This window comes from Tigheibacillus halophilus (assembly GCF_042683165.1).
GTDB classification, from domain to species: Bacteria; Bacillota; Bacilli; order Bacillales; family Amphibacillaceae; genus Tigheibacillus; species Tigheibacillus halophilus.
This window is the reverse complement of record NZ_JBHUIZ010000009.1, coordinates 1-56107: the sequence shown is the minus strand read 5'-3', so window position 1 is coordinate 56107 and position 56107 is coordinate 1. Positions and strand designations below refer to the sequence as shown.

General features: G+C 43.4%; 68 protein-coding genes, 1 riboswitch and 2 other annotated features. Of the genes, 1 reads left to right on the top strand and 67 read right to left on the bottom strand.

The window, feature by feature from the left end; translation table 11 throughout:
* Window positions 1-392 precede the first annotated feature (392 nt).
* A complete protein-coding gene (locus ACFSMW_RS10955; RefSeq protein WP_390355618.1) occupies window positions 393-1433 on the top strand; it encodes a tyrosine-type recombinase/integrase in 1041 nt (346 codons plus the stop codon).
* A 68-nt stretch (window positions 1434-1501) separates the two neighbouring features.
* On the opposite strand, the gene rpsI is transcribed toward ACFSMW_RS10955, so the two are convergent.
* The 67 genes from rpsI to ACFSMW_RS10620 all read right to left on the bottom strand — a co-directional run bounded on the left by rpsI (window position 1502) and on the right by ACFSMW_RS10620 (window position 55738).
* A complete protein-coding gene (rpsI, locus tag ACFSMW_RS10950) occupies window positions 1502-1894 on the bottom strand; it encodes a 30S ribosomal protein S9 (protein ID WP_390355617.1) in 393 nt (130 codons plus the stop codon).
* A 20-nt stretch (window positions 1895-1914) separates the two neighbouring features.
* Window positions 1915-2352 (bottom strand): 50S ribosomal protein L13, encoded by a 438-nt coding sequence (rplM, locus tag ACFSMW_RS10945; protein WP_390355615.1) that lies wholly within the window; start codon window positions 2350-2352, stop codon window positions 1915-1917.
* A gap of 253 nt (window positions 2353-2605) precedes the next feature.
* Entirely contained in the window at window positions 2606-3295 is a 690-nt protein-coding gene (tenA, locus tag ACFSMW_RS10940; RefSeq protein ID WP_390355614.1) for a thiaminase II, read from the bottom strand.
* 92 nt (window positions 3296-3387) lie between these two features.
* On the bottom strand, window positions 3388-3750 hold the full coding sequence (locus ACFSMW_RS10935; protein ID WP_390355612.1) for a Lin0512 family protein: 363 nt from the start codon (window positions 3748-3750) through the stop codon (window positions 3388-3390).
* Between the two features lie 48 nt (window positions 3751-3798).
* Window positions 3799-4599, bottom strand: coding sequence for a hydroxyethylthiazole kinase (gene thiM, locus ACFSMW_RS10930; RefSeq protein WP_390355610.1), 801 nt, complete (start codon window positions 4597-4599; stop codon window positions 3799-3801).
* 158 nt (window positions 4600-4757) lie between these two features.
* Window positions 4758-4859, bottom strand: a riboswitch (TPP riboswitch).
* An 87-nt stretch (window positions 4860-4946) separates the two neighbouring features.
* Window positions 4947-5699: a tRNA pseudouridine(38-40) synthase TruA gene (gene truA / locus ACFSMW_RS10925; RefSeq protein WP_390355608.1), complete on the bottom strand. Its 753-nt coding sequence runs from the start codon at window positions 5697-5699 to the stop codon at window positions 4947-4949.
* A gap of 27 nt (window positions 5700-5726) precedes the next feature.
* Window positions 5727-6524, bottom strand: a complete 798-nt coding sequence (locus ACFSMW_RS10920; RefSeq protein ID WP_390355606.1) for an energy-coupling factor transporter transmembrane component T family protein — start codon at window positions 6522-6524, stop codon at window positions 5727-5729.
* Entirely contained in the window at window positions 6521-7390 is an 870-nt protein-coding gene (locus ACFSMW_RS10915; protein WP_390355604.1) for an energy-coupling factor ABC transporter ATP-binding protein, read from the bottom strand. Before ACFSMW_RS10915 ends, ACFSMW_RS10920 begins: the two co-directional genes overlap by 4 nt.
* Window positions 7366-8205 carry an energy-coupling factor ABC transporter ATP-binding protein gene (locus tag ACFSMW_RS10910; protein WP_390355602.1) on the bottom strand — a complete coding sequence of 280 codons (840 nt, stop codon included), beginning with the start codon at window positions 8203-8205 and terminating at the stop codon, window positions 7366-7368. Before ACFSMW_RS10910 ends, ACFSMW_RS10915 begins: the two co-directional genes overlap by 25 nt.
* Before the next feature lie 392 nt (window positions 8206-8597).
* Window positions 8598-8951, bottom strand: a complete 354-nt coding sequence (rplQ, locus tag ACFSMW_RS10905) for a 50S ribosomal protein L17 (RefSeq protein WP_390355600.1) — start codon at window positions 8949-8951, stop codon at window positions 8598-8600.
* Window positions 8952-8989: 38 nt separating this feature from the next.
* On the bottom strand, window positions 8990-9934 hold the full coding sequence (locus ACFSMW_RS10900; RefSeq protein WP_390355639.1) for a DNA-directed RNA polymerase subunit alpha: 945 nt from the start codon (window positions 9932-9934) through the stop codon (window positions 8990-8992).
* A 222-nt stretch (window positions 9935-10156) separates the two neighbouring features.
* Window positions 10157-10549, bottom strand: coding sequence for a 30S ribosomal protein S11 (gene rpsK / locus ACFSMW_RS10895; protein WP_390355598.1), 393 nt, complete (start codon window positions 10547-10549; stop codon window positions 10157-10159).
* Window positions 10550-10570: 21 nt separating this feature from the next.
* A complete protein-coding gene (gene rpsM / locus ACFSMW_RS10890) occupies window positions 10571-10936 on the bottom strand; it encodes a 30S ribosomal protein S13 (protein ID WP_390355597.1) in 366 nt (121 codons plus the stop codon).
* Window positions 10937-10960: 24 nt separating this feature from the next.
* The gene (gene rpmJ, locus ACFSMW_RS10885; protein ID WP_010095733.1) at window positions 10961-11074 is read right to left on the bottom strand and encodes a 50S ribosomal protein L36; all 114 of its coding nucleotides are present in this window, start codon (window positions 11072-11074) and stop codon (window positions 10961-10963) included.
* A 35-nt stretch (window positions 11075-11109) separates the two neighbouring features.
* Window positions 11110-11328, bottom strand: coding sequence for a translation initiation factor IF-1 (gene infA, locus ACFSMW_RS10880; protein WP_010529010.1), 219 nt, complete (start codon window positions 11326-11328; stop codon window positions 11110-11112).
* On the bottom strand, window positions 11306-11641 hold the full coding sequence (locus ACFSMW_RS10875; RefSeq protein ID WP_390355594.1) for a KOW motif-containing protein: 336 nt from the start codon (window positions 11639-11641) through the stop codon (window positions 11306-11308). Before ACFSMW_RS10875 ends, infA begins: the two co-directional genes overlap by 23 nt.
* 332 nt (window positions 11642-11973) lie before the next feature.
* Window positions 11974-12618, bottom strand: a complete 645-nt coding sequence (locus tag ACFSMW_RS10870) for an adenylate kinase (protein ID WP_390355592.1) — start codon at window positions 12616-12618, stop codon at window positions 11974-11976.
* A 79-nt stretch (window positions 12619-12697) separates the two neighbouring features.
* Window positions 12698-13990 (bottom strand): preprotein translocase subunit SecY, encoded by a 1293-nt coding sequence (gene secY / locus ACFSMW_RS10865; protein WP_390355590.1) that lies wholly within the window; start codon window positions 13988-13990, stop codon window positions 12698-12700.
* Window positions 13990-14430, bottom strand: coding sequence for a 50S ribosomal protein L15 (gene rplO / locus ACFSMW_RS10860; RefSeq protein ID WP_390355588.1), 441 nt, complete (start codon window positions 14428-14430; stop codon window positions 13990-13992). Before rplO ends, secY begins: the two co-directional genes overlap by 1 nt.
* 31 nt (window positions 14431-14461) lie before the next feature.
* Complete coding sequence (gene rpmD, locus ACFSMW_RS10855) at window positions 14462-14644, bottom strand: 50S ribosomal protein L30 (RefSeq protein ID WP_390355586.1); 183 nt, start codon at window positions 14642-14644, stop codon at window positions 14462-14464.
* A 13-nt stretch (window positions 14645-14657) separates the two neighbouring features.
* Entirely contained in the window at window positions 14658-15161 is a 504-nt protein-coding gene (rpsE, locus tag ACFSMW_RS10850) for a 30S ribosomal protein S5 (RefSeq protein WP_390355584.1), read from the bottom strand.
* A 23-nt stretch (window positions 15162-15184) separates the two neighbouring features.
* Window positions 15185-15547 (bottom strand): 50S ribosomal protein L18, encoded by a 363-nt coding sequence (gene rplR, locus ACFSMW_RS10845; protein ID WP_390355582.1) that lies wholly within the window; start codon window positions 15545-15547, stop codon window positions 15185-15187.
* Between the two features lie 31 nt (window positions 15548-15578).
* On the bottom strand, window positions 15579-16115 hold the full coding sequence (gene rplF / locus ACFSMW_RS10840; RefSeq protein WP_390355580.1) for a 50S ribosomal protein L6: 537 nt from the start codon (window positions 16113-16115) through the stop codon (window positions 15579-15581).
* A gap of 29 nt (window positions 16116-16144) precedes the next feature.
* On the bottom strand, window positions 16145-16540 hold the full coding sequence (gene rpsH / locus ACFSMW_RS10835) for a 30S ribosomal protein S8 (RefSeq protein WP_390355578.1): 396 nt from the start codon (window positions 16538-16540) through the stop codon (window positions 16145-16147).
* A gap of 29 nt (window positions 16541-16569) precedes the next feature.
* Window positions 16570-16755, bottom strand: a complete 186-nt coding sequence (locus tag ACFSMW_RS10830) for a type Z 30S ribosomal protein S14 (RefSeq protein ID WP_019375521.1) — start codon at window positions 16753-16755, stop codon at window positions 16570-16572.
* Window positions 16756-16770: 15 nt separating this feature from the next.
* The gene (gene rplE / locus ACFSMW_RS10825) at window positions 16771-17310 is read right to left on the bottom strand and encodes a 50S ribosomal protein L5 (RefSeq protein WP_390355637.1); all 540 of its coding nucleotides are present in this window, start codon (window positions 17308-17310) and stop codon (window positions 16771-16773) included.
* A gap of 26 nt (window positions 17311-17336) precedes the next feature.
* Window positions 17337-17648, bottom strand: coding sequence for a 50S ribosomal protein L24 (gene rplX, locus ACFSMW_RS10820; RefSeq protein ID WP_390355576.1), 312 nt, complete (start codon window positions 17646-17648; stop codon window positions 17337-17339).
* A gap of 35 nt (window positions 17649-17683) precedes the next feature.
* Window positions 17684-18052, bottom strand: coding sequence for a 50S ribosomal protein L14 (rplN, locus tag ACFSMW_RS10815; RefSeq protein ID WP_390355574.1), 369 nt, complete (start codon window positions 18050-18052; stop codon window positions 17684-17686).
* 42 nt (window positions 18053-18094) lie between these two features.
* Window positions 18095-18358, bottom strand: coding sequence for a 30S ribosomal protein S17 (rpsQ, locus tag ACFSMW_RS10810; protein WP_390355572.1), 264 nt, complete (start codon window positions 18356-18358; stop codon window positions 18095-18097).
* Window positions 18359-18384: 26 nt separating this feature from the next.
* Window positions 18385-18582, bottom strand: coding sequence for a 50S ribosomal protein L29 (gene rpmC, locus ACFSMW_RS10805; protein ID WP_390355570.1), 198 nt, complete (start codon window positions 18580-18582; stop codon window positions 18385-18387).
* On the bottom strand, window positions 18572-19006 hold the full coding sequence (gene rplP / locus ACFSMW_RS10800; protein ID WP_390355568.1) for a 50S ribosomal protein L16: 435 nt from the start codon (window positions 19004-19006) through the stop codon (window positions 18572-18574). Before rplP ends, rpmC begins: the two co-directional genes overlap by 11 nt.
* Before the next feature lie 18 nt (window positions 19007-19024).
* Window positions 19025-19666 (bottom strand): 30S ribosomal protein S3, encoded by a 642-nt coding sequence (rpsC, locus tag ACFSMW_RS10795; RefSeq protein WP_390355566.1) that lies wholly within the window; start codon window positions 19664-19666, stop codon window positions 19025-19027.
* A gap of 3 nt (window positions 19667-19669) precedes the next feature.
* On the bottom strand, window positions 19670-20011 hold the full coding sequence (gene rplV, locus ACFSMW_RS10790) for a 50S ribosomal protein L22 (protein ID WP_390355564.1): 342 nt from the start codon (window positions 20009-20011) through the stop codon (window positions 19670-19672).
* Window positions 20012-20028: 17 nt separating this feature from the next.
* A complete protein-coding gene (gene rpsS, locus ACFSMW_RS10785) occupies window positions 20029-20307 on the bottom strand; it encodes a 30S ribosomal protein S19 (protein ID WP_390355562.1) in 279 nt (92 codons plus the stop codon).
* A gap of 66 nt (window positions 20308-20373) precedes the next feature.
* On the bottom strand, window positions 20374-21204 hold the full coding sequence (gene rplB / locus ACFSMW_RS10780; protein WP_390355560.1) for a 50S ribosomal protein L2: 831 nt from the start codon (window positions 21202-21204) through the stop codon (window positions 20374-20376).
* Between the two features lie 31 nt (window positions 21205-21235).
* Window positions 21236-21523, bottom strand: a complete 288-nt coding sequence (rplW, locus tag ACFSMW_RS10775) for a 50S ribosomal protein L23 (protein ID WP_390355558.1) — start codon at window positions 21521-21523, stop codon at window positions 21236-21238.
* On the bottom strand, window positions 21523-22146 hold the full coding sequence (rplD, locus tag ACFSMW_RS10770; protein WP_390355556.1) for a 50S ribosomal protein L4: 624 nt from the start codon (window positions 22144-22146) through the stop codon (window positions 21523-21525). The genes rplW and rplD overlap by 1 nt, the downstream gene beginning before the upstream one ends.
* A 26-nt stretch (window positions 22147-22172) precedes the next feature.
* Window positions 22173-22802 carry a 50S ribosomal protein L3 gene (rplC, locus tag ACFSMW_RS10765; RefSeq protein WP_390355554.1) on the bottom strand — a complete coding sequence of 210 codons (630 nt, stop codon included), beginning with the start codon at window positions 22800-22802 and terminating at the stop codon, window positions 22173-22175.
* A 27-nt stretch (window positions 22803-22829) separates the two neighbouring features.
* A complete protein-coding gene (rpsJ, locus tag ACFSMW_RS10760) occupies window positions 22830-23138 on the bottom strand; it encodes a 30S ribosomal protein S10 (RefSeq protein ID WP_390355552.1) in 309 nt (102 codons plus the stop codon).
* A 431-nt stretch (window positions 23139-23569) separates the two neighbouring features.
* Window positions 23570-24760, bottom strand: a complete 1191-nt coding sequence (tuf, locus tag ACFSMW_RS10755; RefSeq protein ID WP_390355550.1) for an elongation factor Tu — start codon at window positions 24758-24760, stop codon at window positions 23570-23572.
* 113 nt (window positions 24761-24873) lie between these two features.
* On the bottom strand, window positions 24874-26952 hold the full coding sequence (fusA, locus tag ACFSMW_RS10750) for an elongation factor G (protein ID WP_390355548.1): 2079 nt from the start codon (window positions 26950-26952) through the stop codon (window positions 24874-24876).
* A 45-nt stretch (window positions 26953-26997) separates the two neighbouring features.
* Complete coding sequence (gene rpsG, locus ACFSMW_RS10745; protein WP_390355547.1) at window positions 26998-27468, bottom strand: 30S ribosomal protein S7; 471 nt, start codon at window positions 27466-27468, stop codon at window positions 26998-27000.
* Between the two features lie 34 nt (window positions 27469-27502).
* On the bottom strand, window positions 27503-27919 hold the full coding sequence (rpsL, locus tag ACFSMW_RS10740; RefSeq protein ID WP_390355545.1) for a 30S ribosomal protein S12: 417 nt from the start codon (window positions 27917-27919) through the stop codon (window positions 27503-27505).
* A gap of 112 nt (window positions 27920-28031) precedes the next feature.
* On the bottom strand, window positions 28032-28310 hold the full coding sequence (locus ACFSMW_RS10735) for a ribosomal L7Ae/L30e/S12e/Gadd45 family protein (RefSeq protein WP_390355543.1): 279 nt from the start codon (window positions 28308-28310) through the stop codon (window positions 28032-28034).
* Window positions 28311-28546: 236 nt separating this feature from the next.
* The gene (gene rpoC, locus ACFSMW_RS10730; protein ID WP_390355542.1) at window positions 28547-32158 is read right to left on the bottom strand and encodes a DNA-directed RNA polymerase subunit beta'; all 3612 of its coding nucleotides are present in this window, start codon (window positions 32156-32158) and stop codon (window positions 28547-28549) included.
* Window positions 32159-32272: 114 nt separating this feature from the next.
* A complete protein-coding gene (gene rpoB / locus ACFSMW_RS10725) occupies window positions 32273-35809 on the bottom strand; it encodes a DNA-directed RNA polymerase subunit beta (protein WP_390355541.1) in 3537 nt (1178 codons plus the stop codon).
* Between the two features lie 601 nt (window positions 35810-36410).
* Window positions 36411-37013, bottom strand: a complete 603-nt coding sequence (locus ACFSMW_RS10720) for a class I SAM-dependent methyltransferase (RefSeq protein ID WP_390355539.1) — start codon at window positions 37011-37013, stop codon at window positions 36411-36413.
* Window positions 37014-37321: 308 nt separating this feature from the next.
* A complete protein-coding gene (gene rplL / locus ACFSMW_RS10715; RefSeq protein ID WP_390355537.1) occupies window positions 37322-37687 on the bottom strand; it encodes a 50S ribosomal protein L7/L12 in 366 nt (121 codons plus the stop codon).
* A gap of 125 nt (window positions 37688-37812) precedes the next feature.
* Window positions 37813-38319 carry a 50S ribosomal protein L10 gene (gene rplJ / locus ACFSMW_RS10710; RefSeq protein WP_390355535.1) on the bottom strand — a complete coding sequence of 169 codons (507 nt, stop codon included), beginning with the start codon at window positions 38317-38319 and terminating at the stop codon, window positions 37813-37815.
* A 28-nt stretch (window positions 38320-38347) separates the two neighbouring features.
* Window positions 38348-38492 (bottom strand) — a sequence feature (ribosomal protein L10 leader region).
* Between the two features lie 96 nt (window positions 38493-38588).
* Complete coding sequence (gene rplA, locus ACFSMW_RS10705; protein WP_390355533.1) at window positions 38589-39281, bottom strand: 50S ribosomal protein L1; 693 nt, start codon at window positions 39279-39281, stop codon at window positions 38589-38591.
* Between the two features lie 216 nt (window positions 39282-39497).
* Window positions 39498-39923, bottom strand: coding sequence for a 50S ribosomal protein L11 (rplK, locus tag ACFSMW_RS10700; RefSeq protein ID WP_390355531.1), 426 nt, complete (start codon window positions 39921-39923; stop codon window positions 39498-39500).
* 166 nt (window positions 39924-40089) lie between these two features.
* Window positions 40090-40623, bottom strand: a complete 534-nt coding sequence (nusG, locus tag ACFSMW_RS10695; RefSeq protein WP_390355529.1) for a transcription termination/antitermination protein NusG — start codon at window positions 40621-40623, stop codon at window positions 40090-40092.
* Window positions 40624-40784: 161 nt separating this feature from the next.
* On the bottom strand, window positions 40785-40958 hold the full coding sequence (gene secE, locus ACFSMW_RS10690; RefSeq protein WP_390355527.1) for a preprotein translocase subunit SecE: 174 nt from the start codon (window positions 40956-40958) through the stop codon (window positions 40785-40787).
* A 28-nt stretch (window positions 40959-40986) separates the two neighbouring features.
* Complete coding sequence (gene rpmG / locus ACFSMW_RS10685; RefSeq protein ID WP_390355525.1) at window positions 40987-41136, bottom strand: 50S ribosomal protein L33; 150 nt, start codon at window positions 41134-41136, stop codon at window positions 40987-40989.
* A 94-nt stretch (window positions 41137-41230) separates the two neighbouring features.
* Entirely contained in the window at window positions 41231-41881 is a 651-nt protein-coding gene (sigH, locus tag ACFSMW_RS10680) for an RNA polymerase sporulation sigma factor SigH (protein WP_390355523.1), read from the bottom strand.
* A 307-nt stretch (window positions 41882-42188) separates the two neighbouring features.
* A complete protein-coding gene (locus ACFSMW_RS10675) occupies window positions 42189-42698 on the bottom strand; it encodes an NYN domain-containing protein (protein ID WP_390355521.1) in 510 nt (169 codons plus the stop codon).
* Window positions 42699-42700: 2 nt separating this feature from the next.
* Window positions 42701-43444 carry a 23S rRNA (guanosine(2251)-2'-O)-methyltransferase RlmB gene (gene rlmB, locus ACFSMW_RS10670; RefSeq protein ID WP_390355519.1) on the bottom strand — a complete coding sequence of 248 codons (744 nt, stop codon included), beginning with the start codon at window positions 43442-43444 and terminating at the stop codon, window positions 42701-42703.
* Window positions 43445-43465: 21 nt separating this feature from the next.
* Complete coding sequence (locus ACFSMW_RS10665; RefSeq protein WP_390355517.1) at window positions 43466-43861, bottom strand: Mini-ribonuclease 3; 396 nt, start codon at window positions 43859-43861, stop codon at window positions 43466-43468.
* A 6-nt stretch (window positions 43862-43867) separates the two neighbouring features.
* Window positions 43868-45271 carry a cysteine--tRNA ligase gene (cysS, locus tag ACFSMW_RS10660; RefSeq protein ID WP_390355515.1) on the bottom strand — a complete coding sequence of 468 codons (1404 nt, stop codon included), beginning with the start codon at window positions 45269-45271 and terminating at the stop codon, window positions 43868-43870.
* Complete coding sequence (cysE, locus tag ACFSMW_RS10655) at window positions 45252-45938, bottom strand: serine O-acetyltransferase (protein WP_390355636.1); 687 nt, start codon at window positions 45936-45938, stop codon at window positions 45252-45254. Before cysE ends, cysS begins: the two co-directional genes overlap by 20 nt.
* Window positions 45939-46054: 116 nt before the next feature.
* Window positions 46055-46272: a binding site (T-box leader), on the bottom strand.
* A gap of 55 nt (window positions 46273-46327) precedes the next feature.
* Window positions 46328-47797 (bottom strand): glutamate--tRNA ligase, encoded by a 1470-nt coding sequence (gltX, locus tag ACFSMW_RS10650; protein WP_390355513.1) that lies wholly within the window; start codon window positions 47795-47797, stop codon window positions 46328-46330.
* Between the two features lie 164 nt (window positions 47798-47961).
* Window positions 47962-49053: a PIN/TRAM domain-containing protein gene (locus ACFSMW_RS10645; RefSeq protein WP_390355511.1), complete on the bottom strand. Its 1092-nt coding sequence runs from the start codon at window positions 49051-49053 to the stop codon at window positions 47962-47964.
* Window positions 49054-49232: 179 nt separating this feature from the next.
* Window positions 49233-50606, bottom strand: a complete 1374-nt coding sequence (radA, locus tag ACFSMW_RS10640) for a DNA repair protein RadA (RefSeq protein ID WP_390355509.1) — start codon at window positions 50604-50606, stop codon at window positions 49233-49235.
* A gap of 452 nt (window positions 50607-51058) precedes the next feature.
* The gene (clpC, locus tag ACFSMW_RS10635) at window positions 51059-53512 is read right to left on the bottom strand and encodes an ATP-dependent protease ATP-binding subunit ClpC (RefSeq protein ID WP_390355507.1); all 2454 of its coding nucleotides are present in this window, start codon (window positions 53510-53512) and stop codon (window positions 51059-51061) included.
* A 112-nt stretch (window positions 53513-53624) separates the two neighbouring features.
* Complete coding sequence (locus ACFSMW_RS10630) at window positions 53625-54686, bottom strand: protein arginine kinase (protein ID WP_390355505.1); 1062 nt, start codon at window positions 54684-54686, stop codon at window positions 53625-53627.
* Window positions 54683-55237 (bottom strand): UvrB/UvrC motif-containing protein, encoded by a 555-nt coding sequence (locus tag ACFSMW_RS10625; RefSeq protein ID WP_390355503.1) that lies wholly within the window; start codon window positions 55235-55237, stop codon window positions 54683-54685. Before ACFSMW_RS10625 ends, ACFSMW_RS10630 begins: the two co-directional genes overlap by 4 nt.
* Window positions 55238-55264: 27 nt before the next feature.
* Complete coding sequence (locus ACFSMW_RS10620) at window positions 55265-55738, bottom strand: CtsR family transcriptional regulator (RefSeq protein ID WP_390355501.1); 474 nt, start codon at window positions 55736-55738, stop codon at window positions 55265-55267.
* Between the last annotated feature and the right edge of the window lie 369 nt (window positions 55739-56107).

Below are 56107 nucleotides of genomic sequence, written 5' to 3'. Positions count from 1 at the left end.
CGATTAGGATAAGTTTTGGGGCAGAATCTTGGTTCTTATAAGTTACAGTAATGATAGTTTCAATTTAGTTTTAAAATAGAAAATGGAGGCAGTCACATTTATGGAAAGCATTGGGAAAGCACAGGATTTACCGTATCTGTTAACACGAGAGCAAGCATCACGATTTCTAGGTATAGACCCAAAATCATTTGATAAATATATACGACCACATAGAGAACTTGATCGTTTCATGGTTGGTCGACAAGAACGATACACAAGGAATTCTTTAATTAATTTTATTGAAAAACAATCTGTTTAACTTATTGTTAATTGATAATATGCTAGTTTGAGAATACAATACAGTTGTATTCAACTAGCATCTATCAACTATTTTTATGAAGGGAATTGACAGCATGGCTAGTATAGTAAAAAGAGGGAAGTCATACCGATCACAGGTTTCTTTATACAAAAATGGTCAACATAAAAAGATTTCTCAAACCTTTCCAACAAAGCGAGAGGCAAATCTTTGGGCTCTAGAAATGGAATTAGCGAAAGGAGAAGGAAAAGAACTTGCTCACAGAACAACAACATTTGCTGACTTCTTTGAGAATTGGATTTACCTTGTGAAGGTCAATGATGTTAAAGAAACGACATTCCAGAATTATGTTCGTACTTCAGGCACCATTAGAAATTTATTTCAGGATATCCAATTAAAACATTTGAATGATATTGTTGTTCAGAAGAAAGTTGATGAGTATGCGAAAACACATTCACGTAAAACAACACATGAAGTGCTTCTTAAAATTAAAACATCTTTACGTGATGCATACGCCCGTGGTTATATTACAAACGATTTTGCTCGTTTAGTAAAAACACGTGGAGAAAACCCACCGAAGCGAAATAAAGCTTTATCTATTACAGATTTTAAGAAGCTGCGCAATTACGTTTTACAGCACCCTGAAGATGAATTCAACGTACTTGTATTACTTGCATTAGAAACTGGTATGCGACGTGGAGAACTACTAGCAATACGTTCAGAGAGTCTTTATGAATACGGAATAGAAGTTAGACATTCAATCAGTCCTACTTCTGGCGATACTTCCTTAAAGACACAAAATGCAAAACGTGATGTTTCTATCAACAAAGAAGTGTATGAGCTTATTCGTAAAATTCCTGTTAAAGAGAATGGCTTTATATTTAGTTTTGGAGGTTTTAAGCAATCCGAACAATTAGCCGAATTATTAACGGAGTTGGACATTAAAAAAACGACGTTTCACGGATTAAGAGATACGCATGCATCATTCTTGTTTGCACAAGATATTGATATTGCATATGTATCGAAACGGTTAGGACATATTAACATCCAAACAACCCAAAATTATTATCTGGAATTAATGCCAGAAAAAAAGCACCAGCAAGATGCCGATGCTTTAAATCTGTTAAATGCTTTATAAGATTAACGTTAATTTGCACCAACTTGCACCAAAAAACCTTTGCAAACGTTGGTATATCAACAATCCTATTAACGTTTTGAGAACTGTGGAGCACGACGTGCGCCTTTAAGACCGTATTTCTTACGTTCTTTCATGCGGGAATCACGAGTAAGGAATCCAGCAGTTTTCAAAGTAGAACGGTATTCAGGGTTTGCTTGCAGCAAAGCGCGGGAAATACCGTGGCGGATTGCGCCAGCCTGTCCTGTGAAACCTCCACCATGAACGTTTACCATCACATCGTATGTGCCTTGTGTTTCAGTTGCAGCCAATGGCTGGTTCATGATAAGCAATTGTGTTTCATATGGAAAATAATCCTGTGCATCACGATTGTTTATAGTGATACGGCCGCTTCCAGGAACCAAACGTACACGAGCTGTTGATTTTTTGCGGCGTCCTGTGCCGTAGTATTGTACTTGTGCCAATTGATTTACCTCCCTATTAATTATCCGCGAAGTTCGTAGATTTCAGGTTTTTGTGCTTGATGATTATGTTCAGCGCCTCTGTAGACGTGCAATTTTTTACCCATTTTGCGTCCGAGTGATCCTTTAGGCAGCATGCCTTTAACAGCGATCTCCAGCATTTGCTCAGGATATTTTGTACGCATTTCGTCAGCATTGCGGGATTTCAAACCGCCTGGATGACCAGAGTGACGATAGTACATTTTGTCGCTTAGTTTATGACCTGTCAATTCCACTTTTTCAGCATTGATAATGATCACATTGTCACCAGTATCAGCATGTGGTGTATACGTAGGCTTATGCTTGCCGCGAAGAATTGCAGCTACTTCGCTTGCCAAACGTCCAAGACGTTGACCTTCAGCGTCGACAACAAGCCATTTGCGTTCTATATTAGATTCATTAGCCATGAAAGTTGTACGCATGGTAAGTTACCCTCCAAATTAAATTCGTTTCAGTTGATTATTTCTATTTTCAACATAATTAGTTTCCGGGGCTAATCATGGATTTAGAAATAAAATGCCATAAGCTATCATATAACAAGCAAGGCGCGATGTCAAGTTTTATAAAGATTTTCTTTCTTTTGCAAAGGGTTGAGGTTGCTTCCTGTATATCCTGACCTTTTACATGTTTGAAAACCCTTCATATGTCCATTCAAAGACGATAAACAGTCGATATTTAAACAGTAGTTTTTGTATGCTCTCTTTCCGATAGCCACGTTTCAAAGCTGTAAGCCATCTCCCAGAAAGCGAGTTCGTATTCCTTGGATAAGATAAACTGTTGCTTTATCTTTTCTTTTTCAGCATTACTTGCTTCACTTGCTAGTGTATCTAACAAGTCGATCATTTCCTGCGTTGATTCCTGAAACCAATCACTTGCATACGTTTGTATCCAGTTTTCATAGATTTTTTCCTTCGGCTTAGCCTCTTTGTTTTTTAACCCTATATCTGCATATAGCCAGTAGCATGGAAGCATGGAAGCAACGATCTGTGCAAGACTGCCGGACAAAGCTGCACGATACATGTGTGATGTATAAGCATACGCTGTTGGAGCCGGTTTAAAGTTTTTGATGTCTTCGTCTGTAATATGCAAAAGCTTTGCATGTTCCTGGTGAACGGTAAGTTCTGCTTGTGCAGTCCTCCTTGCTTTATCAGCTAATTTCGCGGCGACACTAAAATCATCTGCATGCGCTGCTGCAAATGCATGTACCTTCCCATAATGCTTAAGGTAATAGATATCTTGCATAATATAGTTTTTAAATGTACTTAGCGGCAAATCGCCGCGGACAATTCCTTGGACAAATGGATGATGCAAGCTTAATTCCCAGCTATGTTTGGTTGCTTCCCTTAAGATTTCTGAAAAACGCATAAAAAATGCCCCCTTATTCGTTTATTTGATAAAAACCTTTGCCATGTTCGCCGGCTTGTCATGCCGCCAGCATAAACGTAACCAAAAATGAATCAGTAACCCACTTCAACAACAGCGTTCACAATATACATCAAATCATTTGTATCTTGTTGCTCTTCGAGAAAAATGCCGCTCGTTGTGGCCAAACCGCCTTCCAGTACTTCAACTGACACCGTGCCATATGGAATCATCTGCTTGATCTTTTCTTTATCCAGTTTGTTACGGTCTCTGGGAATACCAAGTTTTACATTCACTTTCATTGCTTGCAGATTTCCATTCGGAAGTATCTTCTTCATGCCTGGCATGGAATTATAATGAATGGCATCGATCACAGCCCTTTCTGCTGCTACATTAACATCCTGCCCGTGCACATCAATACCAGTACCGGTTTCAATAAATAAAAGCGTTTCCATCATTGCTTCTTCCTCCTTTTCAATGCGTAGTCAGCCAGCTCTTTACCGGAATCAAAACACTTTCCTTTCTTCTTCCATTTCCTGTATGCGTTGATACCCCTTCACCTTCTCTTGGTCCAAGGCGTACAACTGATCAAGCAATGCTGGAATAAAAGTCCCTGGGCCTTCAGCTGTTTTCATTGCCAGCTCTGCTGCGATACCATAGCTGGCTGTGGCCCAAACAGCCGCTTCATACATGTCTTGAGTGACACTTGCAAACGCTCCGACGATCGATGTTAGCAGGCATCCGCTTGCAGTGATGTTTTGGAGCATTGGATGGCCATTATCACAAAGGGTCCTTCTCGAACCATCCGAAATTACATCTGTTTTTCCAGTTGCAATGACAATCGTTTTATATTTTTCAGCAACCGCAGCTGCCACATTAGGATCATTTTTTTCAATTGGTGAATCAGGTCCTTTCGTCTCTTTCAAAACATTTCCTAACACAGCAATCTCACCGGCATTTGCCTTGATAACTGCCAATTTCACAGTGCTTAATATTTCTGCAATGACTTCGGTTCTAAAAGTAGTTGCACCAGCAGCGATAGGGTCCAATATGACAGGCACCCCTGCATCATTAGCTGTTTTACCTGCTTTTAACATTGCTTCAGCCCGATCCTCAGTCAGTGTGCCCAAATTCAGTACGACCGCATCGGCATGACGTGCCATTTCCTCCGCTTCTCTTGGAGTATGCGACATAGCAGGCGAAGCACCAATCGCTATCAATCCGTTTGCTGCAAAGTTTGTTGCAACCTCATTTGTAATGTTAAAAATGAACGGGCTGTTTTCTCTTATTTTGGCAATATAATCCATGTTCAACCACTCCTCAAATGAATGTTTAATCAAGAATTCATGACGACAGGACAGTTTCAATAAGTCATCTGTTACAAAGCCTCACCAACCTTCCTGCGCTTGAGTAGAAAATAAAAAAACACCCCAGAAATGGAGTGGTTTATGATACAAGAATAGTATACATGCCATCTCCACTTTCCTACGCTAGTTCGAACTAGATCAGGTTCAAAGGGATCAAGACGCTGTCTTATCTCAGCCAAATGGCACCCCTAGTGGACTGTTTTATTTATTTGTCTTTACTTTACCTTATTTTCTGAATGATGCAAAGTAAAATGATTGCTAGTTTTAATTTACAGCAGATTTACAGATCATTTTACCCGATCATACACGACATGCCACAAATATAACCCCTCCGGTGGTACAGTCTTGCCTGCCAGGCGACGATCCTTTTTTGCAAAAAGATCTGGTATATCTCCCGCTTCCATATTACCCTGCCCGATATCCAGCAATGTGCCAACCAAAATGCGTACCATATTATAAAGATAACCGCTCCCCCGGAAGATGAAAATAAGTTCATTGCCATGCTCTTCGCAGGAGACTTCAAACAGCGTTCTTTCTTTACTTCCTTTTGCTGTTGATTTGGCAGAGGAGAAGGTCGTGAAGTCGTGGGTACCTTCAAAACAGCTGCAGGCACGCTGGACTCGCCCTACATCTAATGTATAAGGAAAATGGTAGGCATAATGACGCTTGAATACATCTGGTTCCTTGGAGCGTGAAACCACGTAATGGTATTCCTTCTCCACCACATCAAAACGGGCATGAAAGGTATCTGGTACACGCATCGCATCTTTAATAAAGATATCATGAGGTACCATGGCATTCAACGCTTGTTTCCAGCTTGCTGCAGACATGATGTTATCCGTCTCAAAATGGATGACTTGGCCTAGCGCATGTACACCACTATCAGTTCTGCCGGAAGCGTAAATGCGAACGGGTTTCCCCTTGTGTATCTTTGTCAGCACCTTTTCAATTTCTCCTTGTACTGTTCGCTTTCCCGGCTGGATTTGATAGCCAGCAAAACCGCTGCCATCATAACTGATCACACATTTGATTTTAGACATGCCTTTCTTTCCTCCTGCAGCAATCTTTTATGATCTTACAAAAAATAATACAATGATAACGGCGATAAATAATATATATATAGCAATATCTATACCGCTTATCTTCAATTCCCGCAGTTTAGAGCGTCCTTCTCCCCCTTGGTACCCTCTTGCCTCCATCGCCATGGCAAGCTCCTCAGCACGCTTAAATGCACTGACAAACAAGGGAACTAGCAACGGGACAACCGCTTTGATCCGCTCTTTGATCGGACCCGTGCGGAAATCGACACCTCTGGAGGCTTGCGCCTTGGATATTTTTTCTGTTTCCTGCATTAAGGTGGGAATGAACCGCAAAGAAATGGACATCATCAGGGCGAGCTCATGCACCGGGAATTTCACTTTTTTCAGAGGACCTAGCATGACTTCGATGGCATCGGTAATTTCGATCGGCGTTGTCGTCAGGGTCAACAGCGAAGTGACGACAATCAACAAAAAGAAACGCATGGAAATAGCAAAGCCCTGTATGATGCCCCCTGTATACACTTTGAATGAAAATATTTCAAACGCTACAGCCCCCTCCTTCGTAACAATCAGATGCAGTAAAAAGGTAAACACGATCAGAAACCAAATTGGCGTCAGCCCTTTTAAAATGTAACGGATCGGCACACGTGACATCAGTACACTCAACACAGCGAATATTGTAAGCAACGCATAGCTTGCAAGGTTATTAGCAAAAAACACAAAGATGACGAAAAAGAAAATGATCGTTATCTTTGTTCGGGGGTCGAGCCGGTGGACAACTGATCTTCCAGGAACATATTGGCCGATAATCATCATATTATTCATTGCCTGTCCCCCTTTTTCACAATCGCACAAATTTGCTCTGCCAGCCGACCTGGCGTCTGGTGTTCGAAAGGAAGGTCAATTGCAAATTTTTTCTCGAACTGATGGATGAAAGAAATGATTTCAGGGACATCCAAATGGACGGCATTCAAAGCACCTTCCTGGGTCAATATCTCAGCAGGAGCACCTTCCATATACTTTCTGCCTTTGTTTAAAATCAATACGTGGTCTGCGTATTTCACCGCGTCTTCCATGCTATGGGTGACCATGACGGTCGTCAACTGCTGCTTTTGATGCAGTGCATAAAACATATCCATGATTTCCTTTTGCCCGCGTGGATCCAAACCGGCTGTCGGCTCGTCCAGTACTAGTATCTCAGGTTTGACTGCCAGCACCCCTGCAATCGCCACACGCCGCATCTGCCCGCCGCTTAGATCAAATGGAGAGCGCTCCAGCAATTCATCCGACAGTCCCACCATCGGCATAAGTTCTTTGATCCTTCGTTGGATTTCTTTATTTGAAACACCAAAGTTTTCCGGCCCGAATGCCATATCCTTTGCAACTGTTTCCTCGAACAACTGGTGCTCCGGATATTGAAAAACGATCCCGACCTTGCTGCGTAATTCTTTCATGTTTTTCGGTTTGTTTTCTCTTGATAATAAAAAATCCCCAATCTTCACGTTGCCATGTGTGGGCCTGACAAGACCGTTCAGATGTTGAATCAAAGTCGACTTCCCCGATCCCGTATGCCCGATGACAGCAACAAAAGAACCAGAAGGAATATGAAAAGACAAGTCATCCAATGCTTTGTGGGCAAAGGGGGATTTTTCTTGATAAATATAGCTCACATTTTCGAATGTAATGTCCATAATTCCTCCAGCAATTCTTCGTGATTTAGCTCCCTGCCAGAAACCGGAAGACCTGTTTGTTTCAGGGCATCTGCCAGAATGGCAACAAATGGCACATCCAGGCCAATTTCGCGCAGGGCCTCTTTCTCGGCAAAAATTTCTCTAGGTGTTGCTTCTTTCCATTTTTCTCCTTTATTCATGACAATAACCCGCTCCGCCTCTACCACTTCCGTCAGATCATGCGTGATCGTAATCAAGGATAGATCTTGTTCCGCTTGTAAGGTAGTAACGGTTTGCATAATCTCCTGGCGTCCCTTTGGATCAAGCATCGCAGTCGCTTCGTCTAAAATCAGTACCTTGGGGGAAACTGCCAATACGCCAGCAATCGCCACCCGCTGCTTCTGTCCACCCGACAAACGATGCGGCTCTGTCAGCAGATGATCCTTCATGCCGACAGCCTGTAATGTATCATTAATTCGTCTGATCATTTCTTCTCTTGGAATACCGCGATTTTCCATCCCGAACGCAACATCATCCTGAACCGTTGTTCCCACAAATTGGTTATCGGGATTTTGAAAAACCATCCCAACATCTTTGCGGATATCCCATATCGTTTCCTCATTCACCGGCTTGCCATGGATGATAATCTCTCCTTCTTGCGCAAACAGCAGACCATTCATCAATTTGGCGATAGTCGATTTTCCGGATCCATTGTGGCCAATAATCGCTACAGATTCGTTTGCATTAATCGTAAAAGAACAATTTCTTAACACCCAAGGCTGCTCCTCAGCATATCGAAACGACACATTCCGAAATTCTATCAACTTTTCCTCCATGTAAATCCTCCTCAAAACTCGGCTCTTCTCGCCTTGGCATGCAATTTTCGTATACTTTGCTATGGGTATTATATCATCTGTTTGCATAGGATTTCAGCTATTTGATGTAAAAGCACTATCTTATTATCAGTAGAGAGGCATGGTGGGGAAGACAGGCCTTAGAATCTACCACATGAGGTACGAAAGTGGCCGTGACTCGTGAGTTGATGATTGAGCAGCTTATGATTTATTTCAATCTACTTCACCTACTTTACAAGCAACTCCAGAACCTCGCCCTGAATATATGACAATAATCTAACCGTATATTGTCGCTTAAAACGCAAAAAAAGGGCTTGGATTCACCTCTGAGAAGAGATTCAGTCCTGCCCTTGTCTGCAAGTGCGTGTAGGTCATTAAACCAGTTCGATAATGGCCATTTTTGCCCCGTCGCCTTGACGAGTATCCAATTTAAGAACGCGAGTGTATCCGCCTTGGCGCTCTTCATAGCGTTTTGCAATATCATCAAAAAGTTTCTGGACAACGTTTTTGTCATCATCAGCTTTTTGATTGTAAAGATATGCAGCAGCTTGACGACGAGCGTGAAGGTCACCGCGTTTTCCAAGTGTAATCATTTTATCGACGACTTTTTTCAATTCTTTCGCTTTTGCTTCTGTTGTTTCCAAACGTTCATGAATAATCAGGTCAGAAGCAAGATTGCGTAGAAGCGCCATGCGTGCGTCTGTTGTACGTCCTAGTTTTCTAGCCATGGACTTATCCCTCCCTTTCTTGATGCCAAGGTGTTCAATCAGTCATCCTTGCGTAACCCAAGGCCGAGTTCATCAAGTTTGACTTTCACTTCTTCCAATGACTTGCGTCCAAGGTTACGGACTTTCATCATGTCATCTTCAGATTTATTTGCAAGCTCTTGAACAGTGTTGATGCCGGCACGTTTCAAGCAATTATAAGATCTGACAGACAAATCCAGCTCCTCAATTGTCATCTCCATCACTTTTTCTTTCTGGTCTTCTTCTTTTTCGACCATGATTTCGACGTTTTGAGCTTCATCAGTCAGTCCTACGAATATATTCAAATGCTCTGTGAAAACTTTTGCACCCAAAGAAACAGCTTCCTCAGGGCGGATGCTTCCATCAGTCCATACATCAAAAGTTAGTTTGTCGTAGTTTGCATGCTGTCCTACACGTGTATTCTCCACTTGATAGCTGATGCGGGATACCGGTGTAAAGATAGAATCGATCGGGAGCACGCCAATCGGCTGTTCCTCGCGTTTGTTTTCTTCAGCAGGACGATAGCCACGTCCGCGTTCAGCAGTAAGCTTCATATGCAGGCTGCCTTTTTGGTTCAATGTGGCAATATGCAGATCAGGGTTCATTATTTCCACATCACTGTCAAAAGTCAAGTCTGCAGCAGTAACTACGCCTTCTCCTTGCACATCGATTTCCAAAGTTTTTTCTTCATCAGAATAAATCTTTAGAGCCAATTTCTTCAGATTCAATATGATCGTTGTCACATCTTCAACGACACCGTCAATTGTTGAAAATTCATGGAGCGCTCCATCAATTTGTACGGATGTAACAGCAGCGCCTGGAAGTGAGGAGAGCAGGATACGACGCAAGGAGTTTCCTAGAGTTGTACCATACCCACGTTCAAGCGGTTCGACAACGAATTTCCCAAATTTGGCATCATCGCTGATCTCTACCGTTTCAATTTTCGGCTTCTCAATTTCGATCATTGACATAAAACCCTCCTTTAAAACGTCGAAACCCCGGTTAGACCGCGCGTCTAACCGAAATTCCCCAAGTAGGCAGTGACCTGCGCTATTGGCAATTATTCGTACATGTTTTTGTCATAGATGTTGTTCATGAAAGCTAATATAATAGCTTATTACCAAGCGTAAAGGCTTTAGCCATCATAACCCATTATAGACAGAGTGACAAATTATATACGCTATAAATCAAACGCGACGACGTTTTGGTGGACGGCAGCCATTATGAGGAACTGGTGTCACATCAACAATTGCGGTAACTTCCAGACCAGCAGCCTGAAGTGAGCGGATTGCAGCTTCACGTCCGGCACCAGGTCCTTTCACTGTTACTTCCAATGTTTTCATACCATTATCAACTGCAGTTTTTGCAGCTGTTTCAGCAGCCATTTGTGCAGCAAAAGGAGTGGATTTACGGGAGCCTTTGAATCCAAGTGCACCTGCAGAGCTCCAGCCAATTACATTACCATGGGCATCAGTGATTGTTACGATGGTGTTGTTGAATGTAGAACGAATATGTGCTACACCAGTTTCAATATTCTTTTTTACACGGCGTTTACGAGTGTTCGTTTTGTTACGTGCCATAATCTAGTCTACCTCCTTTACTTATTTCTTCTTGCCAGCTACCTGACGACGAGGACCTTTACGAGTACGTGAGTTGTTTTTCGTTTTCTGTCCGCGTACCGGAAGTCCGCGACGATGACGAATGCCACGATAAGATCCGATTTCGATCAGACGTTTGATGTTAAGAGAAACCTCACGGCGCAAGTCACCTTCGATGGTGTATGCTTCTACCGCTTTACGGATTCTTCCTAACTCGTCTTCTGTAAGGTCGCGTACACGAGTATCTTCAGCGACACCAGCTTCCTTCAAGACTTTTTGTGCTGTGTTTTTGCCAATACCATAAATGTAGGTCAATGAAATAACTACACGCTTGTCACGTGGAATATCTATACCTGCAATACGAGCCATTTGTTCGCACCTCCTCTAAAATTGTTAACCTTGCTTTTGTTTATGTTTTGGATTTTCGCAAATCACCATTACTTTGCCTTTACGTTTGATGACTTTGCATTTTTCACAAATCGGTTTTACCGATGCTCTTACTTTCATCGTCTTTACCTCCTTTAAGATCGGAGCCCTTTCGCTTACTTATAGCGATACGTAATTCGTCCTTTAGTCAAATCATACGGGGAAAGTTCTACCGTTACTTTGTCTCCCGGTAAAATGCGAATGAAGTGCATACGGATTTTTCCGGAAACATGTGCCAGTACAGTATGGCCATTTTCCAGCTCCACGTTGAACATTGCATTCGGCAATGTTTCTGTGACGGTACCTTCCACTTCAATTACATCGTCTTTTGCCATCGTGTTGATCTCCCTTCTCTAAATCAGTCACAACCTCACTTGCAAATTTAGCTATCGCAAATCGCAGCTTGCCATTTGTGACACGACCCGTTTCCAGAAGGCTGTTTTGGACTTCCGGGGAAATAAAATCCAAGCATGCAATATGACTGATGTTCTTCTTTTTCGGACGGTCATATTTTCTCTTTTCCCCATCTGCAAGCAAAACATACTGACTGTCGATTATTTTAATAACAATCGCATACTGGCCTGCTTCTCGTCCTCGCAGAATACGGACAACTTGACCTATTCGCGGAATATGATCCCCTTCACTCAACAACGATCACCTTCACTTAGGCTTTTATTTAAAAATCCTTTTAAAGAGTTGTTCAAAGAGTCCGGTAAAAATGACACATCGAATTTCTTCGTCGGCTTGCTGCTCCGTCGCTCACGTATTAACTACATACGCTCCGCTACTCACAACTTCGCCGTCTCGAACTTCTCGGTCTTTTTATCCTCCTTTTTGAACACCGCACTTTAAGCGTTTTGGATTCATTTGCTGCTATCATTGTGTCACTTTCGTGTTGAAACATACATTTCTACGACATTCATTATAACTTTTTTTGAAATTATTTTCACATGTTCCGTACATCATGGAAGTTCAAAGCATTATTTTTCAATTTGAGAACGGATTTCCTGGAATACAGCATCAATTGCTTGATCGCCATCAACGGTAACCAGGTATCCTTTAGCTTGGTAAAAATCGAGCAATGGCTTCATTTGCTCCATGTTTACCTTCAGACGATTTTTGACCGTTTCTGCTTTGTCATCATCGCGCTGAATTAATTTTGAACCATCACGATCACAAATGCCTTCCTGCTTAGGCGGATTGTACAGGACATGGTAGGTTGTGCCACAAGCAGGGCAAATCCTGCGTCCAGTCAATCGCTCTACCAAATTCTCAGAAGGTACATCGACATGTACGACATAATCGATAGATGTGTCAAGTTCAGCTAACAGGTCTTGCAAGCTTTGTGCTTGAGGAATCGTTCTTGGAAATCCGTCAAGCATGAAACCTTTTTTGCAATCATCTTTGGCAAGTCTTTCTTTGACAATACCGATAGTTACTTCATCAGGTACAAGCTCGCCTTGATCCATGAACGATTTTGCCTTTTTGCCAAGTTCTGTTCCTTCCTTGATTGCAGAACGGAACATATCTCCCGTTGAAATATGCGGGATGTGGTATGCTTCTTTTATCTTTTCCGCCTGTGTACCTTTGCCAGCACCAGGCAGCCCCATCAAAATCAGATTCACTTTGTTCCCCCGCTTTCATTACTTAGAGGATGTTCAAAAAGCACCGTATATCTTTCTCTTTGAACCAGCATTACAAGGTTTATCTGATGAATCCCTTATAATGTCGCTTCACTAACTGGCTTTCCAGCTGCTTCATTGTTTGCAATGCGACGCCGACAATGATCAGTAAACTTGTGCCGCCAATCTGGATTCCTGAAGGCAGATTTGCAAGACTGCCTAAAGCGATTGGAAGAACAGAAACAGCTGCCAAGAAAATAGATCCTACGAATGTCAAACGGTTGATGACACGGGTAAGATATTTTTCTGTGTTTTTCCCCGGGCGGATGCCAGGAATATAGCCGCCTTGCTTCTGCAAGTTTTCAGCCATTTGTTCCGGGTTTACCTGCACAAAAGTGTAGAAATATGTGAATGCGATAATCAACGCCACATAGAGCACCATACCGATAGGTTGTGTGTAATCGAATATATGCTCAATTGTTCCGGCAATCTTATTATCCTGGAAAAATCCTGCCACAGTCCGCGGCGCAACCAAGAATGCAATTGCGAAAATGACCGGGATGACGCCCGCAGCATTCACTTTCAAAGGTAAGTGCGTCGAATGGCCGCCTACCGGAGAACGGTTGACAAGCTTTTTCGCGTATTGAATCGGTATTTTACGCAGTGCCTGCTGGATGAAAATGACACCCACGATAACTGCGATGACTACCAATACAATCAACCCAACGATGATAACATTGAGGAACAAATCTTCTCCAGGTTTCTGGAAATACTGGGTATACAATTGACCGATCCCATTTGGTACAGCTGCGACAATCCCCGCAAAAATCAGTATGGAAATACCGTTTCCTACGCCATTTGCAGTGATCTGTTCTCCCAGCCACATCAAGAATGTTGTACCGGCAGTTAAAACAAGTGCAATAACGATAAATTTCATGATGCCAGGGTCAGAAATCAACATACCATTAGCCATCGTGTTAAAACCAATAGACATGGCGATCGCTTGCACGAATGCAAGCACCACAGTACCATATCTGGTAATCTGAGCTATTTTTTTACGGCCCATTTCACCTTGTTTTTTCCACTCGGCAAATTTAGGGACAACATCCATCTGCAATAGCTGCATGATGATAGAAGCTGTAATATAAGGCATGATCCCCATCGCGAAGATGGAGAAGTTTTTCAATGCTCCACCGCCAAATGTATTCAGAAATCCGAATACATTTTGCTGATTCATGAAATTAATTGCGTCTTTGTTCGTAAATGGCACAGGAATATATGCGCCCAGACGGAATACAATCAACATAAGCAATGTGAAGATAATTTTCCGTCTAATGTCACCAATGCGCATAAAATTGGAGATTGTACGGAACATTAGATCACCTCTGTTTTACCGCCCGCTGCTTCAATTGCTTCTTTTGCAGAAGCAGAGAATTTGTGAGCTTTTACTGTGTACTTGTTTTCGACAGAACCATTGCCAAGTATTTTAATACCAGCTTTTGAATTCTTTACGACACCTTCTTCAAGTAATAGCTCAGGTGTGATTTCCGTGCCGTCTTCAAAACGATTTAAAGCATCGAGATTCACGATGGCAAATTCTTTGCGATGAATGTTAGTGAATCCGCGTTTCGGCAAACGTTGGAACAAAGGCATTTGACCACCTTCGAATCCTGGACGTACACCGCCGCCTGAACGTGCCTTTTGTCCTTTATGTCCTCTGCCGGAAGTTTTTCCGTTACCAGATGACGTTCCGCGACCTACACGGTTTCGTTCTTTGCGAGTTCCTTCTGCTGCCTTCAGTTCATGAAGTTTCATGCCAGCACCTCCTCTTTACGCTTTGTATAAATTAAGCTTCTTTTACAGTTACCAGGTGAGATACTCTGTTTACCATACCGCGAACAGCAGGTGTATCTTCACGTGTCACAGATTGATGGATTTTTTTCAATCCCAAAGCTTCGACAGTCTTTTTTTGTACTTCTTTTGCACCAATAATACTGCGCGTGAGGGTGATTTCAATTTGTTTTGCCATTGTCTTTCCCTCCTTATCCTAACAGTTCTTCTACAGACTTGCCACGTAGTCTTGCAACGTCTTCGGCGCGTTTCAAGTTTTGCAATCCGCTGATTGTTGCACGAACCATATTGATTGGTGTGTTCGAACCAAGAGATTTTGTCAAAATATCGCCGACACCCGCCAACTCAAGTACCGCACGGACTGGTCCGCCAGAGATAACTCCAGTACCTTCTGTTGCCGGCTTCATCAACACGTTACCAGAACCAAAACGGCCATGGATTTCGTGAGGGATGGTTGTTCCAACGATCGGCACTTCGATCAGGTTTTTCTTAGCATCGTCTACTGCCTTTTTGATAGCATCAGGTACTTCTTGCGCTTTACCAGCACCAAAGCCTACATGCCCGTTCTTATCGCCAACTACGACCAATGCAGCGAAACGGAAGCGACGCCCGCCTTTAACTACTTTTGCAACACGGTTGACTGTAACAACGCGTTCTTCGAGATCTAATTTACTCGCATCGATGATTTTCTTCATGTAATGGTTCCCTCCTTCTTTGATTAAAATTCAAGACCAGTTTCACGGGCAGATTCTGCCAATGCTTTCACACGTCCGTGATAGAGATAGCCTCCACGGTCAAATACTACTGATTTGTAACCTTTATCCAAGGCGCGTTTGGCAATTGTTTCGCCCACTTTTTGAGCTGCTTCGACAGAACCGGTTGATTCAGTAGAAACTTCTTTGTCAACAGTAGAAGCGCTTGCCAGCGTAATACCTTTATTATCATCAATCAATTGTGCATAGATGTGTTTGTTCGAGCGATACACGTTTAGACGAGGACGCACTTCTGTTCCGCTGAGATTGCGGCGTACACGTGCGTGCCTTCTTTTACGCGAGACATTTTTGTCAGTTTTGGTGATCATCCAGGTCACTCCTTTCTGGCCTTAGTTAACCTTATTTAGCAGTTTTACCTTCTTTACGGCGTACATATTCGCCTTCGTAGCGGATACCTTTGCCTTTGTAAGGCTCTGGCGGACGGATTGCTCGGATGTTAGCCGCAACCTTGCCGACCATTTCCTTATTGATGCCTTTGACGATCAGCTCTGTATTTTTCGGTACATCGATTTCAATGCCGTCTTGCGGATCGATTTCGACCGGATGAGAATAACCAGCATTGATCACTATTTTGTTTCCTTGTTTCGCTGCACGGTAACCGACACCGATGATTTCAAGTTTCTTTTCAAAACCTTTTGAGACACCTTCAATCATGTTGAAGATCAGGCTGCGTGTTGTACCATGCAGGCTGCGATGCTCTTTCAAATCACTTGGGCGTTCGATGCGTACTTCTTTATCTTCAATAATGATGTTGATATCTTTATGAAATGTTCTGTTCAGCTCGCCTTTTGGGCCTTTTACTGTCAGATCTTTTCCGTCCAGTTTCAATTCCACACCTTCAGGAATGACGATTGGTTTCAAACCTATACGGGACATTCATTGCACCTCCTATCTAAATGTTGTGATTACCAAACATATGCAAGAACTTCGCCGCCAACAGCTTGTGCGCGTGCTTCTTTGTCAGAAAGGACGCCTTTAGATGTTGAAACGATAGCAATACCAAGACCGTTCAATACACGTGGTACTTCTGTAGCTTTTGCATATACGCGCAAACCTGGTTTACTGATGCGTTTGATGCCGGTAATGACTTGTTCTTCGTTCATACCGTATTTCAAGAAAATACGCAGTACACCTTGCTTGCTGTCTTCAATAAATTCATAATCACGGACAAAACCTTCACGCTTTAGAATATCAGCGATTTCTTTTTTTATCTTAGAAGCAGGAAGCTCCAACTTTTCATGTTTAACCATGTTGGCATTGCGAATGCGAGTAAGCATATCTGCAATTGGATCTGTCATCATTACTCATTACCTCCTTCCCGAATCGGGTTTTACCAGCTGGCTTTTTTAACGCCAGGAATTTGACCTTTATAGGCAAGTTCGCGGAAACAAATACGGCATAATTTGAATTTGCGAATTACAGAATGTGGACGACCACAACGTTCACAGCGAGTATATTCACGTACTTGATATTTTTGCGGACGCTTTTGTTTCGCAATCATAGATTTTTTAGCCACAATTTTCCCTCCTTACTATTTTTGAAAAGGCATGCCCATTTGACTTAGCAATTCGCGAGCCTCTTCGTCAGTGTTGGATGTTGTTACGATGACAATATCCATGCCTCTCACTTTGCTCACTTTATCATAGTTGATTTCCGGGAAAATCAGTTGCTCTTTTACACCAAGTGTATAGTTCCCACGGCCATCAAAAGCTTTCTTGGAAATTCCGCGGAAGTCGCGTACACGCGGCAGGGAAACTGCAATCAGCTTTTGCAGGAACTCATACATGCGTTCACCGCGAAGGGTAACCTTTGTTCCGATAGGCATTCCTTCACGAAGGCGGAAGCCAGCAATTGATTTTTTAGCGCGTGTTACCACTGGTTTTTGTCCAGAGATCAAAGTTAACTCTTCAACAGCGCTGTCCAATGCTTTGGAGTTTTGTACTGCGTCACCGACACCCATGTTGATAACGATTTTTTCCAGTTTCGGTACCTGCATCACAGATTTGTAATTGAATTTATTCATTAGAGATGAGACGATCTCATCTTGATATTTTTGTTTCAGTTGGTTCATCATGTTGCCCTCCTTTCGCCAGGAATTTATTTATCTAACGCCTCACCGGATTTTTTGGCAATGCGGACTTTCTTTCCGTCTCGGACTTCATAGCCTACGCGGGTTGCTTCACCGGATTTTGGATCGATTGGCATTACATTGGAAACATGGATTGGAGCTTCCATGTTAAGAATTCCGCCTTGCGGGTTGTCTTGGGAAGGTTTCGCATGCTTCTTCACCATGTTCACGCCCTCGACAAGAACACGATCCCTTTTAGGATATGCTTCCAATACAGTACCTTCTTTTCCACGGTCTTTACCGGAAATTACTTTGACTTTGTCACCTTTTTTAACGTGCATTATTCGCGCACCTCCTTACAAGGTCAATTCGATTCTTACAGTACTTCTGGAGCAAGAGATACGATTTTCATGAATTTCGCATCACGCAATTCACGTGCAACTGGTCCGAAGATACGCGTTCCTCTTGGACTTTTGTCGTCACGGATAATTACGGCTGCATTTTCATCGAAACGGATATAAGAACCGTCTTTACGTCGTACACCTGACTTAGAACGTACGATAACAGCTTTCACAACGTCGCCTTTTTTGACAACGCCTCCTGGTGTTGCTTGTTTCACGGAACAAACGATCACATCGCCAATATTGGCTGTTTTGCGTCCGGAACCACCCAATACTTTAATAGTCAGCACTTCACGTGCGCCTGAGTTGTCTGCAACTTTCAAACGTGTTTCTTGTTGAATCATACCGCTGTGACCTCCCTTCGGATACTCTCCGAGCGAACTTTATTATATGATGACTGCTTCTTCCACGATTTCAACCAAACGAAAACGTTTTGTAGCTGAAAGCGGGCGAGTCTCCATAATGCGAACGATGTCGCCGATTTTTGCTTGGTTATTTTCATCATGTGTCTTGAACTTTTTGGAATACTTCACACGTTTTCCGTAAAGCGGATGAAACTTATACGTTTCAACAACAACAGTGATGGTTTTGTCCATTTTATCAGAAACAACACGACCTGTGTATACTTTGCGATTATTGCGTTCACTCATGTCGAGGCTTACCTCCTCTCGTTTTATCAGTTATTTGTGCTTACTCGTTCGCGAACTACCGTTTTCAAGCGTGCGATGGATTTTTTTACATTACGGATACGCGCAGTGTTTTCCAATTGTCCGGTAGCAAGCTGAAAACGAAGGTTAAATAACTCTTCTTTCAACGATTTTACTTTATCCTCAATTTCGGCAGTGGTTAGTTCTCTGATTTCATTAGCCTTCATTGATTTCACCACCAATTTCTTCACGTTTTACGAACTTAGTTCTGATTGGCAACTTGTGAGAAGCAAGTCTTAGTGCCTCTCTGGCAACTTCTTCTGAAACACCAGCGATTTCGAACATGATTTTCCCAGGTTTTACAACAGCAACCCAGCCTTCGGGAGCACCTTTACCAGAACCCATACGAACTTCCAATGGTTTCTTCGTGTAAGGTTTGTCAGGGAAAATTTTAATCCATACTTTCCCGCCACGTTTCATGTAACGAGTCATTGCAATACGAGCTGCTTCAATTTGACGGCTTGTGATCCAGGAAGCTTCGAGAGCTTGCAGGCCAAATTCGCCAAATGATACGGTAGTACCGCCTTTTGCTTTACCTTTCATACGACCTGTATGTTGTCTGCGATATTTAACACGTTTAGGCATTAACATAAAATTTTGCCCCCTTCCTTATTTTTGTTTCTTAGTCGGAAGGACTTCACCACGGTAAATCCATACTTTTACACCGAGTTTACCATAAGTAGTGTCTGCTTCAGCAGTACCATAATCGATGTCGGCACGCAAAGTATGAAGTGGTACAGTTCCTTCACTGTAATGTTCAGCACGAGCGATATCCGCTCCGCCCAGACGTCCGGAAACCATTGTTTTGATCCCTTTGGCACCAGCACGCATTGCGCGTTGAATAGCTTGCTTTTGTGCACGACGGAATGAGATACGGTTTTCCAATTGACGAGCAATATTTTCAGCAACCAATGTTGCATTGATGTCTACTTTTTTAATCTCAACAATGTTGATATGAACTCTTTTACCTGTCAAACTGTTCAAGGATTTACGAAGAGCTTCTACTTCAGAACCGCCTTTACCAATGACCATTCCTGGTTTACCAGTTTGGATAGTGATATTCACGCGGTTTGCTGCACGTTCGATCTCGATAGAAGAAACCGCAGCAGTCCTCAGACGATTCTCAAGATATTCTCTGATTTTAATATCTTCATGAAGCAAGTCTGCGTAGTTTTTATCAGCATACCATTTAGATTCCCAGTCTTTGATGATACCTACACGAAGACCTGTCGGGTTTACTTTTTGACCCACTGACTATCCCTCCTTCTTCTCTGTTACCACAACTGTAATGTGGCTAGTGCGTTTGTTGATTTTGCTGGCACGTCCCTGTGCACGCGGACGGAAACGTTTCAAGGTAACTCCTTCATTGACGAATGCTTCGGAAACTACCAAGTTATCTGTGTCCATTTCAAAGTTATGTTCTGCATTTGCAATAGCAGAGTTTAGAACTTTTTCCACGACCGGGGAAGCACTGCGTTGTGTGTGTCGCAAAATAGCGATCGCTTCACCCACATTTTTTCCTCGAATCAAATCAACGACTAAACGTACTTTCCGAGGAGCAATACGAACTGTTTTCGCAACGGCTTTAGCTTGCATCTAAATTGCCTCCTCTCTTAGCGTTTTGTTTTCTTGTCATCGCCGGCATGCCCTTTGAACGTGCGGGATGGAGCGAATTCACCTAATTTATGTCCGACCATATCTTCTGTTACGTAGACCGGTACATGTTTGCGTCCGTCATAAACTGCAATTGTATGTCCTACGAATGTTGGGAAGATTGTGGATCGGCGTGACCAGGTCTTAATAACCTGCTTTTTGTCCGACTCATTAAGTTGATCAACTTTCTTTAACAGATGGTCATCTGCGAAAGGTCCTTTTTTCAAACTACGACCCATGGATAAGCCTCCTTCCAGAGTTGGAGGGCAGAAGGAAGAAATAATTCATTTCCTGCTTCAGCCCAATTATTTTTTACGTTTGCGAACAATATATTTATCAGATTGCTTGTTGCGTTTACGTGTTTTGTAGCCAAGTGTCGGTTTACCCCATGGAGACATTGGTGATTTACGGCCGATAGGCGCGCGTCCTTCACCACCACCGTGTGGGTGATCGTTAGGGTTCATAACAGAACCGCGTACTGTCGGGCGAACTCCGAGCCAGCGGGAGCGTCCTGCTTTACCAACGCGTACAAGTTCATGTTCGATGTTGCCGACCTGACCCACAGTCGCACGGCAAGTGCCAAGGATCAAGCGGGATTCACCTGAAGCCAAACGTACCAATACATATTTGTCTTCGCGTCCAAGGATTTGTGCTTCAGCACCGGCTGAGCGAGCAAGCTGTCCGCCGCGTCCTGGTTTCAATTCAACATTATGGATGATCGTACCCACTGGGATGTTTTTCAACGGAAGAGCGTTCCCCAGTTTGATATCAGCGTCAATACCAGATTCGATGACCTGGTCGACTTTCAAGCCTTTTGGAGCCAAAATGTAGCGTTTTTCACCGTCTACATAATGAATCAATGCAATATTCGCTGAACGGTTTGGATCATACTCAATTGTGGCAACGCGTCCTGGTATACCATCTTTATCGCGTTTAAAGTCGATAATACGGTATTGACGCTTATGTCCGCCACCCTGATGACGAACCGTCAATTTACCTTGATGGTTACGTCCGCCACGTTTAGACAACGGAGCTAATAGTGATTTTTCTGGTTGGTCTGTCGTGATTTCTGCGAAGTCAGAGACAGACATGTTTCTTCTACCATTAGAAGTAGGTCTGAATTTTTTTATCGCCATCTTGGTTTCCCTCCTTCACGAATGATTTCAATTAAGCTTCAAAGAATTCCAGTTCTTTACTGTCTTCAGAAAGCTGAACGATAGCTTTTTTACGGTCGGAACGATATCCTGCGTAACGACCCATGCGCTTGAATTTACCTTTGACGTTAGTTGTGTTGATTTTAACGACCTTCACGCCAAAAATACTTTCAATTGCCTGTTTGATTTGTGTCTTGTTTGCCTTAGGGCTCACTTCAAAAGTGTATTTCTTGTCTGCCATCAAATCAGCAGAACGTTCTGTAATGATCGGGCGCTTGATAATATCACGTGGTTCATTCATTACGCGAGCACCTCCCCTGCTTTTTCAGCTGCTTCTTTTGTCAAGATCAGCTTGTCATGCGTAAGCAAGTCCAGTACGTTCACTTCGCTTAGCGTGAGAACTTTTACATTTTGCAGGTTGTTTGCTGAGCGCAAGATGTTTTCATCTTTCTCTGCAAGAACGATCAATGCTTTCGCATCCACGTTCAATGCCTGCAGCATACTTACGACTTGTTTTGTCTTAGGTGCATCAAATGCCAATGCTTCCAACACGACTGCACTGTTTTCCTGCACTTTAGAAGATAGCGCTGATTTCAGTGCTAAACGGCGTACTTTTTTAGGAAGCTTATAGCTGTAGCTGCGTGGTGTTGGTCCGAAAACAACTCCACCGCCAACCCACTGTGGCGACCTGATGGATCCTTGGCGAGCACGGCCGGTTCCTTTTTGACGCCATGGTTTACGGCCACCGCCGCGTACTTCAGAGCGATTTTTAACAGAATGAGTTCCTTGTCTCAAGGAAGCCCGCTGCATGATTACCGCTTCGTTTAATACATGTGTATTCGGCTCGATACCAAATACAGCATCATTTAGTTCGATGTCTCCGGCTTGGGAGCCATCTTGTTTGTATAGTGCTACTTTAGGCATGACATATCCTCCCTTCATATATGTGATTATTTAGCCTTAACTGCACTTGTGATCTTAACGAACGATTTTTTTGCACCAGGAATATTTCCTTTGATAAGCAAAAGATTACGTTCAGTATCTACACTGACAATGTCAAGGTTTTGAACGGTGATTTTTTCAGATCCCATATGACCCGGCAATTTTTTACCAGGGAATACGCGCATTGCATCGATGGAGCCCATTGAACCTGGTGCTCTATGATAATGGGAACCGTGCCCCATTGGCCCGCGGGATTGATTATGACGTTTGATTGCACCTTGGAATCCTTTACCTTTAGAAGTTCCAGTTACATCAACCTTTTCACCTGCTCCAAAAATCTCAACGCTGATTTCTTGACCTACTTCATATTCGTCAAGTTTAGCGTTACGGATTTCACGAATGTAGCGCTTAGGGGTTGTGTTCGCTTTTGCAGCATGGCCCTTTTTCGCTTTGTTCGTTTGAGATTCTTTTTCATCAGCGAAACCTAATTGGATCGCTTCATACCCGTCATTTTCCATTGTACGCTTTTGCAGTACAACATTCGGCTCAGCTTGAACTACTGTTACAGGGACCAATTCTCCTTCTTCGGAAAACAGTTGCGTCATGCCGATTTTACGACCTAAGATTCCTTTCGTCATCCGTTACACCTCCTATGAATTAAAAAATTATAGTTTGATTTCAATGTCAACACCAGATGGCAGATCCAATCGCATTAGCGAATCGACTGTTTGTGGTGTTGGATTGACAATGTCGATCAAGCGTTTATGAGTACGCATTTCGAATTGTTCACGCGAATCCTTGTATTTATGGACCGCACGTAACACTGTATATACCGACTTCTCGGTAGGAAGCGGGATCGGACCGGAAACACCTGCACCGGAACGTTTTGCAGTATCTACGATTTTTTCAGCTGATTGATCAAGAATGCGGTGATCATAAGCTTTTAAACGAATTCTGATTTTCTCTTTTGCCATTACTTTCCCTCCTTTTCGTCCATTTTGTAATAGACTAACTCCGCGGAAATTTCTTCGCACGCCCGCCATGGCAAAGGGGCCGGGTGTGCCAACAACCTTCCACATCATCGCCTTTTATGACCAACATTATTATTATATAGAAGAAATGCGGTCAAAGCAACCTTTTTTCAGCTTTTTTCACAAAAAGCTACAAGGATTGCACATCTATGTATTATACAAACTATTGTCTTGGAATGCAAGGAGTCGCGGGAATTTTTTATTGGGAAAGTTTAGGGGATATTATCACAGGAAATTTTTATGGAATATTTTTGGACAGATGCACAAATATCGAAGGAAAACATGCGTTTAAAAACTGGCGATTGTTTTAGATAGAGAAAACAAAAAAACAGGCGGCATTTCCCGGGGTGCCACCTGCCTTTATATGAAACAAATTATTTTTCGATTACTGTTACAACGCCAGATCCAACAGTACGTCCGCCTTCACGGATAGAGAAACGAGTACCATCTTCAATAGCGATTGGAGAAATCAAAGAAACGTTCATTTCAATGTTGTCTCCAGGCATTACCATTTCAGTTCCTTCTGGAAGTGTGATAACACCAGTTACATCCGTAGTACGGAAGTAAAACTGTGGACGGTAGTTAGTGAAAAATGGTGTATGACGCCCACCTTCTTCTTTTGACAATACATAAACTTCAGCTTTGAACTGTGTGTGTGGAGTGATCGAACCTGGCTTAGCAAGTACTTGACCACGGTTGATTTCTTCACGGTTCACACCACGAAGCAACGCACCGATGTTATCTCCAGCTTCAGCATAGTCAAGAAGCTTACGGAACATTTCCACACCAGTTACAGTTGTTTTCTTAGCTTCTTCAGCCAAACCGATAACTTCCACTTCGTCACCGACTTTAACTTGTCCGCGTTCTACACGGCCAGTTGCAACTGTACCACGGCCAGTGATAGAGAATACATCCTCTACAGGCATCATGAATGGCTTGTCAGTGTCACGTTCTGGAGTTGGGATATATTCATCAACTGCATTCATCAATTCAACGATTCTTTCTTCATATTCAGCATCGCCTTCAAGAGCTTTCAATGCTGAACCTTTCACAACTGGTACATCATCGCCAGGGAATTCATACTCAGTTAACAGATCGCGAACTTCCATTTCTACCAATTCAAGTAATTCTTCGTCGTCAACCATATCTACTTTGTTCAAGAATACAACAATTGCAGGTACACCAACGTTGCGGGAAAGCAGAATGTGTTCACGAGTTTGTGGCATAGGGCCATCAGCTGCAGATACAACAAGGATAGCTCCGTCCATTTGTGCAGCACCAGTGATCATGTTTTTAACATAGTCAGCGTGGCCTGGGCAGTCAACGTGAGCATAGTGACGAGTGTCAGTTTCATACTCTACGTGAGAAGTAGCGATTGTGATTCCACGTTCTTTTTCTTCTGGTGCTCCATCGATTTGGTCATATGCCATAGCAGTACCTTTACCGGATTTCTTATGCATTACAGTTGTAATTGCTGCAGTCAAAGTAGTTTTACCATGGTCAACGTGTCCAATTGTACCAATGTTAACGTGCGATTTGGAGCGGTCAAATTTTTCTTTAGCCATTTATATTTCCTCCTTTGATAAGTAAGCATTAATTTTTTTGGTGGTCTCTGGCATTTCTAGAAAATGCCGGAGCCTTTACTAAAAGTTATACTTTAGTATTTAGAAAAAATCAATCATTCACCGGCATTTTTCTTGATAATTTCTTCAGAGATGCTCTTTGGCACTTCTTCGTAATGATCAAAATGCATGGAGTAAGTTCCGCGGCCTTGTGTATTGGAACGCAAAGCTGTTGCGTAACCAAACATTTCGGAAAGCGGTACAAACGCTCTGATGATCTGTGCGTTTCCACGAGCATCCATTCCCTCCACGCGTCCGCGGCGGGAAGTTACATCACCCATGATATCGCCCATATATTCTTCAGGAATAGTGATTTCAACTTTTTCGATCGGTTCCAAAATAACTGGGTTACATTTGTTTTTCGCAGCTTTCAATGCCATAGATGCAGCAACTTTAAATGCCATCTCGTTAGAGTCGACATCATGGTAGCTACCATCAAACAATGAAGCTTTTACATCGATCAATGGATAACCGGCCAATACACCGTTCGCCATTGCCTCTTTCACTCCTGCTTCAACAGCCGGAATGTATTCACGAGGTACGACACCACCGACAATCTTGTTTTGGAATTCGAATCCGGCACCCTCTTCATTTGGTTCAAATTTGATCCAAACGTGACCGTATTGTCCACGTCCACCAGATTGGCGAACGAATTTTCCTTCTACATCTGCCGCACTGCGGAATGTTTCGCGATACGCAACCTGAGGTGCGCCAACGTTCGCTTCAACTCTGAATTCGCGTTTCAGACGGTCAACGATGATATCCAGGTGCAATTCTCCCATTCCGGAGATGATTGTCTGCCCAGTTTCAGGATTCGTTTCTGTTTTGAAAGTAGGGTCTTCTTCAGCTAATTTCCCTAAAGCGATACCCATTTTGTCTTGGTCTGCTTTTGTCTTTGGCTCAATAGCCACTGAAATAACCGGTTCTGGGAATTCCATAGATTCCAGGATAACAAGATCCTTTTCATCACACAGCGTATCACCCGTGCCAGTATCTTTCAATCCAACAGCTGCAGCGATTTCTCCAGAATAAACCGTTGAAATCTCTTCTCTGTGGTTCGCGTGCATCTGCAGAATTCGTCCGACACGTTCGCGCTTATCCTTCACAGAGTTTTTGACATAGGATCCGGAATCCAGTGTACCAGAATACACCCGGAAGAATGTCAGTTTACCAACATATGGATCTGTCATGACTTTAAATGCCAATGCGGAGAAAGGCGCTTTATCGTCTGATGGACGAGTAACCTTTTCTTCTGTATCAGGAACGATACCTTCAATGGCAGCCACATCAGTTGGTGCTGGTAAATAATCGATGACAGCATCAAGCATGAGCTGAACACCTTTGTTTTTAAACGCTGAACCGCATAGTACCGGGTAGAATTCTACTGCCAATGTCGCTTTGCGGATTGCATTTTTGAGTTCCTCGTTGGATATTTCTTCTCCTTCGAGATACTTCATCATCAAATCTTCATCCAGTTCGGAAACAGCTTCGATCAAAGAAGCACGCAGCTCTTCTGCTTTTTCCATGTATTCCTCAGGAATTTCTTTAGACTCATCTTTTGTTCCGAGATCATCCAGATAGAAGTGGGCTTCCATGTTAATCAAGTCGATGATGCCATCGAATTGATCTTCTGCGCCGATTGGCAATTGGATTGGGTGTGCGTTGGCACCCAGACGCTCCTTCAATGTTCCAGTAGAATAAAGGAAATCCGCACCGATTTTATCCATTTTATTAATGAAGACGATACGTGGTACACCATAAGTTGTTGCTTGGCGCCAAACCGTTTCGGTTTGTGGTTCTACACCTGATTGCGCATCAAGAACTGTAACAGCTCCGTCAAGCACACGCAAGGAACGTTCAACTTCCACGGTAAAGTCCACGTGGCCTGGTGTATCAATAATATTGATACGATGGTTTTTCCATGAAGCTGTTGTTGCAGCAGATGTGATGGTTATACCGCGTTCTTGCTCTTGTTCCATCCAGTCCATCTGAGATGCACCTTCATGGGTTTCACCGATTTTGTGAATACGTCCTGTATAGAAAAGAATACGTTCCGTTGTGGTAGTCTTACCGGCATCAATATGCGCCATGATCCCAATGTTACGTGTCTTTTCCAAGGAGAACTCTCTAGCCATGTATTCTTCTCCTTCCTATTGAAAAGTTCAATATTTCGTTTGTGATTACCAACGGTAATGTGCGAATGCTTTATTGGCTTCAGCCATTTTATGCATTTCTTCGCGTTTTTTCACAGATGCACCAGTGTTGTTGGAAGCATCAAGGATTTCGTTAGCCAAACGTTCTTCCATTGTTTTTTCACCGCGCAGGCGGGAATAGTTCACAATGTAACGAAGGCCTAGCGTTTGACGGCGTTCAGGGCGTACTTCCATTGGTACTTGATAGTTTGATCCCCCGACACGGCGTGCTCGTACTTCAAGTACTGGCATTACATTCTTCATTGCTTGTTCGAAAACGTCCATTGCCTGCTGGCCACTTCTTTCTCCAACAAGTTCGAAAGCCTTATAAAGAATTTTTTGTGCTTTACCTCTTTGGCCATCCACCATAATTTGATTGATCAAGCGGGTTACCAATTTTGATTTATAGAGAGGATCCGGCAAAACATCACGCTTTGGTACTGGTCCTTTTCTTGGCATGAGTCCCCCTCCTTTCAATTAGTTTTTTATGAAATTATTTTTTCTTTGGTCTCTTTGTACCGTATTTAGAACGTCCTTGTGCACGTCCTTCAACACCAGCAGTGTCAAGCGCACCACGAACGATGTGATAGCGTACCCCTGGCAAGTCTTTTACACGGCCTCCACGAAGCAATACAACACTGTGTTCTTGCAGGTTATGACCAATTCCTGGAATGTAGGCAGTCACTTCCATATTGTTAGACAAACGAACACGAGCATATTTACGCAATGCAGAGTTTGGTTTTTTCGGTGTCAGTGTGCCGACACGAGTACAAACCCCGCGTTTTTGTGGAGAGTCTACATCAGTAAGTCTCTTTTTGAAGCTGTTATAGCCTTTGTTCAGTGCTGGAGAGTCGGATTTTTTTGGCTTGCTTACACGACCCTTGCGCACGAGCTGATTAATAGTAGGCATCTCTATTTTCCTCCCTTCCTTGAATATGAATAAAACCAATGAGCCACGTCTGTTGCGTGTTTTGTAATGCCACACATCCAGGCGGTTCATATTTGGGTAAAAAACAAAGCCTTCATGAGGTTACACCCTCATCAAAACCCGGCTTTTTTACAGCAACCGCTGCTGCCCCCACATCGATTCCGCAAGCACGCCCAAGTTTCTCCATGGATGCTACACGTTCACATGGTATTCCCAGCTTTTCCGCCAGACGGGCAACTTTCTGTATGATATGGATATCTGCATCTTCCGCAAGAAAAACAGAACTGACTTCATCGTTTTTCATCGCTTTCAGCGTTTGCTTTGTTCCGATAATGACACATGTTTTAACTTGCAATACTTTTTCATAAGACATTTGTTCATATCCTCCAAAGCAACAAGCATGAAACGGAATCACCTTGAATATATTATCATTCCCGTTTTCTAATGTCAACTTATTCTTTGTAATTTGCATCCAAAATAGCGTGCGGAAATGGAAACCGTCCGCAGCGCCGCGATTTGGTTTCCATTCCGACAACTTTTTTGGAAAAACCGTCTATCTCCATTTCATCTTCTGACATAATATGGAGTCAAACAGACCGGAGATTCATGTTATTGCATTGTTTCTTCAGCTTCTGCAGTTTCAGCATCTTCAGCTGTTTCAAATGCAGGAGCCTGTATTTTTCTGTAACGCTGCATTCCAGTTCCAGCAGGAACCAGTTTGCCGATAATAACATTTTCTTTCAGGCCAAGCAACTCATCACGTTTCCCTTTGATTGCCGCATCCGTAAGCACTCTCGTGGTCTCCTGGAAGGAAGCAGCTGATAAGAAGGAGTCTGTTTCAAGCGATGCTTTCGTGATACCGAGCAGAACTGGCTTGCCGATTGCAGGCTGTCTGCCTTCTTTAAGCACTTGGCGGTTCGCTTCTTTAAATTGATGGATTTCCAGCAGTGAACCTGGCAGCACATCTGTATCTCCCGAATCCGCCACACGCACTTTACGCAGCATTTGACGGACCATGACTTCAACGTGCTTATCGCCGATTTCAACACCCTGCATACGATATACACGCTGCACTTCTTTCAACAGGTAATCCTGTACACCCTCGACTCCACGAACGCGGATCAACTCTTTCGGGTCTACCGATCCTTCTGTCAATTCTTGGCCAGCGGTAACCTCGTCACCTACAGCAACCTTCAAACGCGCATTGTATGGCGCATTGTATGTCTTCTGCTCTACCTCGCCCTGAATGACAATTTCTTGTTTTTCTTTTTCTCCATTGATCTCAAGTACTGTACCATATATTTCACTGATGACAGCCTGACCTTTTGGATTACGGGCTTCAAACAATTCCTGGATACGCGGCAGACCTTGTGTGATATCGTCACCGGCTACACCGCCGGTATGGAATGTACGCATGGTCAGCTGTGTACCAGGTTCACCGATAGATTGAGCGGCGATGATTCCGACTGCTTCGCCAACTTCCACTTCATCACCAGTTGCAAGGTTACGGCCGTAACATTTTTTGCAGACACCATGTTTAGTGTTACATGTGAATGCAGTACGGATTATCACTGCTTCGATACCAGCTTCTGTAATTTCTTTTGCCTGGCCTTCTGTGATCACTTCATTTTTATCGACGATGATATCGCCTGTTTCCGGATGCTTGACGGTTTCAAAAGCCGTACGGCCAATCAAACGGTCAATCAACGGCTCAATCATTTCAGATCCATCTGTCAAAGCTTCGACTGTCAAGCCGCGATCAGTGCCACAATCATCTTCACGGACGATAACGTCTTGGGCTACATCGACAAGACGACGTGTCAGATAACCAGAGTCTGCAGTCTTCAAGGCTGTATCTGCCAAACCTTTACGAGCTCCGTGCGTTGAAATAAAGTATTCCAATACAGTTAGGCCTTCACGGAAACTGGATTTGATCGGCAATTCAATGATACGTCCGGCCGGGTTGGCCATCAGACCACGCATACCAGCAAGCTGCGTGAAGTTCGAAGCATTACCACGGGCTCCAGAATCACTCATCATGAAGATCGGGTTACGTTCATCCAATGACTTCATCAGACGATCCTGAATGGTATCTTTCGCCTGGGACCAGATCGAAATAACACGGTCGTAACGTTCTTCTTCTGTGATCAAGCCGCGACGGAATTGCTTCAGGACTTTATCTACTTTTTTCTGGGATTCGTCAAGTATTTCCTGCTTATCAGACAATACGACAATATCAGAAACACCAACCGTCATACCGGCTGTAGTCGAATGTTTAAATCCAAGATCCTTCATCCGGTCAAGCATTTTGGATGTTTCGCTGATCTTGAACCGTTTGAATACTTCCGCGATAATATCGCCAAGGAACCCTTTCTTAAACGGCTTGACAATTTCACGCGACTTGATTTCTTCTTTGATATTCGTACCATTTGGTACAAAATATTTTTCTGGGGTTTTTACTTCCAGATTGAATTTTGTCGGTTCATTAATATAAGGGAACGAATCTGACAAAATCTCATTGAACATCAGCTTTCCTACAGTTGTTAGCAGCAGCATATTTTTCTGTTCTTCTGTAAACGTCTCATTGTTTACACTGGATGCAGCTACAGCAATCCTTGTGTGGAAATGTACATAGCCGTTATGATAGGCGACCAATGCTTCGTTAATATCTTTGAACACAGCCCCTTCACCAACTGCGCCTTCTCGTTCCATAGTCAGATAATAGTTACCAAGCACCATGTCCTGTGAAGGTGTAACAACCGGTTTTCCGTCTTTCGGGTTGAGGATATTCTGAGCAGCAAGCATAAGCAGTCTTGCTTCAGCTTGTGCCTCTGCAGATAACGGAACGTGGACTGCCATTTGGTCACCGTCGAAATCAGCATTATATGCTGTACAAACCAACGGATGCAACCGGATTGCACGGCCTTCTACCAGCGTAGGTTCAAACGCTTGGATTCCAAGTCTGTGCAGCGTTGGTGCGCGGTTCAAAAGAACCGGATGTTCCTTAATGACATCTTCCAGAATGTCCCATACATCTGGGTGGAACCGTTCAATTTTACGTTTGGCAGATTTAATATTGTGTGCAATACCTTTAGCCACCAATTCCTTCATGACGAATGGCTTGAACAGCTCCAACGCCATTTCTCTAGGGAGTCCGCATTGATACATTTTCAAGTGCGGCCCAACGATAATAACAGAACGTCCGGAATAGTCGACACGCTTACCGAGCAGGTTTTGACGGAAACGGCCTTGTTTACCTTTCAGCATATGAGAAAGAGATTTAAGTGGGCGGTTGCCGGGTCCTGTAACAGGGCGTCCGCGGCGGCCATTATCGATCAACGCATCGACCGCTTCTTGCAGCATACGCTTTTCATTTTGAACAATGATACTTGGAGCACCGAGGTCAAGCAGACGCTTCAAACGATTATTGCGGTTGATGACGCGGCGATACAAGTCATTCAAATCGGAAGTGGCAAAACGGCCGCCGTCCAATTGTACCATCGGTCTGATTTCCGGAGGGATGACAGGCAGTACATCCAGCACCATCCAAGACGGCTCGTTGCCGGAATGGCGGAAAGCCTCCAGGACTTCCAGACGCTTAATCGCACGAGTACGACGCTGTCCTTGTGCTGATTGCAATTCTTCTCTCAACGCATGGACTTCTTTTTCCGAATCGATATCTTCCAACAGCTTACGGATAGCTTCCGCACCCATTTGCGCTTTAAATGTGTTGCCGTATTTATCGTAATAGGCGCGATATTCTTTCTCAGACAACAGCTGCTTTTTCTCAAGCGGAGTACTTCCAGGCTCCGTAACGATATAAGCCGCAAAATAGATGACTTCTTCCAGAGCTCTTGGAGACATATCCAAAACAAGCCCCATTCTGCTTGGAATTCCCTTGAAATACCAAATATGCGATACCGGTGCTGCGAGTTCGATATGGCCCATGCGTTCGCGGCGGACTTTGGATTTCGTCACTTCTACACCGCAACGATCACATACGACACCTTTGTACCTGACACGCTTGTATTTTCCACAATGGCATTCCCAGTCTTTTGTTGGACCGAAAATCCGTTCACAAAACAACCCGTCTTTTTCGGGTTTCAGTGTGCGGTAATTGATTGTTTCCGGCTTTTTGACCTCGCCATATGACCATGAGCGGATTTTTTCCGGTGAAGCCAGACCGATTTTCATATATTCAAAGTTATTTACATCTATCAAGGGTCTACCTCCCTTATTAATGTGGGTTATCTTCAGCAGCAAACATCTTGTGCGCGGCAACACCAGTGCTGCATTTTCTGCAGTAAACCCGGTTTGTTGCCGCGTTTAATTTTGTTAACCTTCTTCGACTTCCAAGTTGAGTTTGCTGGCAGCTTGGGTATCTTCATCTTCCAATTCACGCATTTCGATTTCCGTTTCATCGCTGGAAAGAATCTTGACATCCATTCCAAGGCTTTGCAATTCTTTGATAAGAACCTTGAAAGATTCTGGCACGCCTGGCTCTGGTACATTGTCTCCTTTGACAATGGACTCATACGTTTTCACCCGGCCGACAACATCATCAGATTTGACTGTCAGAATTTCCTGCAGTGTATATGCGGCTCCGTACGCTTCCAGAGCCCAAACTTCCATTTCACCGAAACGCTGACCGCCAAATTGTGCCTTACCACCAAGCGGCTGCTGGGTAACAAGCGAGTATGGTCCTGTGGAACGTGCATGCAATTTATCATCGACCATGTGAGCCAATTTGATCATATACATGACACCGACAGAAACACGGTTGTCAAAAGGCTGGCCGGTACGACCATCATACAATACTGTTTTCGCATCTCTCGGCATGCCTGCTTCTTCCAATGTATCCCAGACGTCTTGCTCGTTAGCTCCGTCAAATACAGGAGTTGCAACATGAATGCCAAGTTTTCTTGCTGCCATACCAAGGTGAAGCTCGAACACCTGCCCGATATTCATACGGGATGGTACACCCAGCGGGTTCAACATGATATCGACTGGTGTGCCATCAGGCATGAACGGCATGTCTTCTTCAGGGAGAATCTTGGAGATAACCCCTTTATTACCGTGACGACCCGCCATTTTATCTCCTTCATGGATTTTACGTTTTTGAACGATATATGCACGAACGAGTTTATTGACTCCCGGCGGCAGTTCGTCGCCGTCTTCACGATTGAATATTTTCACATCCAGTACAATACCACCTGCGCCATGCGGCACTCTCAGCGAGGTATCTCTTACTTCTCTTGCTTTTTCGCCGAATATGGCATGCAGCAATCGTTCTTCAGCAGATAACTCGGTAACCCCTTTTGGCGTTACTTTGCCGACAAGAATATCTCCGTCCTTCACTTCCGCACCGACACGGATAATACCCTGTTCGTTCAGGTTTTTCAACGCTTCTTCCCCGACATTCGGGATATCACGGGTGATTTCTTCCGGTCCAAGCTTGGTATCACGCGCTTCAGATTCATATTCTTCAATATGAATAGAAGTGTACACATCGTCTTTAACAAGGCGCTCGCTCATGATGATAGCATCCTCATAGTTATAGCCTTCCCATGTCATGAACGCGACGAGTACGTTTCTGCCAAGTGCCAGTTCCCCATCTTCCATGGAAGAACCATCTGCAAGGACTTCCCCTTTAACAACTCTGTCGCCTTCCCTTACAATCGGACGCTGGTTGCTGCAAGTTCCCTGGTTCGAACGGACAAATTTCTGGACATGGTAGCGATCCAAGTCGCCTTTCACTTCCTTGCCATCTACTTCAGAAACTCGGCGGACAAGCACTTCTTTCGCCTCGACACTTTCCACGATTCCATCGTGTTTGCAAATAATTGCTGCGCCGGAGTCTTTACCATTGACATATTCCATACCAGTACCAACAAAAGGAGCTTCTGGTTTCAGCAAAGGCACGGCTTGGCGCTGCATGTTCGCACCCATCAAGGCACGGTTGGAGTCATCGTTTTCCAGGAATGGAATACATGCAGTCGCAGCAGAAACTACCTGTTTTGGTGATACGTCCATGTAATCAATTTTTTCTTTAGCGACGATGGTGTTTTCTCCGCGGAAACGAGCGATGACTTCATCGTTTTCAAATTCTTTTTCTTCATTTAACGGAGCATTCGCCTGAGCGACAACATAGTTATCTTCTTCATCTGCAGTCAAATAATCAATTTGCGCAGTTACTTTACCTGTTTCTGGGTCGACCCTGCGATAAGGCGTCTCGATGAACCCGAACTTATTCACTTTCGCATAGCTTGATAACGAGTTGATTAAGCCGATGTTCGGTCCCTCTGGTGTTTCAATAGGACACATGCGGCCGTAGTGAGAATAGTGTACGTCACGCACTTCCATACCAGCGCGCTCTCGTGTCAGACCGCCAGGCCCCAGTGCAGATAACCGGCGTTTATGTGTTAATTCAGCCAACGGGTTCGTCTGGTCCATAAACTGTGAAAGTTGCGAGCTGCCAAAGAATTCTTTAATCGACGCGATCACAGGACGGATATTGATCAAATGCTGCGGCGTGATACTTGATGTATCTTGAATGGACATTCTTTCGCGCACAACACGTTCCATCCGTGACAAACCAATACGGAATTGGTTTTGCAGCAGTTCACCGACCGACCGGAGACGACGATTTCCCAAATGATCGATATCATCCGTGTCCCCAACGTGATGAAGCAGGTTGAAGAAATAACTGATCGAAGACAAAATGTCTGCTGGTGTAATATGTTTCACACTTTGATCAACATTTGCATTTCCAATCACAGTCAAAACTTTCTCGCCGCTAGGATCGGACGGGTCAACAATTTGGATAGATTGCAGCTTGATTTCCTCTTCTAAAACACCTTGATGCGGTTCTACCACTGTTTCACCGATAGATTCCTCGGTGTTTTCCAAATACGGAATCAATTTGTTCAGCAATTTTCTCTCCAGCCTGTCGCCTTTTTGTGCCAGAACCTCTCCCGTTTCAGGATCTACTACAGGCTCGGCGAGCACTTGGTTGAACAGTCTGTTTTTCAAGTGAAGCTTTTTATTCATTTTATAGCGACCTACATGAGCCAAGTCATATCGCTTCGGATCGAAAAAGCGGGAAACGAGCAAGCTTTTTGCGTTTTCAACGGTTGGTGGTTCACCCGGACGCAAACGCTCATAAATTTCCAGCAATGCTTTTTCGGTTGTTTCTGTGTTGTCCTTTTCCAGCGTGTTCATCAAGTATTCATTGTCACCCAGCAAATCGATGATTTCCTGGTCTGTACCGAATCCCAATGCACGTAGAAGAACAGTGATTGGCAATTTACGCGTCCTGTCTATGCGTACATATGCAACATCCTTTGCATCTGTTTCGTATTCCAGCCATGCACCCCTGTTCGGGATAACAGTAGCTGTCATTCCGCGCTTGCCGTTTTTGTCTATTTTTTCATTGAAATACACACTTGGTGAGCGAACGAGCTGTGAAACAATGACACGCTCTGCGCCATTGATGATGAATGTACCAGTATCTGTCATCAGAGGAAAGTCTCCCATGAATACTTCCTGCTCTTTCACTTCACCAGTTTCATTGTTGATCAAGCGAACCTTGACGCGCAAAGGCGCATTATAGGTGACGTCTCTTGACTTGGATTCATCAATTGAATACTTCGGTTCACCCAAACTATAATCTACAAACTCAAGTGCAAGATTACCTGCAAAGTCTTCAATTGGCGAGATATCCTGGAACATCTCGCGCAGTCCCTCTTCCAAAAACCATTGGTAGGAAGCGGTTTGAATCTCAATCAGATTAGGTAATTCCAATACTTCACTGATGCGTGCATAGCTTCTTCGCTTGCGATGGCGTCCATACTGAACTACTTGCCCTGCCAACTGCTTCACCTCTCAAATCTCGCATTTTCAATTCCCGCCTGAGCAGTGAATCAAAAATAGCAAATTATATTTTCGAAAAAAGCCTGGTAGCAGCCTTTTTCGCATCAAACTTACAGAAAACTTGGCGATGCCAAGCCTATAGCGGGTTGCACTTGCTTAGCAAAGATAGGTATTTATACTCTCTTTACCGACAAGAATAACCACCAGGCAAATGCGTCTGCGATGTACTCGCAATTCATTGCGGAAAGTGGCGTAGAACCGGGAATACGTCAGTTGGTTTCCCCAAAAAGCAATCGGCTATAAAATTTATCTCGCCATTTCATTTACAATCGGCAGCCGATGAAATAAACTTGCCAATCATTGCATAATGAGGTATGATTTTAAAATAGAAAAAAGATTTTCCTTATTCATCCCTCGGCAGCAACTGTTCGTTCACCCTCAGCAAACCGCAAAAACATAGTTAAAACCCCTATTTCATGCGATTTTACCATTGTTTCCGAATAGCAATGTTTTATACTCCGTGCTTTTTTATGAAAAATCTTCTTGACAAAGGTACTCCCATGTTAGCATTTAAATATATTATCACAGTTAATGATAGAGGTCAAACATTGACCGCTTTTAAAATAAAATAACCTTTATCCTTTGCAATCGTTTGGGCATTGCCAAAAACATCTATCATTTTTTGTTTAAAAGAAGGGGCACCTTGTTTTTTCTGAATGACCGCCCAAAATTCACCATTCTTCATCAGAACGTGTCTGCTTTCCTCGATCATCGCATGAATATTTTGCTTGCCTGATCTGATCGGTGGATTTGTTACAACAGCCGCGAATTCTCGTTGAGATAAAGCGGAAAAACGATCACTTTGGACAACCTCCGTATTTTTCACATTATTTTTTGCTGCGTTGAATTTGGCTAATTGAAGTGCGCGCTCGTTTACATCTGCCAGTACAACGGTCCTTTCGGGACAGTCACGGGCCAGAGCAATACCAATGGGGCCATATCCACAGCCCAGGTCCAATATATCTCCAGGAGTTTTTGGAGCTTGAAATTGTTCAGCCAGCAACCTGGAACCAAAATCGACTGTATCCTTCGAAAAAACACCCACATCACTCATGAAAGTGTATTCTTCACCCCTTAAACGGTAATGCCATGACTTAGGCGCGCTCTTGGATTGGGGTACTTGCGAATAATAATGATCGGACATACATACACCTTCCTTCTCCTTGCAGAGAAAGTTCATTTGCTCATAAACTTGGCATTTGTTGTAGGTTAGCCAATGCCTTCATGGTGCTTATACAGAAGAAAAAATTGTGTTTCCTTACTATCAGGAATTCCCGATAGCGCTAAGGCTGTAGTGCATGCTTTCGTTGCAGTCATTTAGCAAGGGTTGGATCGCACTTTCCTTACCGCTAAATTGAAAGCCCGCCGTAAACGACGAGCTTTCTTTTTTAAACATATTTTAATTAGATGCAACGCTCCAAAAAGGAGCATCAAAAATGACAAATGCAGAAATTACTTAACTTCTACGCTTGCGCCAGCTTCTTCAAGCTTGCCTTTGATTTCTTCAGCTTCTTCTTTAGATACGCCTTCTTTAACTGCTTTAGGTGCGTTGTCAACAACATCTTTAGCATCTTTCAAGCCAAGACCAGTGATTTCGCGAACAGCTTTAACCACTTTGATTTTAGAAGCGCCAGCTCCTGTGATAACTACGTCGAATTCTGTTTGCTCTTCTTCAGCAGCTCCGCCGGCAGCTCCGCCAGCTACAGCTACAGGTGCAGCAGCAGTTACTCCGAATTCTTCTTCAATAGCTTTTACCAAGTCGTTCAATTCAAGAACGGACATTTCTTTGATAGCATCAATAATTTGCTCTTTAGACATGTTTTTTTCCTCCTAGTATTTTGATTGTTTTATAAGAAAGGCCGGCATCTTCAGCCTTATGACGAGTCGCCTCAGTTGCATTCATGTAAAAAAGAAATCGGGTGTAATTCTTTACTTCAAAAAAATTAAGCGCCCTGTTCTTCTTTTTGGTCAGCGATCGATTTAGCAGCATATGCAAAGTTGCGGATTGGCGCTTGCAATACGCTAAGCAGCATGGAAACCATACCCTCGTAGTTTGGAAGTTCTGCAAGTTCCTTGATTTGTTCAAGTGTAGCAGTTGTTCCTTCGATGACACCTGCTTTGATCTCCAAAGCATCATGCTCTTTAGCAAAGTTGTTCAAAACTTTCGCAGGAGCTACGACATCCTCATTGCTGAAAGCGATCGCTGTTGGACCCACAAGTGATTCAGTCAAATCACCAAGCTCCGCAGCTTCTGCAGCCCGGCGAGACATAGAGTTTTTATAAACTTTGAAATCAACACCAGCTTCACGAAGCTGTTTACGCAGTTCAGTCACTTCAGCCACATCAAGTCCGCGGTAGTTTACCAAGATGGTTGATTGACTTGCGCGAAACTTATCAGCGATTTCTTGAACAAGCTGTTTCTTCTGTTCAATGATGTTACTGTTAGACATTGTTCCACCTCCTATAGTATTCATCATACCGTACAAAAGAAAAGCCTCCATCTTTGAAGACAGGAGGCTTTTAAAACGCGGCAGCATAAACTGCCTGTTTTATCCAAACACCTCGGCAGGAAATTAAGCCTTGTAAAAGCCCCTGCTGTCTACGGTATAACGTATTCGTTTGAAACATACGAAAAAGCTGTTGGATCGCTTTTTTCGCAACTGATATTCATACAACATCAGATATTATATCGAACCATTGCGCAAAAGTCAATGGTTAATTAACGGTAGTTAGAAACATCCACTTTGATGCCAGGTCCCATTGTTGATGTGATGGAAACATTTTTCATATATAATCCTTTAGAGGCCTGCGGCTTCACCTTCACCATTGTTTCAGTGAGAGCTTCAAAATTCTCAACCAGCTTCGCATCATCAAAGGAAATTTTCCCTACTGGAACATGAACATTGGACTGCTTGTCAACGCGGTATTCCACTTTACCAGCTTTGATTTCTTTCACGGCTTTTTCAACCTCGAAAGTGACTGTGCCGGTTTTAGGGTTTGGCATCAAACCTTTTGGTCCGAGTACACGGCCTAATTTACCGACTTCAGCCATCATATCAGGAGTTGCCACGATGACATCGAAATCGAACCAGCCTTGGTTGATTTTTTCAATCATGTCTTGGTCTCCCACAAAATCAGCGCCGGCTGCTTCTGCTTCCTTCACTTTGTCACCTTTTGCAAACACAAGCACACGCTGTGTTTTACCAGTGCCATGAGGAAGTACCATAGCGCCGCGAATTTGCTGATCCGCTTTTTTAGGATCTACGCCGAGTCTGAATGCTACTTCTACTGTTTCGTCAAATTTTGCTGTCGCCAACTTTTTCAAGAGCTCAACAGCTTCTTTGATATCATAAGCTTTTGAACGATCGACAAGTTTAGAAGCTTCTTGATATCTTTTACCTCTTTTAGCCATTTTGATTTTCCTCCTCTATTGTGGTTATAACGGCAAGGCCTCCCACTTATAAAAGCAAAAGTGCTTTTATAAAGGCCACAGGATCTTCTTGCACATCCTGTATGGTGTAGCTGATGCAGGAAGGGCCACAACAAATGGCCCCCATCCTTGAAAAAGGTTGCGAGCAGTCGGTATCCATCCCGCAACCTATCTTCTTTATACATCAAGCAAATAGAATCAGTCTTCGATTGTAACGCCCATGCTGCGCGCTGTACCTTCGACCATGCGCATAGCAGCCTCAACGCTTGCAGCGTTAAGATCTTGCATTTTTGATTCAGCAATTTCTCTCACTTTATCGCGTTTCAGGGTTGCTACTTTATTCTTGTTCGGCTCACCTGAAGCTTTATCGATACCAGCTGCTTTTTTAAGCAATACGGCAGCAGGCGGAGTTTTTGTGATAAATGTAAATGAACGATCTTCAAATACAGTGATTTCAACCGGAATGATCAATCCTGCCTGATCTTGCGTACGTGCATTGAATTCTTTACAGAATCCCATGATGTTGATACCAGCTTGACCAAGTGCAGGTCCTACTGGCGGTGCCGGATTGGCTTTACCAGCCGGTATTTGTAATTTTACCATTTTGATTACTTTTTTAGCCACGAGACACACCTCCTTAAAGTCCGTGATGTGGTAAATGGGGACTGACGTTTTTCCCCTCCCACTCAAATAGCGATCATGCTATTTAAAAGCATGAATAACACAAGAATTTTAGCATGAATTGAAAAATAATGCAAGAGTCTCTATAAAGGTACCCTTATTTTTTTCCTTACAATTGCTCGATTTGTGAAAAGTCAAGCTCTACCGGTGTTTCCCGGCCAAACATGTTCACATGGACTTTGACTTTTTGTTTATCCGCATCGATGTGTTCAATAGTGCCCGTAAAATTAGCAAACGGACCGTCTGTGACCCGAACATTTTCCTTCAGCTCAAAATCGACCTGGACATTATTGGAAGCCATGCCCATCCGCTTCAATATGGCATCCACTTCATGCGGAAGCAATGGCGTCGGCTTTGTTCCACCGCCGCTGGAACCGATAAAACCTGTCACACCTGGTGTGTTTCGCACAACATACCAGGAATCGTCAGTCATGACCATTTCGGTCAACACATAGCCTGGGAATACTTTCTTCATCGATACTTTTTTCTTGCCGTCCTTGATTTCCGTTTCTTCATCTTCCGGTACAACCACACGGAATATCTTATCCTGCATTCCCATTGTTTCTACGCGTTTCTCCAGATTAGTTTTCACTTTATTCTCGTACCCGGAATACGTATGCACGACATACCAGTCTTTTTCCATTAATATTGGACAGTTGGTCTGCCCTTCCCTCCCTTAGTTCTCTCATGTATTGACAGCAGCTGTATTCACAGCAGATTTTATGCAATTTAAAAAACCCGATAAGTCCGGGTTTTTTAGCTCGTTATCATGTATATTTTCATTATAACATAAATCACTTGCAATTATTCAAAGAATATCTCAATAATCTGCGAGATTCCAAGATCCACTAAAAAGAAGAATAAAGCCATGAATAATACGGTTGCAATAACGGTGACCGTATAGCTTGTCAGCTCCTTGCCCTTAGGCCAGGTCACTTTTTTAAGTTCGCGTGTTACATTTTTGAAAAAACCGATCATGCTCGTACCTCCAGATTACGCGAATTGATTATTTCGTTTCGCGATGCAATGTATGTTTGCCGCATGTTTTACAATATTTTTTAACTTCCAGTCTCTCTGATTCAGAAGCTGTATTTTTATTTGCAGTATAGTTGCGACTCTGGCATACTGTACATGCCAAAGTGATCTTTTTACCCATTTTCCCACTCCGAATACCTTATTCTCTATAACTTTAGCATGGGAGCAGGCGTGTGTCAACGGCTCCCGAAAAAGACAATCCGATCAGAAAACCGCTAAAGGACAATCTTTTGGTCGTCTATCAGCTGTTCTATTTTTCGCTTGACTCGCTGCAATGCATTGTCTATCGATTTCACATGCCGCTTCAACAGTACAGAAATTTCCTGATATGTCATCCCATCCATATATAGTCTAAGCGATTCCTTTTCCAATCCGCTGAGCTCTGCATACAATCTTGATTCGAAATCCAGGTGCTTTTCACGATTGATCAGCATTTCCTGGGGATCGATCTCAGTGGAGCCGCCTATCGTGTCTAAAAGCGTCCGATCTGATTCTTCATCATACATGGGCCTGTCCAGCGATATATAAGAATTTAACGGGACATGCTTTTGTCTGGTTGCTGTTTTGATGGCAGTAATAATTTGCCTCACGATGCACAATTCAGCAAAAGCTTTAAAAGAGGATACTTTCTCGTCCTCATAATCGCGTATCGCCTTGTACAAGCCGATCATTCCTTCTTGAATGATATCTTCCCGATCTGCTCCAATCAAGAAATAAGTGCGTGCTTTCGCCCTCACAAAGTTTTTATATCTATGAATCAGCACATCTAACGCCTCGTCATTATCCCTTTGAACTAATTTGATCAAACTATCATCATCAAGCTTACGCAAATCGCGTGATCTGATAATAAATTCTTGGACGCTCACTTCATGACCTCCCCGTTTAACCCTGATGCAGTCTAAAAATCATTATACCGTAAGCGTTTTAATAACTCAACAGCATTTGTAAATAAAGTGTATTTATTGTTAAAATTTAAATAACTTGTCGGATCATGCTGCAGATTTAACAGAATTACTTCGCAAAATGACATTTCAGCTCAAAATCAACCTTTTTCAATGAGGCAAAACATCCAAATCAGTTTATTTCACTTCAAACAGGAAGGAAAGTCACCTGCTTTCCTTCCTGATAAAATAACGTAAATTTTCGTATACCGTCTTTTCGAAGCAAGTTTTATCATTTTACCCCGCGACGCCATTTTTCAAATTGCTCCAAAACATTTGCGTCAAGTTCGATCTTTGACGAGGGTCTGACAATTCCCTGTTCTGCTATGCTTTCAGCAATTTGCTTTTCAATATTTTCCATCTCGATCAACAGTTCACGTGCTGAAATCCTTAAAGCACCACTACCGAATATGGTGCGCTGTTCAGCGAAATCAGAAGTAGCGACATATACTTTCGTTTTCACATTCATCAAATCTCTTACAAGCCGTTCAATACATTCATCTGCTGTTTCTTTTTCTTTGGTGAAAATAACTTCCACTTCGTACTTATCATATTTGCTGGCTTTACCTTGTACATAATAAGCATCATAAACTACTATCACACGCTGACCCGTATACGCCTGGTACTCAGCCATGAAATCAATCAGCTTATCACGTGCCTGCGCCATATCCATTTCTTTCAGTTTTTTTAACCCGTCCCATGCACCAATGATATTATAGCCATCGACTACCAATATATCCATACCTATTCACCAAGCGGATTCCTTTTGCGAAATACCTCATACAGCAATAGACTGCACGCGACCGATGCATTCAGAGAAGAAACCTGGCCCCTCATCGGCAGACTTACATGCCAGTCACATTTCTTTTTGACAAGCTGGCTGATGCCTTTCCCTTCGTTTCCGATCACGAGAGCGAGCGGCAGTGTCCCTTCAAGTTCACGATAGTCCTCCTTGGCGTCAGCAGCAGTACCCACTACCCATACATTATTAGCTTTCAATTCCTCAATCGTTTGGGATATATTTGTAACACGAACGACCGGTATATGCTCCAGTGCACCTGCTGCTGTCTTAGCGACTGTTGCTGTCAAACCGACACTGCGGCGTTTAGGAATGATGATGCCATGTGCGCCCACCGCATCAGCTGTCCGCATGATCGATCCCAAATTATGAGGATCTTCAAGCTCGTCCAATATAATAAAAAAAGGTTGTTCACCGGCTTTTTCGGCTTTAGCAAACAGATGTGATAATGCAGCATATTGATATGCCGCAACGTATGCGACGACACCCTGATGGTTGCCGTCTGCCAGCTGATCCAGTTTATGGCGGGGCACTTTTTGCACAATCGTGTTGGACTGTTTCGCCAGCTGCTGGAGTTTGCCTGCTGCATTGCCATGTAATTGGTCGGACATCATCACCTTATTGACTGACCTTTCCGAGCGCAAGGCTTCCATGACAGGATTTTTCCCGATAATCATTTCCTGATCCATTTTTTGCTCCTCCTTTACTTGTTAATCATCCGCTTCCACCAGCCGGACTGCATCCTGCATCAATTCTTGCAAACGTTCTTCTTGATCTGATAAATATAGGTAACCAAGCAGTGTTTCAAACGCCGTACCATATCGATACGTCTGCACACTAGTGTTTTTGGGAACAGAACCGGACTTCGCATTCCTTCCTCTGGCAACAATCATTTGTTCCTCATCACTCAAAACCGACTGATCCAGCCAAGCCCGGACGACTGCGGCCTGAGCTTTGGCGGATACAAAAGTGATTGCTTTCTTATGCAGCAAATGTGGTTTGACATTCCCTTTTTCAAGCAAATATTGACGGATATGCACCTCATATACAGCGTCACCCATATAGGCAAGCGCAAGGCTTTTCATTTGTTTCGCGTCGACAGCCATTTTGTTTCAGCCTCTTTTCCAGCGAACGCCCTGAGGGGTGTCTTCCAGTACGATATTTTTTTCCTTCAGCAGGTCCCGGATTTCATCAGCTCTTGCAAAGTTACGGTCCTTTCTTGCCTGGCTCCGTTCTGCAATCAAATCCTCAATTTCTTCATCCAGCAACGGTTTTTCCTCTTGGGTGATATCGATCCCAAGGACCTGCATCAATAAAGCGATCATATCTTGAAAAGCAGTGATTACTTTAGTGGATGTCTGTTTGGATTGCAAGTATACATTCGCTTCCTTGGTAATATCAAACAGGACAGAAATCGCGTTTGCCGTATTGAAATCGTCATCCATGGCTGTTTCAAATTGCTGTTTAAGTTCAGCAAGCTTCACCAACCACTGTCCTTCTTCTTCAGCCAGATCCATGCTTGCTGTTTTGCGATATGCCAAATTGGTATATGCCGTCTTAATCCGTTCCAGACTGTTTTGTGCTCCCTCAAGCAATTTTTCCGAAAAATTGATTGGATGACGATAATGGACACTCAGCATAAAGAAGCGGATCACCTGTGGGTCATGTGTTTGTAACAGGTCTCTCGTCAGCACAAAATTACCAAGAGATTTGGACATCTTTTCATTATCAATATTAATGTAGCCGTTATGCATCCAGTAATTCGCAAATTGCTGGTCATTCATTGCTTCAGATTGCGCAATCTCGTTTTCGTGATGCGGAAAAGCCAAATCCTGACCACCCGCATGGATATCAATTGTCTCGCCTAAATATTTTTTTGCCATGGCTGAGCATTCAATATGCCAGCCTGGACGTCCTTTGCCCCAAGGTGCATCCCATGCGATCTCCCCCGGCTTAGCTTGTTTCCATAATGCGAAATCTAGTGGGTCAGCCTTTTTTTCACCGACCTGGATGCGAGCACCGGCTCGGAGTTCATCAATCGATTGATGGGACAGCTTGCCATAGCCTTCAAAGGCTCTTGGCTTGAAATAGACATCACCCTCTACAGCATAAGCAAATCCTTTGTCGATCAAACCTTGGATAAACAAAATGATATCGTCCATCGTATCTGTGACCCGAGGATTTATTGTCGCCTTTTTGACACCAAGCATCTGCACATCCTCTAAATAGGCATCGATATAGGTATTGGCAATATCCTGAACACTTTTGCCTTTTTCCTTCGCCGTTTTGATGATTTTATCATCGACATCGGTGAAATTCAGCACATAGTCAACATCATAGCCACGGTATTCGAAATAACGTCTCACTGAGTCGAAAACAATGGCTGGACGGGCGTTGCCTATATGAATGTAGTTATAGACCGTCGGGCCGCAGACATACATGCTCACTTTATTGTCCTGCAACGGGACGAATTTTTGCTTTTCTCTTGTCAGTGTATTATAAATGACTATCGACATGGTTTTCCCTCTCTTTCAATGCATTTAACTCAGCTTGTAATAAATTGATTTGCGCTTGCAATTTCTCACAGCGATCCTCCACAGGATCCGGCATCTTATGATGATCGAGATCCGTGCGTATCTTTTTTCCGTGTTGCCGGACCACCCTGCCGGGTATTCCAACCACCGTCGCATGATCCGGCACATCTTTTAAAACGACAGAACCCCCGCCAACTTTGGCGCTTTCACCGATCGTGATGGCACCAAGCACCTTTGCCCCGGTCGAAATCAATGCGTTGTTTTTAATTGTCGGGTGACGCTTGCCTTTTTCCTTGCCTGTTCCACCAAGGGTCACACCCTGGAAAACAGTGACATTATCACCTATTTCGCATGTTTCCCCGATCACAACACCCATCCCGTGGTCGATAAAAAAGCGGCGGCCGATTACTGCGCCGGGATGAATCTCGATACCAGTAAAAAAGCGGCTGATCTGCGAAATTACTCTGGCAATAAAAAACCATTTATATTTGTAGAACCAATGAGCAATTCGATGTGCCCATATGGCATGTAACCCTGAGTACGTCAGAAATATTTCGAAATAGCTGCGGGCTGCTGGGTCTTGCTCAAACACCACATCCATATCTTCTTTCATTCGCTTGATAAACCCCATATTGCACCTCCTGTCTATCCGCACTGTTTGACGAAAACAAGCAGCTTTGGTTTCCCTGTGCACAGTTTTATACACGAAGGAAAATTGTATATATCCTTCGTCAAGGAAAAAACAGCGTCTCTATGCCATGAATGCACAGAGACGCTGTTTGCGCGGTCCCACTCTGTTTGGAAAAATGATTATTTCCCAACTTGGATCTCCTGTAACGGTGGAGTACCGCCGTTATATACTCAAATTTCCATAACGGGCTCAAAGGGGCACTTCAAAGGCCATGCTTAAAACCGTTCCCAGCCATGACGGTTCTCTCTGAATAAGCAACATGCTTTTTACTTTCCCTTTTCAACGCTTTGATTAGATGTATTTATTACTATATTATATTCGAAACCAAATGTGAACCTTTTCGAATATTATGCTCCCAATTTTTTAAGCACTTCATCCAGCCGCTTCACAACAACATCCTTGCCCAGCAATTCGATAGCAAGTGGAAGCTCAGGACCATGGGCTTGGCCGCTGGTAGCAACGCGAATTGGCATGAATAATTTCTTTCCGCGATAGCCTGTTTCTTTTTGTGTCGCTTTGATTTGGGCCTTTACATTTTCTTTGCTAAAATCATCGGTATGCAATAATTTGTCCGTAAACACCTGCAGAACTTCCGGCACTTGTTCCTCTTGCAGGACTTCCATCGCAGCTTCATCATAATGAACAGTATCCTTGAAGAACATTTCTGTTAAATCAACGATTTCTTCGCCATAATGCAATTGCTCCTGATACAGGCTGACCAGTTTTTCCGCCCATGTTCTGGTTGCATCGTCCATATCAGCAGAAAGCTTCCCAGCACTGATCAAATAAGGGATGGCAAGATCAATTACCTCCTGCAAATCTGCTCCTTTAATATATTCCCCGTTCATCCATTTCAATTTATGCTGGTCAAAAATTGCCGCGGATGTAGATAGTCGGGCAGGATCAAATATTTCAATCAACTTGTCCTTATCAAACAGTTCCTCTTCTCCCACCGGAGACCAGCCGAGCAAGGAAATGAAATTGAATAATGCTTCCGGAAGATACCCCATATCCGCATATTGTTCAATGAACTGTACAATTTGATTATCACGCTTGCTCAGTTTCTTGCGCTCTTCGTTCAGAATCAGCGTCATATGGCCGTAAGTGGGCGGCGCCCATCCAAAGGCTTCATATACCATCATTTGCTTCGGTGTATTGGAAATATGTTCCTCACCACGAAGCACATGCGAGATTTTCATTAAATGGTCATCAATCACAACTGCAAAGTTATATGTCGGAATACCATTTTTTTTCACGATCACCCAGTCACCAAAATCGGAGGATTCAAAGTGGATATCCCCGCGAACCATATCGCCAAAGGTATACGTTTTGCCTTCAGGTACACGGAAACGTATGCTTGGTGTCCTGCCTTCTGCTTCGAATGCTGCGATTTGCTCTGCTGTCAAATCACGGTGCGCACCAGAATATTTTGGAACCTGACCATTGGCACGCTGCTCTTCGCGCTCGGCTTCCAGTTCCTCCTCCGTCATATAACATTTATAGGCAAGACCTTTTTCCAACAGCTCGTCCACGTATTTTTGATAAATGTCCAAACGTTCCATTTGTCTGTAGGGGCCATATTCCCCGCCGACATCAGCACCTTCATCCCATTCCAGACCGAGCCATTTCAAATACTTCAACTGGCTTTCTTCGCCGCCAGCAACATTGCGCTTTTGATCAGTGTCTTCAATACGGATGATGAATTTCCCGTCAAAATGTCTGGCATATAAATAATTGAACAGTGCTGTACGGGCATTCCCTATATGCAGATGCCCTGTTGGGCTTGGTGCATAACGCACACGAACTTCGTTAGTCATCATAAATCTCCTTTATAAAAGTATGATTGTATTAAGAGAAAAGCATAATCATCTTACAGTCCCGAATCAAAACACTTTCTTCTTAAAATATATGATACGTAAAAAGTGATAACAAGACTTGTTATCACTTTCTATAATAATGTCCAATATAAGTTATACCCTTTTTATAACGCTTTTTCAAGTAATTTTGGTTTGGCAAAAATCATTCTTCCAGCGGAAGTTTGCAAGACACTTGTAATTAAAACCTCTATTGATTTGCCAATGTAATGTCTGCCCTCTTCTACAACGATCATCGTGCCGTCATCCAGATAGGCTATACCCTGATTCTGCTCTTTCCCATCCTTGATGACTTGCACAAGTAATTCTTCACCTGGCAGTACAACCGGCTTGACAGCATTTGCCAAGTCATTGATATTCAATACTGCTACACCCTGTAAATCACAAACTTTGTTCAAGTTGAAATCATTGGTTACGACAATTCCGCCAATCACTTTCGCAAGCTTAATCAGCTTGCTGTCAACTTCCGGGATTTCCTCGAAGTCACCTTCATAAATCTCCACCTTGATCGGCAGTTCCTTCTGAATCCGATTCAAAACGTCCAAACCGCGACGCCCGCGATTCCGCTTCAGTGCGTCAGATGAATCAGCTATATGCTGCAATTCTCCGAGTACAAATTGCGGGATGACAATGGTCCCCTCCAGGAAATTAGTTTGACAAATATCCGCTATACGTCCATCAATGATGACACTTGTATCCAAAATTTTAGCTTTTGGAACAGCAACAGGTGCTTCTGCTTCTTGTGTACCACGTTTTTTCTCTCGCTCTTTGCGGTTAAGCAGTGCGACGAACTCTTCACGCCGCCTAAAGCCGACCTGGAATCCGAAGTACCCCAGCAGAATCATAATAAACAATGGCAAGACCTGTGAAATAACTTGTATCTTAATATCCTGTAAGGTGATATTGATGAGATAAGCGATCACCAAACCAATAATCAAACCGATACTGCCAAAAAACAAATCACCTACCGGTACCTTGATGAGTCCATCTTCAATCCATTTCAGGAAATTGACAATATAATCTGCTACCCAGTATGAAAGTAAAAATAAGATAATGGCACCCAGAACAGTTCCCAGATACGGGGACGTCAGCCAGCCCGGCTCAGTAATTCCCAGCAGCCTGAAAATATCGGGTACATAAAGATAACCTGCTGTTCCGCCTGTTATGATAAAAAACAGGTGAACAATTTTTTTCAACACATTAATCACCTCCTAAACATATTATTACCGATAACTGTAAAAAAATAACCATATTTTAGAAATTGCATTCATCATGAAACAGCCTTCTCTTTTTTCGCTTATTTTAAAATAGCTTTTAATAGTCCAATTAAATGTTAACATAGACACGCAAAACAATCAATTTACTCAGTTTTTCCCCTTTAATGCCCTAGCCCTGCCACCAGAGCCTCTTGGACCGAATTGACACCGATCACTTCGATGGCTTCCGGTATCCGCCAGCCATCCAGATTCTTTCGGGGGCAAATGACACGCTTGAATCCCAATTTCGCTGCCTCCTGTACTCGCTGTTCGATTCGTGATACCCGTCTGACTTCACCTGTCAGCCCCACTTCTCCAATAAAGATATCATCAGGGTTTGTTGTCTGGTTACGAAAACTGGATGCAATACTGACAGCAAGTGCTAAATCTATCGCAGGCTCATCCAATTTCACACCGCCCGCAACCTTGATATATGCATCTTGATTCTGAAGCAATAAGCCCACCCGCTTTTCCAGTACAGCCATCAGCAACGGAATGCGGTTATTATCCACTCCTGTGGCCATCCTTCGCGGATTCCCAAAGCTGGTAGGAGAAATGAGCGCTTGGATTTCTACCAATACTGGCCTTGTTCCCTCCATAGAAGCAACCACTGTAGACCCTGCCGCGCCTTCCGAACGTTCTTCCAAAAATATTTCCGAAGGATTAAAGACTTCCCGCAATCCTTCTTCTTTCATCTCGAAAATACCCATTTCGTTCGTACTTCCGAAACGATTTTTCACACTTCGCAAGATCCGGTAGGTATGATGTCGTTCTCCCTCGAAGTACAGCACAGCATCCACCATATGCTCCAGCATGCGCGGGCCGGCAATTGCTCCTTCTTTTGTAACGTGTCCAACGATGAATATAGGAATGGAGTTCGTTTTGGCTATCCGCATAAGTTCCCCGGTGCATTCACGCACTTGAGACACACTGCCTGGTGCACTTGAAACTTCTTCTCTGTAGATTGTTTGAATGGAATCAATGACAACAAATGATGGCTGTAGCGCCTCAATTTGATTGGCGATATCGAGCAAATTGGTTTCAGACAGCACATACAGCATATCTGCAGCTACACCCAATCTGTCAGCCCGCAGCTTTGTCTGCCTCGTTGATTCCTCACCGGAAATGTAAAGTACGGACAGATCCTTTTGTGCAAGCTGGGAAGAAATTTGGAGCAAAAGCGTCGACTTGCCGATGCCGGGGTCACCGCCGATCAGCACAAGGGAACCTGGCACAATTCCCCCGCCCAATACCCGGTTGAACTCTTTCATGGTTGTCGTTATACGTGGTTCTTTTTCGGATTTGATTGCTGTGATTTTTTCCGGCTTCCCTGTGAGCTTCGGCACGCCTGCGAATGCATGCTTGGACTTTGCTCCAGTCATTTGTACTTCTTCAACGAACGAATTCCAGTTATGGCAACCAGGACACTTGCCCATCCATTTCGGTGATTCATATCCGCATTCCTGACAAACAAACTTTGTTGAACGTTTAGCCAAAGTGACTCTCCCTTTCCATATGTACAAATATATTTGTACATGTTTCTATTTTATACGATTGAAAACCCTGATAGGTTACAGCAACCTATCAATTCATTTAAATAATTCCACTGTTTTTCCACATCCGTCAGATGGGGCAAAAACAAAGAGCCGGACTCACCCTGCCGCAATAAGAATTCGTCTGTGATACAAGACAAAATGATGATAATTGCGCAGGAAAGTCAGACCCTTTTGAGATCAAACGGATTTTTTTCCCGCTCTAGAAAAGAACCTTCGCTCTCCCTGCTTATGCAGCGGATTCGCGAAGGTTTTCCTCATAATTAGAATGGACCGTTGCCTGTTCTCATGATACGGGCAATAATGGATCATACTCGAGTGGATATTGGAACAGTATATGATTATAATCCCAATTGGCAGATTTAGCCTGAAGAGATCTACACATACACTTTTTGTTAAGCAAGTTTATCAGCGTGCTTTGGCAACACGACAAAATCCCCTTTGCTGCTTAACCCAATTTTTACAGTCTCTCCTTTGGAGATATTGCCTTTGAGCACTTCTTCGGAGAGCATATCTTCAATATTCTTCTGTATGGACCTTCTAAGAGGTCTCGCACCATATTCAGGTTCAAATCCTTCAGAAGCAATTTTTTCGACCGCTTTATCCGTGATGGTGAAGTAGATTTCCTGTTCTTTCAATCTTCTTTGGAGCTGCTCGATCATCAGTGTGACGATGTTCTTCATATGTTTCTTCTCCAGAGAATGGAAAACGATAGTCTCGTCAATACGATTTAAGAACTCCGGACGGAATGCCTTTTTCAATTCGTCCATCACTTTGGATTTCATATCTTTATAATCTTGATTTTCATCTTCCAGATTAAAGCCAACATATTTGTTGCGGCGTAATTCACTTGCTCCCACATTGGAAGTCATGATCAGCACTGTATTGCGGAAATCCACCAGCCGGCCTTTCGAATCTGTCAATCTGCCATCTTCAAGCACTTGCAGCAAAATGTTGAAAACTTCCGGATGTGCTTTTTCTATCTCGTCAAGCAATACGACAGAATATGGCTTCCGGCGTACTTTTTCTGTCAACTGGCCGCCTTCATCGTATCCAACATAGCCTGGAGGAGACCCTACAAGCCTGGATGTGGAATGTTTCTCCATATACTCAGACATATCGATGCGGATCATTGCGTCCTCATCAGAGAACATCGCTTCCGCCAATGCTCGCGCCAACTCGGTTTTTCCGACACCCGTTGGTCCAAGAAAGATGAAAGATCCTATTGGACGTTTTGGATCTTTTAACCCTGCTCTTGCCCGGCGGATGGCTGTGGATACTGCTTTGACTGCTTCTTCCTGACCGATCACCCGTTGATGGAGTACATTTTCTAATTCTAGCAGTCGCTCACTTTCATCTTTTGTCATACTGGAAACCGGAATACCCGTCCAAATGGATACGACACTGGCAATATCCTCTACTGTCACTTTCGAATCTGCTTTCCCCTGCTTTTCTTTCCACTTGTCTTTCGTCGTTTCCAATTCTTCGCGAAGCCGCTGTTCGTTATCTCTAAGAGAAGCTGCTTTTTCGAACTCCTGGCTTTGCACGGCAGCATCTTTTTCTTTGCGCACTTCAGTCAGTTTCTGCTCCAAATCCTTCAGATTAGGCGGAATCGTATAGGAACGCAAGCGTACCTTAGATCCGGCCTCATCAATCAAATCAATCGCTTTGTCCGGCAAGAAACGGTCCGTGATATAGCGGTCTGAAAATTTAGCAGCTGCTTCGATAGCCTCATCTGTGATGGTTACACGGTGGTGTGCCTCATAACGGTCACGCAACCCATGCAATATTTTGACTGTTTCTTCCAGTGTAGGTTCATTCACTTGAATCGGTTGGAAGCGGCGTTCCAATGCAGCGTCTTTTTCAATATATTTACGGTATTCATCCAAAGTGGTTGCACCGATGCATTGCAATTCTCCTCTGGAAAGGGAAGGTTTCAAAATATTAGAAGCATCTATCGCCCCTTCTGCACCGCCAGCGCCTATCAAAGTATGCAATTCATCAATGAAGATGATGACATTGCCTGCCTGGCGAATTTCTTCCATCACTTTTTTCAATCGATCTTCAAACTCCCCGCGGTATTTCGTACCCGCTACAACCGTGCCCATATCAAGTGTCATGACGCGTTTATCACGAAGTGTTTCCGGAACTTCGTTTTCGACTATTTGTTGCGCCAGACCTTCAGCGACTGCCGTTTTACCAACGCCTGGTTCCCCTATCAGCACTGGGTTGTTTTTGGTACGACGGCTCAACACTTGAATGACACGTTCAATTTCCTTGCTTCTGCCGATTACCGGGTCCACATTTCCTTCTTTGGCAATGGCTGTAAGATCACGAGCCAGTGAATCTAATGTAGGTGTATTAGCATGAGCACTCTGTCCGCGGTTTTGTCTGCCAGACTGGGTCTCATTGCTTCCCAGCAGCTGCAGTACTTGTTGGCGGGCTTTGTTCAAGGAAACGCCCAGATTGTTGAGGACTCTCGCTGCAACTCCCTCTCCCTCACGGATGAGCCCGAGTAAAATATGCTCCGTGCCGACATAGGAATGACCAAGCTTTCTGGCTTCGTCCTGAGAAAGCTCTACAACTTTCTTTGCTCGCGGAGTGTAATGATATTGCACACTTTGCATGGATTGATCGCCGACGCCAATTAGCTTTTCTACTTCTTCCTGTATTTTTCCGATTTCCAGTCCCAAGGATTCTAATGCCTTGGCTGCAATACCATTTCCTTCACGAACCAAACCTAATAAGATATGTTCCGTACCGATATTATGATGACCAAGTCGAACCGCTTCTTCTTGGGACAGGGCCAGTACTTTCTGCGCTCGTTCTGTAAAGCGACCAAACATCATATATTTATCTCCTCCTGCATCAGGTTCAACCCGAATCCTGTATTATATATTCATTCGTCATACAAAGGTGAAATTCCTGCTTTTTAACAGATGTTGATGATAAACCAATTTATCATTCTTCCTCAAAACGTTTTCGAATCAATGAAGCACGAAGCACATCCCGTTCTTTCGCTGTCAGTGTGCTTTGCGCATAATGCTGTAAAAATCCTGGTTGGATAAGCACCATCAATTCATTGAGAATGTTCCGGGACACCCCTTCAATGAAGCCCAGATCAATACCAAGCCGGACATTCGAGAGGCAGCGGGCGGCTTCTTTGGACTCCATGATCCGGCTATACTTCAAAATACCGTACGACCTGAAAATACGATCTTCCAGTTTTTCGCTGGATTGCTCCATGATATGTTTTCGGGCGTTGCGTTCGTGCTGGATTAGCTGTGTGACCACACTTCGCAAATCCTCGACAATATCTTCTTCTGATTTTCCAAGCGTGATTTGATTGGAAATCTGAAAGATATTACCAATCGATTCACTTCCCTCGCCATAGATACCCCGGACAACCAGGCCTAGCTGATTGATCGCCGGAATCATTTGGTTCAGTTGTTTTGTTATAGCCAAAGCAGGCAGATGCATCATGACTGACGCACGCATGCCGGTCCCAACGTTGGAAGGACATGCTGTTAAGTAGCCTCTTTTTTCATCATATGCGTAATTAATCTTTTCTTCCAACCAATCGTCGAAATCAAAAGCCTTTTTCAAAGCTTCATCTAATTGAAAGCCTGGATAATAAAGCTGGATACGAATATGGTCTTCTTCATTGATCATTAAAGATACCTGTTCATTTTCAGAAATGATTACACCTGCAGCGTCTGCGTTTTGAGCGAGCAGCGGGCTGATCAAATGTTTTTCGACGAGCACACGTTTTTCAATAGCAGTTAAATCGCGTATGGATACAAACTCGAAGTTTTTATGCTCCTGAAAATTCTCGTGCGCATATTCTTGCTGAAAAAAAGCTCTTATCTTCTCTAATTCACTGGAATCCGCAATCACAGGGAAAACGGCATCAGCAAAGTTTCTTGCCAAACGGATCCGGCTGCTTAATACGATATCATTGTCTTCTGCCTCTTCTTTCATCCAGGGGCTGATGGCCTCATCCATAAAACGCTGCAATGTCATGTGTTATCACCCGCTTCCTTGTCTTTAGCATCACATATATGCTGCAGCTCTTTAATCTTATCTCTCACCAAAGCAGCCTCTTCAAACGCTTCATCTTGAATCAATGTTTGCAGTTTCGCTTTATATTCTTCAAGTTGCTTTTTGACATGGAGGGTATCGCCTTTTCGCTTTGGTATTTTTCCCTGATGTGCCGTGTTTCCACTATGGACACGCCGCAGAACTGGATCAAGTTCATCAGCGAATGTATGATAACATTCCGCACAGCCAAATTTGCCTATACGTTTGAATTCCGAAAATGTCATCTCACACTTCGGACATTGCAAATCCTTCACTGTCTGAAACGCTGGCTTATGCTTGTTGCTAAGACTTGTATTCTCAAAATTAAACAAACCAGTCAGCAAATCATGTAAGGAATAGCCGTCCGTCTGGTAAGACATATACCCTTTTTCTTTTGCACAAACATCACAAACATAAATCTCCTGCTTTTTTCCATTTGTGACCTGTGTGAAATGAAGTGTTGCCGGGCGTTGATGACATTCCTGACAATCCATCATTATTCCCCCCTTCAGTTAATATCACTATGCTTTATTCAAGTATTTCAGGGTTGCAAGCATTTTGGTTAAAATCCTCGATCTTATTTCATCGCGGAGCGGAAGCTGGAATGCGAGTGTGTCACGTTCCAAAGCACTCAGCATCAATTTTGCTTCTCTCTCTGTTATCATTTTTTCCTCCAGGAGCCGTTCTAAAACATCTATTGAAGCTTGGAGGGTCACTGCAGGCTGAATTAGTTCTATGATTTCATCAAGCATTTGATTGTTGTCGGGATGCGTAACACGTATGATACGAATGAAGCCTCCTCCACCCCGTTTACTTTCCACATGATAGCCTTTTTCAATCGTAAAACGTGTATTGATGACATAGTTGATTTGTGATGGAACACATTGAAACCGATTGGCAATTTCACTTCTTTTTATTACAATAGCATCCTTGCCTTTTGATTTTAAAATTCCTTTCAAATATGCTTCAATAATGTCAGATATGTTGTTGCTCATTGGCCCACCCCCTTATTCCCCGTTTGCTAATATCATTTAAGGTTTCTTCTGACTTTGACTATCTTTGACATTATCTTTATTATACGGCAAATCCTTTCCGCTGCCAATTATTTATATCTTTATTTTAGACAAAATAAGCAAAATCAAAACATCTGTTATGCGAGTGTTTAATTTTGGGATTGACAGAGAGCGCATTAACGAATGATTGATCAATAGGGGATAGTTCACGTTTCTTCGTTGTCACTTATAAATATTTTTGTACATAAAAAAAAACCAGAAATTATTTCTGGATTTTTCATCTCGCCTGGCGGCGTCCTACTCTTGCAGGGGCAAAGCCCCAACTACCATCGGCGCTGAAGAGCTTAACTT

What these genes read in the sequence shown, in the direction of transcription:
- ACFSMW_RS10720 (WP_390355539.1), bottom strand. Translation starts at nt 37,013, where the DNA reads ATGTCCGATCATTATTATTCGCAAGTACCCCAATCCAAGAGCGCGCCT.
- rpsG (WP_390355547.1), bottom strand. Translation starts at nt 27,468, where the DNA reads ATGCCAAGAAAAGGACCAGTACCAAAGCGTGATGTTTTGCCGGATCCT.
- ACFSMW_RS10625 (WP_390355503.1), bottom strand. Translation starts at nt 55,237, where the DNA reads ATGGATTGTCAGGAATGTCATCAACGCCCGGCAACACTTCATTTCACA.
- ACFSMW_RS10920 (WP_390355606.1), bottom strand. Translation starts at nt 6,524, where the DNA reads ATGAATAATATGATGATTATCGGCCAATATGTTCCTGGAAGATCAGTT.
- rpmJ (WP_010095733.1), bottom strand. Translation starts at nt 11,074, where the DNA reads ATGAAAGTAAGAGCATCGGTAAAACCGATTTGTGAAAAATGCAAAGTC.
- tuf (WP_390355550.1), bottom strand. Translation starts at nt 24,760, where the DNA reads ATGGCTAAAGAAAAATTTGACCGCTCCAAATCGCACGTTAACATTGGT.
- ACFSMW_RS10620 (WP_390355501.1), bottom strand. Translation starts at nt 55,738, where the DNA reads ATGAGCAACAACATATCTGACATTATTGAAGCATATTTGAAAGGAATT.
- ACFSMW_RS10665 (WP_390355517.1), bottom strand. Translation starts at nt 43,861, where the DNA reads ATGGCTGTCGACGCGAAACAAATGAAAAGCCTTGCGCTTGCCTATATG.
- cysS (WP_390355515.1), bottom strand. Translation starts at nt 45,271, where the DNA reads ATGTCGATAGTCATTTATAATACACTGACAAGAGAAAAGCAAAAATTC.
- ACFSMW_RS10675 (WP_390355521.1), bottom strand. Translation starts at nt 42,698, where the DNA reads ATGGATATATTGGTAGTCGATGGCTATAATATCATTGGTGCATGGGAC.
- rpsL (WP_390355545.1), bottom strand. Translation starts at nt 27,919, where the DNA reads ATGCCTACTATTAATCAGCTCGTGCGCAAGGGTCGTGTAAGCAAGCCA.
- truA (WP_390355608.1), bottom strand. Translation starts at nt 5,699, where the DNA reads ATGTCTAAAATCAAATGTGTGATCAGTTATGATGGCAGCGGTTTTGCT.
- rplX (WP_390355576.1), bottom strand. Translation starts at nt 17,648, where the DNA reads ATGCACGTTAAAAAAGGTGACAAAGTCAAAGTAATTTCCGGTAAAGAC.
- rplW (WP_390355558.1), bottom strand. Translation starts at nt 21,523, where the DNA reads ATGAATGAACCACGTGATATTATCAAGCGCCCGATCATTACAGAACGT.
- rpmG (WP_390355525.1), bottom strand. Translation starts at nt 41,136, where the DNA reads ATGGGTAAAAAGATCACTTTGGCATGTACAGTATGCCAGAGTCGCAAC.
- ACFSMW_RS10900 (WP_390355639.1), bottom strand. Translation starts at nt 9,934, where the DNA reads ATGATCGAAATTGAGAAGCCGAAAATTGAAACGGTAGAGATCAGCGAT.
- rplV (WP_390355564.1), bottom strand. Translation starts at nt 20,011, where the DNA reads ATGCAAGCTAAAGCCGTTGCGAAAACAGTTCGTATTGCTCCTCGGAAA.
- rpsM (WP_390355597.1), bottom strand. Translation starts at nt 10,936, where the DNA reads ATGGCTCGTATTGCAGGTATAGATATTCCACGTGACAAGCGTGTAGTT.
- secE (WP_390355527.1), bottom strand. Translation starts at nt 40,958, where the DNA reads ATGATCGGTTTTTTCAAAAATGTAACACGCGAACTTAAAAAAGTGACC.
- rplF (WP_390355580.1), bottom strand. Translation starts at nt 16,115, where the DNA reads ATGTCCCGTATAGGTTTGAAACCAATCGTCATTCCTGAAGGTGTGGAA.
- gltX (WP_390355513.1), bottom strand. Translation starts at nt 47,797, where the DNA reads ATGACTAACGAAGTTCGTGTGCGTTATGCACCAAGCCCAACAGGGCAT.
- secY (WP_390355590.1), bottom strand. Translation starts at nt 13,990, where the DNA reads ATGTTCCGTACAATCTCCAATTTTATGCGCATTGGTGACATTAGACGG.
- ACFSMW_RS10910 (WP_390355602.1), bottom strand. Translation starts at nt 8,205, where the DNA reads ATGGAGGAAAAGTTGATAGAATTTCGGAATGTGTCGTTTCGATATGCT.
- rplC (WP_390355554.1), bottom strand. Translation starts at nt 22,802, where the DNA reads ATGACGAAAGGAATCTTAGGTCGTAAAATCGGCATGACGCAACTGTTT.
- rplQ (WP_390355600.1), bottom strand. Translation starts at nt 8,951, where the DNA reads ATGGCTAGAAAACTAGGACGTACAACAGACGCACGCATGGCGCTTCTA.
- rplE (WP_390355637.1), bottom strand. Translation starts at nt 17,310, where the DNA reads ATGAACCAACTGAAACAAAAATATCAAGATGAGATCGTCTCATCTCTA.
- rplM (WP_390355615.1), bottom strand. Translation starts at nt 2,352, where the DNA reads ATGCGTACAACTTTCATGGCTAATGAATCTAATATAGAACGCAAATGG.
- ACFSMW_RS10915 (WP_390355604.1), bottom strand. Translation starts at nt 7,390, where the DNA reads ATGGACATTACATTCGAAAATGTGAGCTATATTTATCAAGAAAAATCC.
- rplD (WP_390355556.1), bottom strand. Translation starts at nt 22,146, where the DNA reads ATGCCTAAAGTAGCACTATACAAACAAGATGGCTCCCAAGCCGGAGAC.
- rplA (WP_390355533.1), bottom strand. Translation starts at nt 39,281, where the DNA reads ATGGCTAAAAGAGGTAAAAGATATCAAGAAGCTTCTAAACTTGTCGAT.
- rpsJ (WP_390355552.1), bottom strand. Translation starts at nt 23,138, where the DNA reads ATGGCAAAAGAGAAAATCAGAATTCGTTTAAAAGCTTATGATCACCGC.
- rplL (WP_390355537.1), bottom strand. Translation starts at nt 37,687, where the DNA reads ATGTCTAAAGAGCAAATTATTGATGCTATCAAAGAAATGTCCGTTCTT.
- rplN (WP_390355574.1), bottom strand. Translation starts at nt 18,052, where the DNA reads ATGATTCAACAAGAAACACGTTTGAAAGTTGCAGACAACTCAGGCGCA.
- thiM (WP_390355610.1), bottom strand. Translation starts at nt 4,599, where the DNA reads ATGGATTATATTGCCAAAATAAGAGAAAACAGCCCGTTCATTTTTAAC.
- rpmC (WP_390355570.1), bottom strand. Translation starts at nt 18,582, where the DNA reads ATGAAGGCTAATGAAATCAGAGAACTAACCACTGCCGAAATTGAGGAT.
- rpsE (WP_390355584.1), bottom strand. Translation starts at nt 15,161, where the DNA reads ATGAAGAAAATCATCGATGCGAGTAAATTAGATCTCGAAGAACGCGTT.
- ACFSMW_RS10735 (WP_390355543.1), bottom strand. Translation starts at nt 28,310, where the DNA reads ATGTCTTATGAAAAAGTATTGCAAGTTAAAACATGTGTCATTATCGGA.
- rpsK (WP_390355598.1), bottom strand. Translation starts at nt 10,549, where the DNA reads ATGGCACGTAACAAAACGAACACTCGTAAACGCCGTGTAAAAAAGAAT.
- nusG (WP_390355529.1), bottom strand. Translation starts at nt 40,623, where the DNA reads ATGGAAAAAGACTGGTATGTCGTGCATACGTATTCCGGGTACGAGAAT.
- rpmD (WP_390355586.1), bottom strand. Translation starts at nt 14,644, where the DNA reads ATGGCAAAACAAATTGAAATCACCCTCACGCGCAGTATTATTGGTGCA.
- rplJ (WP_390355535.1), bottom strand. Translation starts at nt 38,319, where the DNA reads ATGTCTAACAGTAACATCATTGAACAGAAGAAACAGCTTGTTCAAGAA.
- rplR (WP_390355582.1), bottom strand. Translation starts at nt 15,547, where the DNA reads ATGATCACCAAAACTGACAAAAATGTCTCGCGTAAAAGAAGGCACGCA.
- rplP (WP_390355568.1), bottom strand. Translation starts at nt 19,006, where the DNA reads ATGTTAATGCCTAAACGTGTTAAATATCGCAGACAACATACAGGTCGT.
- tenA (WP_390355614.1), bottom strand. Translation starts at nt 3,295, where the DNA reads ATGCGTTTTTCAGAAATCTTAAGGGAAGCAACCAAACATAGCTGGGAA.
- ACFSMW_RS10630 (WP_390355505.1), bottom strand. Translation starts at nt 54,686, where the DNA reads ATGACATTGCAGCGTTTTATGGATGAGGCCATCAGCCCCTGGATGAAA.
- rpsQ (WP_390355572.1), bottom strand. Translation starts at nt 18,358, where the DNA reads ATGAGTGAACGCAATAATCGCAAAGTATACACAGGTCGTGTTGTTTCT.
- rplB (WP_390355560.1), bottom strand. Translation starts at nt 21,204, where the DNA reads ATGGCGATAAAAAAATTCAGACCTACTTCTAATGGTAGAAGAAACATG.
- ACFSMW_RS10935 (WP_390355612.1), bottom strand. Translation starts at nt 3,750, where the DNA reads ATGATGGAAACGCTTTTATTTATTGAAACCGGTACTGGTATTGATGTG.
- rlmB (WP_390355519.1), bottom strand. Translation starts at nt 43,444, where the DNA reads ATGGATCAGGAAATGATTATCGGGAAAAATCCTGTCATGGAAGCCTTG.
- rpsH (WP_390355578.1), bottom strand. Translation starts at nt 16,540, where the DNA reads ATGATGACAGATCCAATTGCAGATATGCTTACTCGCATTCGCAATGCC.
- fusA (WP_390355548.1), bottom strand. Translation starts at nt 26,952, where the DNA reads ATGGCTAGAGAGTTCTCCTTGGAAAAGACACGTAACATTGGGATCATG.
- infA (WP_010529010.1), bottom strand. Translation starts at nt 11,328, where the DNA reads ATGGCAAAAGACGATGTAATTGAAGTGGAAGGTACCGTCACAGAAACA.
- ACFSMW_RS10955 (WP_390355618.1), top strand. Translation starts at nt 393, where the DNA reads ATGGCTAGTATAGTAAAAAGAGGGAAGTCATACCGATCACAGGTTTCT.
- clpC (WP_390355507.1), bottom strand. Translation starts at nt 53,512, where the DNA reads ATGATGTTTGGTCGCTTTACAGAACGAGCGCAGAAAGTACTGGCCCTG.
- rpsS (WP_390355562.1), bottom strand. Translation starts at nt 20,307, where the DNA reads ATGGGTCGTAGTTTGAAAAAAGGACCTTTCGCAGATGACCATCTGTTA.
- rplO (WP_390355588.1), bottom strand. Translation starts at nt 14,430, where the DNA reads ATGAAACTTCATGAACTGAAGGCAGCAGAAGGAACTCGCAAAGAACGA.